At 36.8% G+C, this 57,495-nt stretch carries 63 protein-coding genes, 1 tRNA gene, 2 pseudogenes and 1 other annotated feature (1 of these 67 cut by a window edge); of the genes and pseudogenes, 54 read left to right on the top strand and 12 right to left on the bottom strand.

Annotated elements, in window-relative coordinates; translation table 11 throughout:
• From lepA to FC32_RS09010, 10 genes and pseudogenes are all read left to right on the top strand, one after another.
• On the top strand, positions 1-986 hold the 3' portion of the coding sequence (gene lepA, locus FC32_RS09055) for a translation elongation factor 4 (protein ID WP_056957405.1). Its footprint begins 844 nt before the window's first position; 986 of the gene's 1,830 nt are visible here — the last part of the coding sequence; its start codon lies off the left edge, out of view; the stop codon is at positions 984-986.
• 435 nt (positions 987-1,421) lie between these two features.
• Entirely contained in the window at positions 1,422-5,372 is a 3,951-nt protein-coding gene (gene cas9 / locus FC32_RS09050) for a type II CRISPR RNA-guided endonuclease Cas9 (protein ID WP_025088082.1), read from the top strand.
• Positions 5,369-6,244, top strand: a complete 876-nt coding sequence (gene cas1, locus FC32_RS09045) for a type II CRISPR-associated endonuclease Cas1 (RefSeq protein ID WP_025088081.1) — start codon at positions 5,369-5,371, stop codon at positions 6,242-6,244. The genes cas9 and cas1 overlap by 4 nt, the downstream gene beginning before the upstream one ends.
• Positions 6,234-6,566 carry a CRISPR-associated endonuclease Cas2 gene (gene cas2 / locus FC32_RS09040; protein WP_025088080.1) on the top strand — a complete coding sequence of 111 codons (333 nt, stop codon included), beginning with the start codon at positions 6,234-6,236 and terminating at the stop codon, positions 6,564-6,566. The genes cas1 and cas2 overlap by 11 nt, the downstream gene beginning before the upstream one ends.
• Positions 6,563-7,234, top strand: coding sequence for a type II-A CRISPR-associated protein Csn2 (csn2, locus tag FC32_RS09035; RefSeq protein WP_025088079.1), 672 nt, complete (start codon positions 6,563-6,565; stop codon positions 7,232-7,234). The genes cas2 and csn2 overlap by 4 nt, the downstream gene beginning before the upstream one ends.
• A 380-nt stretch (positions 7,235-7,614) precedes the next feature.
• Positions 7,615-7,690: a sequence feature (ribosomal protein L21 leader region), on the top strand.
• Between the two features lie 17 nt (positions 7,691-7,707).
• Positions 7,708-8,016 (top strand): 50S ribosomal protein L21, encoded by a 309-nt coding sequence (gene rplU, locus FC32_RS09030; protein WP_025087519.1) that lies wholly within the window; start codon positions 7,708-7,710, stop codon positions 8,014-8,016.
• 21 nt (positions 8,017-8,037) lie between these two features.
• Positions 8,038-8,370 (top strand): ribosomal-processing cysteine protease Prp, encoded by a 333-nt coding sequence (locus tag FC32_RS09025; RefSeq protein ID WP_025087518.1) that lies wholly within the window; start codon positions 8,038-8,040, stop codon positions 8,368-8,370.
• A gap of 15 nt (positions 8,371-8,385) precedes the next feature.
• Positions 8,386-8,667, top strand: a complete 282-nt coding sequence (gene rpmA, locus FC32_RS09020) for a 50S ribosomal protein L27 (protein ID WP_004048016.1) — start codon at positions 8,386-8,388, stop codon at positions 8,665-8,667.
• 1,868 nt (positions 8,668-10,535) lie between these two features.
• On the top strand, positions 10,536-10,799 hold the full coding sequence (locus FC32_RS09015; RefSeq protein ID WP_051533662.1) for a hypothetical protein: 264 nt from the start codon (positions 10,536-10,538) through the stop codon (positions 10,797-10,799).
• Positions 10,792-12,161: pseudogene (locus FC32_RS09010) on the top strand (cutinase family protein). The gene FC32_RS09015 and the pseudogene FC32_RS09010 overlap by 8 nt, the downstream one beginning before the upstream one ends.
• Before the next feature lie 127 nt (positions 12,162-12,288).
• Here the strand turns inward: FC32_RS09010 and FC32_RS09005 are convergent.
• Positions 12,289-13,164, bottom strand: coding sequence for an N-acetylmuramoyl-L-alanine amidase family protein (locus FC32_RS09005; protein WP_025087517.1), 876 nt, complete (start codon positions 13,162-13,164; stop codon positions 12,289-12,291).
• Positions 13,165-13,362: 198 nt separating this feature from the next.
• Between FC32_RS09005 and pyrH the strand changes: the two genes are divergently transcribed.
• The 20 genes from pyrH to FC32_RS08905 all read left to right on the top strand — a co-directional run bounded on the left by pyrH (position 13,363) and on the right by FC32_RS08905 (position 36,475).
• Complete coding sequence (gene pyrH / locus FC32_RS09000; protein WP_025087516.1) at positions 13,363-14,085, top strand: UMP kinase; 723 nt, start codon at positions 13,363-13,365, stop codon at positions 14,083-14,085.
• A gap of 5 nt (positions 14,086-14,090) precedes the next feature.
• Positions 14,091-14,654, top strand: a complete 564-nt coding sequence (gene frr, locus FC32_RS08995) for a ribosome recycling factor (protein WP_025087515.1) — start codon at positions 14,091-14,093, stop codon at positions 14,652-14,654.
• A gap of 106 nt (positions 14,655-14,760) precedes the next feature.
• Entirely contained in the window at positions 14,761-15,552 is a 792-nt protein-coding gene (locus tag FC32_RS08990; protein WP_025087514.1) for an isoprenyl transferase, read from the top strand.
• A 162-nt stretch (positions 15,553-15,714) separates the two neighbouring features.
• Positions 15,715-16,515, top strand: a complete 801-nt coding sequence (locus tag FC32_RS08985; protein ID WP_056957404.1) for a phosphatidate cytidylyltransferase — start codon at positions 15,715-15,717, stop codon at positions 16,513-16,515.
• A gap of 34 nt (positions 16,516-16,549) precedes the next feature.
• Positions 16,550-17,824, top strand: a complete 1,275-nt coding sequence (gene rseP / locus FC32_RS08980; RefSeq protein ID WP_025087513.1) for an RIP metalloprotease RseP — start codon at positions 16,550-16,552, stop codon at positions 17,822-17,824.
• A 31-nt stretch (positions 17,825-17,855) separates the two neighbouring features.
• A complete protein-coding gene (locus FC32_RS08975) occupies positions 17,856-19,562 on the top strand; it encodes a proline--tRNA ligase (RefSeq protein ID WP_025087512.1) in 1,707 nt (568 codons plus the stop codon).
• Between the two features lie 90 nt (positions 19,563-19,652).
• Positions 19,653-23,993 carry a PolC-type DNA polymerase III gene (locus FC32_RS08970; RefSeq protein ID WP_420835865.1) on the top strand — a complete coding sequence of 1,447 codons (4,341 nt, stop codon included), beginning with the start codon at positions 19,653-19,655 and terminating at the stop codon, positions 23,991-23,993.
• Positions 23,994-24,150: 157 nt separating this feature from the next.
• Complete coding sequence (gene rimP, locus FC32_RS08965) at positions 24,151-24,621, top strand: ribosome maturation factor RimP (RefSeq protein WP_025087511.1); 471 nt, start codon at positions 24,151-24,153, stop codon at positions 24,619-24,621.
• A gap of 29 nt (positions 24,622-24,650) precedes the next feature.
• Positions 24,651-25,829, top strand: coding sequence for a transcription termination/antitermination protein NusA (nusA, locus tag FC32_RS08960; protein WP_025087510.1), 1,179 nt, complete (start codon positions 24,651-24,653; stop codon positions 25,827-25,829).
• A gap of 12 nt (positions 25,830-25,841) precedes the next feature.
• On the top strand, positions 25,842-26,141 hold the full coding sequence (gene rnpM, locus FC32_RS08955; RefSeq protein WP_025087509.1) for an RNase P modulator RnpM: 300 nt from the start codon (positions 25,842-25,844) through the stop codon (positions 26,139-26,141).
• On the top strand, positions 26,131-26,445 hold the full coding sequence (locus FC32_RS08950; protein WP_025087508.1) for a L7Ae/L30e/S12e/Gadd45 family ribosomal protein: 315 nt from the start codon (positions 26,131-26,133) through the stop codon (positions 26,443-26,445). Before rnpM ends, FC32_RS08950 begins: the two co-directional genes overlap by 11 nt.
• A gap of 72 nt (positions 26,446-26,517) precedes the next feature.
• On the top strand, positions 26,518-28,806 hold the full coding sequence (infB, locus tag FC32_RS08945; RefSeq protein ID WP_025087507.1) for a translation initiation factor IF-2: 2,289 nt from the start codon (positions 26,518-26,520) through the stop codon (positions 28,804-28,806).
• A 27-nt stretch (positions 28,807-28,833) separates the two neighbouring features.
• A complete protein-coding gene (gene rbfA / locus FC32_RS08940; protein WP_056957402.1) occupies positions 28,834-29,199 on the top strand; it encodes a 30S ribosome-binding factor RbfA in 366 nt (121 codons plus the stop codon).
• An 88-nt stretch (positions 29,200-29,287) separates the two neighbouring features.
• Entirely contained in the window at positions 29,288-30,184 is an 897-nt protein-coding gene (gene truB, locus FC32_RS08935; RefSeq protein WP_025087506.1) for a tRNA pseudouridine(55) synthase TruB, read from the top strand.
• Between the two features lie 15 nt (positions 30,185-30,199).
• Complete coding sequence (gene ribF / locus FC32_RS08930; RefSeq protein ID WP_056957401.1) at positions 30,200-31,147, top strand: riboflavin biosynthesis protein RibF; 948 nt, start codon at positions 30,200-30,202, stop codon at positions 31,145-31,147.
• Positions 31,148-31,551: 404 nt separating this feature from the next.
• Complete coding sequence (hrcA, locus tag FC32_RS08925) at positions 31,552-32,583, top strand: heat-inducible transcriptional repressor HrcA (RefSeq protein WP_025087505.1); 1,032 nt, start codon at positions 31,552-31,554, stop codon at positions 32,581-32,583.
• 28 nt (positions 32,584-32,611) lie between these two features.
• Positions 32,612-33,187, top strand: a complete 576-nt coding sequence (grpE, locus tag FC32_RS08920; RefSeq protein ID WP_025087504.1) for a nucleotide exchange factor GrpE — start codon at positions 32,612-32,614, stop codon at positions 33,185-33,187.
• A 23-nt stretch (positions 33,188-33,210) separates the two neighbouring features.
• The gene (gene dnaK, locus FC32_RS08915) at positions 33,211-35,052 is read left to right on the top strand and encodes a molecular chaperone DnaK (RefSeq protein WP_025087503.1); all 1,842 of its coding nucleotides are present in this window, start codon (positions 33,211-33,213) and stop codon (positions 35,050-35,052) included.
• Between the two features lie 127 nt (positions 35,053-35,179).
• Positions 35,180-36,316 (top strand): molecular chaperone DnaJ, encoded by a 1,137-nt coding sequence (gene dnaJ, locus FC32_RS08910; RefSeq protein WP_025087502.1) that lies wholly within the window; start codon positions 35,180-35,182, stop codon positions 36,314-36,316.
• Between the two features lie 85 nt (positions 36,317-36,401).
• Positions 36,402-36,475: transfer RNA gene (locus tag FC32_RS08905), tRNA-Arg, on the top strand.
• Positions 36,476-36,608: 133 nt separating this feature from the next.
• Here FC32_RS08905 and FC32_RS08900 read toward each other — a convergent pair.
• The 11 genes from FC32_RS08900 to FC32_RS08850 form a co-directional block, all read right to left on the bottom strand.
• The gene (locus FC32_RS08900; RefSeq protein ID WP_025087501.1) at positions 36,609-37,706 is read right to left on the bottom strand and encodes a site-specific integrase; all 1,098 of its coding nucleotides are present in this window, start codon (positions 37,704-37,706) and stop codon (positions 36,609-36,611) included.
• 65 nt (positions 37,707-37,771) lie between these two features.
• Positions 37,772-39,013 (bottom strand): Abi family protein, encoded by a 1,242-nt coding sequence (locus tag FC32_RS08895; RefSeq protein WP_025087500.1) that lies wholly within the window; start codon positions 39,011-39,013, stop codon positions 37,772-37,774.
• 122 nt (positions 39,014-39,135) lie between these two features.
• Positions 39,136-39,567: a hypothetical protein gene (locus FC32_RS08890; RefSeq protein ID WP_025087499.1), complete on the bottom strand. Its 432-nt coding sequence runs from the start codon at positions 39,565-39,567 to the stop codon at positions 39,136-39,138.
• Between the two features lie 144 nt (positions 39,568-39,711).
• Entirely contained in the window at positions 39,712-40,314 is a 603-nt protein-coding gene (locus FC32_RS08885; RefSeq protein ID WP_025087498.1) for a DUF3862 domain-containing protein, read from the bottom strand.
• A gap of 197 nt (positions 40,315-40,511) precedes the next feature.
• The gene (locus tag FC32_RS08880) at positions 40,512-41,300 is read right to left on the bottom strand and encodes a DUF1828 domain-containing protein (protein WP_025087497.1); all 789 of its coding nucleotides are present in this window, start codon (positions 41,298-41,300) and stop codon (positions 40,512-40,514) included.
• Entirely contained in the window at positions 41,287-41,790 is a 504-nt protein-coding gene (locus FC32_RS11010) for a DUF6978 family protein (RefSeq protein ID WP_025087496.1), read from the bottom strand. The genes FC32_RS08880 and FC32_RS11010 overlap by 14 nt, the downstream gene beginning before the upstream one ends.
• 142 nt (positions 41,791-41,932) lie before the next feature.
• Positions 41,933-42,559, bottom strand: a complete 627-nt coding sequence (locus FC32_RS08870) for a hypothetical protein (protein WP_025087495.1) — start codon at positions 42,557-42,559, stop codon at positions 41,933-41,935.
• Positions 42,543-42,851, bottom strand: coding sequence for a hypothetical protein (locus tag FC32_RS08865; protein ID WP_051533661.1), 309 nt, complete (start codon positions 42,849-42,851; stop codon positions 42,543-42,545). The genes FC32_RS08870 and FC32_RS08865 overlap by 17 nt, the downstream gene beginning before the upstream one ends.
• Before the next feature lie 15 nt (positions 42,852-42,866).
• Positions 42,867-43,781 (bottom strand): ParA family protein, encoded by a 915-nt coding sequence (locus tag FC32_RS08860; RefSeq protein ID WP_035459945.1) that lies wholly within the window; start codon positions 43,779-43,781, stop codon positions 42,867-42,869.
• Positions 43,782-43,835: 54 nt separating this feature from the next.
• Positions 43,836-44,264 carry an ImmA/IrrE family metallo-endopeptidase gene (locus FC32_RS08855; RefSeq protein ID WP_025087494.1) on the bottom strand — a complete coding sequence of 143 codons (429 nt, stop codon included), beginning with the start codon at positions 44,262-44,264 and terminating at the stop codon, positions 43,836-43,838.
• A gap of 12 nt (positions 44,265-44,276) precedes the next feature.
• Entirely contained in the window at positions 44,277-44,675 is a 399-nt protein-coding gene (locus FC32_RS08850; RefSeq protein WP_025087493.1) for a helix-turn-helix domain-containing protein, read from the bottom strand.
• Between the two features lie 284 nt (positions 44,676-44,959).
• Between FC32_RS08850 and FC32_RS08845 the strand changes: the two genes are divergently transcribed.
• From FC32_RS08845 to FC32_RS10750, 24 genes and pseudogenes are all read left to right on the top strand, one after another.
• Entirely contained in the window at positions 44,960-45,124 is a 165-nt protein-coding gene (locus FC32_RS08845) for an XRE family transcriptional regulator (protein ID WP_156399016.1), read from the top strand.
• A gap of 12 nt (positions 45,125-45,136) precedes the next feature.
• Positions 45,137-45,457, top strand: a complete 321-nt coding sequence (locus FC32_RS08840) for a hypothetical protein (RefSeq protein ID WP_025087491.1) — start codon at positions 45,137-45,139, stop codon at positions 45,455-45,457.
• Positions 45,445-46,179: an antA/AntB antirepressor family protein gene (locus tag FC32_RS08835; protein WP_025087490.1), complete on the top strand. Its 735-nt coding sequence runs from the start codon at positions 45,445-45,447 to the stop codon at positions 46,177-46,179. Before FC32_RS08840 ends, FC32_RS08835 begins: the two co-directional genes overlap by 13 nt.
• A 10-nt stretch (positions 46,180-46,189) precedes the next feature.
• The gene (locus FC32_RS08830) at positions 46,190-46,543 is read left to right on the top strand and encodes a DUF771 domain-containing protein (protein ID WP_162150522.1); all 354 of its coding nucleotides are present in this window, start codon (positions 46,190-46,192) and stop codon (positions 46,541-46,543) included.
• Positions 46,544-46,622: 79 nt separating this feature from the next.
• Positions 46,623-46,796, top strand: a complete 174-nt coding sequence (locus FC32_RS10625) for a hypothetical protein (RefSeq protein WP_155891478.1) — start codon at positions 46,623-46,625, stop codon at positions 46,794-46,796.
• An 80-nt stretch (positions 46,797-46,876) separates the two neighbouring features.
• Positions 46,877-47,143, top strand: a complete 267-nt coding sequence (locus FC32_RS08825; RefSeq protein WP_025087823.1) for a hypothetical protein — start codon at positions 46,877-46,879, stop codon at positions 47,141-47,143.
• 209 nt (positions 47,144-47,352) lie between these two features.
• Complete coding sequence (locus tag FC32_RS08815) at positions 47,353-47,829, top strand: siphovirus Gp157 family protein (protein ID WP_025087825.1); 477 nt, start codon at positions 47,353-47,355, stop codon at positions 47,827-47,829.
• A gap of 11 nt (positions 47,830-47,840) precedes the next feature.
• Positions 47,841-48,548: an AAA family ATPase gene (locus FC32_RS08810; RefSeq protein WP_025087826.1), complete on the top strand. Its 708-nt coding sequence runs from the start codon at positions 47,841-47,843 to the stop codon at positions 48,546-48,548.
• 17 nt (positions 48,549-48,565) lie between these two features.
• A complete protein-coding gene (locus tag FC32_RS08805) occupies positions 48,566-49,165 on the top strand; it encodes a DUF669 domain-containing protein (protein WP_056957400.1) in 600 nt (199 codons plus the stop codon).
• Positions 49,166-49,183: 18 nt separating this feature from the next.
• A complete protein-coding gene (locus FC32_RS08800) occupies positions 49,184-49,876 on the top strand; it encodes a putative HNHc nuclease (protein WP_025087827.1) in 693 nt (230 codons plus the stop codon).
• 53 nt (positions 49,877-49,929) lie between these two features.
• On the top strand, positions 49,930-50,874 hold the full coding sequence (locus tag FC32_RS08795) for a helix-turn-helix domain-containing protein (protein ID WP_025087828.1): 945 nt from the start codon (positions 49,930-49,932) through the stop codon (positions 50,872-50,874).
• Positions 50,834-52,072, top strand: a complete 1,239-nt coding sequence (locus FC32_RS08790) for a replicative DNA helicase (protein WP_025087829.1) — start codon at positions 50,834-50,836, stop codon at positions 52,070-52,072. Before FC32_RS08795 ends, FC32_RS08790 begins: the two co-directional genes overlap by 41 nt.
• Before the next feature lie 4 nt (positions 52,073-52,076).
• Positions 52,077-52,496 carry a hypothetical protein gene (locus tag FC32_RS08785; RefSeq protein WP_056957399.1) on the top strand — a complete coding sequence of 140 codons (420 nt, stop codon included), beginning with the start codon at positions 52,077-52,079 and terminating at the stop codon, positions 52,494-52,496.
• A 3-nt stretch (positions 52,497-52,499) separates the two neighbouring features.
• The gene (locus FC32_RS08780) at positions 52,500-53,006 is read left to right on the top strand and encodes a hypothetical protein (RefSeq protein ID WP_025087831.1); all 507 of its coding nucleotides are present in this window, start codon (positions 52,500-52,502) and stop codon (positions 53,004-53,006) included.
• 102 nt (positions 53,007-53,108) lie between these two features.
• The gene (locus FC32_RS08775; RefSeq protein WP_155891498.1) at positions 53,109-53,363 is read left to right on the top strand and encodes a hypothetical protein; all 255 of its coding nucleotides are present in this window, start codon (positions 53,109-53,111) and stop codon (positions 53,361-53,363) included.
• Between the two features lie 212 nt (positions 53,364-53,575).
• The gene (locus FC32_RS08770) at positions 53,576-53,854 is read left to right on the top strand and encodes a hypothetical protein (protein ID WP_025087833.1); all 279 of its coding nucleotides are present in this window, start codon (positions 53,576-53,578) and stop codon (positions 53,852-53,854) included.
• Between the two features lie 172 nt (positions 53,855-54,026).
• Entirely contained in the window at positions 54,027-54,578 is a 552-nt protein-coding gene (locus FC32_RS08765; RefSeq protein WP_056957398.1) for a hypothetical protein, read from the top strand.
• Entirely contained in the window at positions 54,568-55,038 is a 471-nt protein-coding gene (locus FC32_RS08760) for a DUF1064 domain-containing protein (protein ID WP_081780092.1), read from the top strand. Before FC32_RS08765 ends, FC32_RS08760 begins: the two co-directional genes overlap by 11 nt.
• A gap of 164 nt (positions 55,039-55,202) precedes the next feature.
• Positions 55,203-55,460 carry a hypothetical protein gene (locus FC32_RS08755; RefSeq protein WP_025087834.1) on the top strand — a complete coding sequence of 86 codons (258 nt, stop codon included), beginning with the start codon at positions 55,203-55,205 and terminating at the stop codon, positions 55,458-55,460.
• An 84-nt stretch (positions 55,461-55,544) separates the two neighbouring features.
• Positions 55,545-55,766 (top strand): crAss001_48 related protein, encoded by a 222-nt coding sequence (locus tag FC32_RS08750; RefSeq protein WP_025087835.1) that lies wholly within the window; start codon positions 55,545-55,547, stop codon positions 55,764-55,766.
• Positions 55,763-56,248: a class I SAM-dependent methyltransferase gene (locus FC32_RS08745; protein WP_025087836.1), complete on the top strand. Its 486-nt coding sequence runs from the start codon at positions 55,763-55,765 to the stop codon at positions 56,246-56,248. Before FC32_RS08750 ends, FC32_RS08745 begins: the two co-directional genes overlap by 4 nt.
• Complete coding sequence (locus tag FC32_RS08740; RefSeq protein WP_025087837.1) at positions 56,223-56,417, top strand: DUF6877 family protein; 195 nt, start codon at positions 56,223-56,225, stop codon at positions 56,415-56,417. Before FC32_RS08745 ends, FC32_RS08740 begins: the two co-directional genes overlap by 26 nt.
• Positions 56,418-56,703: 286 nt before the next feature.
• The gene (locus FC32_RS08730; protein WP_025087839.1) at positions 56,704-57,243 is read left to right on the top strand and encodes a hypothetical protein; all 540 of its coding nucleotides are present in this window, start codon (positions 56,704-56,706) and stop codon (positions 57,241-57,243) included.
• A gap of 66 nt (positions 57,244-57,309) precedes the next feature.
• Positions 57,310-57,495, top strand: a pseudogene (locus FC32_RS10750) (hypothetical protein); the annotation flags it as partial.

The following is a 57,495-nucleotide window of genomic DNA, read 5'->3' as shown; positions in this document are numbered from 1 at the left end:
CGCTCACCCATGCCGATAATCCTACCCAAAAAGCATTAGACGGATACCGTGAAATGAGCCCGATGGTTTATTCTGGGCTTTATCCAACTGATAATGCCAAGTACAATGATTTACGTGAAGCGCTCGAAAAATTGAAGCTAAACGATGCAGCACTTGAATTTGAGCCTGAAACATCACAAGCGCTAGGCTTTGGTTTTAGGTGTGGTTTCTTAGGACTTTTACACATGGATGTGGTACAAGAACGTTTGGAACGTGAATTTGGGATGGAATTGATCACTACTGCACCTTCTGTAACTTATGATGTCGAGTTAACCGATGGTTCGCATGTCAATGTTTCTAATCCGTCTGAAATGCCTGACGTACCAACGATTAAGCAAATCAACGAACCATACGTTAAAGCTGAGATCATGGTACCAAGTGATTACGTAGGTGCCGTAATGGAATTGTGTCAAGCAAAGCGTGGTAATTTTGTTACGATGGATTACTTAGATGATTATCGAGTCAATGTCGTTTACGAAATGCCACTTTCAGAAATTATTTTTGATTTCTTTGATAAATTGAAATCAAGTACTCGAGGGTATGCTTCGCTTGATTATGAATTAGATGGAACACGTCCAAGCGATCTCGTTAAGATCGATATCTTGCTTAATGGTGATAAAGTCGATGCTTTGAGTTTTATCTCGCATCGTCAATTTGCTCAACAACGTGCCCGGGTCATAACTGATAAGCTAAAGACGATCATTCCACGCCAAAACTTTGAGATCCCGATCCAAGCTGCGATCGGGGCTAAAATTATTTCGCGGACTAATATCAAAGCGTATCGCAAAGATGTTACAGCCCGGATCCACACTGGTGACCCTGATCGGCGGGCTAAATTATTAGACAAGCAAAAACGTGGTAAGAAACGGATGAAAGCCGTGGGTCGAGTTGTAGTACCCCAAGATGCTTTCATGGCTGTTTTAAAGACCGATGAAGAAGTAAAATAGTTAAATAACTTTGTATAATAAGTTCCCTGTAAGTGATCAAGTACATGAGCAGGGGGCTTTTTGTTTGAAATGAGATTATATTTGGTGAGTGAGATTTACGTAATTTATAGTTGCGTATCGTTATGCTTATTTAACTAACTTTGAGAGGTTGCATAATCGCATACTGGCAGTAAAGTTTGGCAGATCCGAGTGATCTTTTTTACATTACTAGTTATTTTTTAGCTATTTATTATGATAAAGTAATATTATTAGGAAAAATATGCTTAAACATAGTAAAATAAAAGAAAATAGGCATTGAGAAATATGAGGATAAAAAATAGGCGCCGAAACAGCGCCCATGATTGATTACGGATAAAACCTTATTTTAACTTGCTATGTGGCTTTGTATGACTCCACGTAAGTAGTATAACATAAAAGAAAAAGGATGGGAAATAAATGCTTCAAAAAAATTATACGATAGGTTTAGATATTGGGACTAATTCGGTAGGTTATGCGGTTATCAATGATAATTACAAAGTTCCAGCTAAGAAAATGAAAGTTTTGGGGAACACAGATAAAAAAACGATCAAGAAAAATTTAATGGGTGTTTTATTGTTTGATGCGGGTGAAACAGCAGCAACTACTCGTTTGAAGCGTGGAACGCGTCGACGTTATACTCGACGAAGAAATCGATTGCGCTATCTTCAAGAAATTTTAGGACCAGAACTTGCCAAAGTTGATGCCAACTTTTTGCATCGTTTGGCCGAAAGTTCTCTAGTTACAGAAGATAAGGAATTTTCAGCTTATCCTATTTTTGGTGATCGTGAAGAAGAGTTGCTGTACCATAAGACATACAAGACTATCTATCATTTACGTAGTGCTTTGGCTAATAAGGATGAAAAGGCGGATCTACGCTTGATTTATTTGGCATTAGCACATATTATCAAGTATCGCGGAAATTTTTTGATCGAAGGAGAGATTGAGCTAAGTGATACTGATATCGATAAAGTTTATGCAGATTTTTGTAGATCTTTCAATGAATTATTCGATACAGAAGTCCTTCAAGAGATAGAAGTTGAAGCGATCTTCAAAGATAAAACTCTTTCAAAAACTAAAAAGGCGGAAGAATTAGTTAAAGTTAGTGGAGTCAAGAAAAATCAAGTAGCTCATCAATTTTTAAAAATGATGGTAGGTAATACTGTTAATTTTAAGAAAGTGTTTAATTTAACAGAAGATCAAAAATTATCGTTTGGAACTGACTCATACGAAGATGAATTAAATGATTTACTTGCTAAAAGTGATGATAGATATTTAGATGTTTTTGTAGCTGCTAAAAAAGTTTATGATACTGCTATCTTAGCCAATATCTTAAACACAAAAAATTCTGTTGCTACTAAAACAATATTTTCACAATCGATGATCGAACGTTTTAAGGATCATCAAAAAGATTTAAAAGAACTAAAGCAATTGTTCAAAACGTATTTACCTGAAAAGTACCCGGACTTCTTTGGAAACTCAAAAGAAGATGGTTATGCTGGGTATATTGAAGGTAAAACAAATGAGGAAAAATTTTATACACATACCAAAAAAATACTAAAAAATATTCCTCAGGCTGCATCGGTCTTAGCCCAAATTGATGTTGGAAACTACTTAAGAAAGCAACGTACCTTTGATAATGGTGTGATCCCACATCAGATTCAGTTAAAAGAGTTGTTGGCGATCATCGAAAATCAAGGTAAGTACTATCCATTTTTACTAGAAAATAAAGAGAAGATCGCTAAGATCTTAACTTTTAGAATTCCATATTATGTCGGACCGTTAGCACGTGGTAATAGTAGATTTGCTTGGCTAAAACGAGTAGGAAAAGAGAAGATCACTCCATTTAACTTTGAAAACGTCGTTGATCTAGAGAGCTCTGCCGAGAGATTTATTGAGCGAATGACACTTAATGATCTATATTTACCTGAAGAAAAGGTTTTACCTAAACATAGTATGTTATATGAAAAGTTTAGTATTTTTAATGAATTAGCGGGAATTCGTTATATTACTGACAATGGTGAAATGAAATTTTTAGATGCGCAAACTAAACAAAGTATTTTTGAACTCTTTAAACAAGAGCGGACTGTTAAGGAGAAAAAGGTTTTAGACCTGTTAAAAACTTTAATGCCTTCAGAGCGAGTTGTTGCGATAAAAGGAATTGATAACGGTAAATTCAATGCTTCTTTTGGCACATATCATGATCTGTCAAAGATGGGCTTTAAGACTGAAAAAATAGCCAGTGAGAGTAACCAAGCTCGTTGGGAAGAAATCATAAAAACTTTAACCATTTTTGAGGATCGAAAGCTGATCAAGTCACGATTAAGAAAATACGACGATTTTTTGAATGAAAAAGAGATCGGAGCTTTGAGTAAGCGTAAATATACTGGTTGGGGACGCTTATCAGCTAAATTGATCGATGGGATCTATGATAAAAAAACACATCAGACGATCTTAGATTTTTTGATGAACGAAGACTACAATCAAAACTTTATGCAATTGATCAGTAATGATAATTATTCATTTAAAAAAATTATTGAGGATTCACAAGTGATCAAAGAAGAGGGGAGTTTGACTGAAGTAATTCAAGAACTACCTGGTAGTCCAGCGATCAAAAAAGGGATCTTACAAAGTATCGAGATCGTAGATGAATTAGTTAAAGTCATGGGCGGTAATCCTAAAAAGATCGTAGTTGAAATGGCACGTGAAACACAAAAGACCCATGGGACAACGCGAAGAGAAGCACGAATTAAGGAAATTATCAAAAATTTAAATAAATTGAAATTAAATGAATTACCTAAAGATCTTCCAAGTAATGAAGAGCTAAGTGATGAGAAAGTATATCTTTATTGCCTACAAAATGGGCGTGATATGTATACTGGAGCACCATTAGATCTTGATAATCTCAGTCAGTATGAAGTTGATCATATTATTCCTCAAAGTTTCTTAAAAGATGATTCGATCGAAAATAAGGTCTTAACTGCTAAAATCGAAAATAGCCGTAAAACCAATGGACTTCCGAGCGTAGAGATAGCTAAGAAAATGGGCGCGTTTTGGCGTAGTCTTTTAAAAGTTGGGGCGATCTCAGAAAAGAAATATCGTAATCTCCGTCGGAGTCTGCATGGTGGCATGACAGAAAAATTAAAAGAAACATTTGTTAAACGCCAATTAGTAGAAACCCGTCAGATCACGAAGTATGTTGCGCAAATTTTAAATAGTCGCTTTAATGAAGAAAAAAATGAAGATAAAGTAGCGATCGTAACTTTAAAAGCACAATTAACTTCACAATTCAGAAAAGATTTTGAATTATATAAAGTAAGAGAGATCAATAATTTGCATCATGCACATGATGCTTATCTTAATGCAGTTCTTGCCACTTTACTTATGACTAGTTTCCCTGAATTAGAACCAGAATTTGTTTACGGTAAATATCGAAAGACGAAGTTCAAGGGCCTTGGTAAGGCTACTGCCAAAAATAATTTATACACCAATATTTTACAGCTATTAAAAGAAGAGTCCGCACAATATTGGGATACTAAAGAACGTGATCTAGCAACGATCAAGAAAAACGTATATCAAGCTCAGGTCAATAAGGTTCGAAAAGTTGAGCGCCAAACAGGATCCTTTTACGACGAAACGGTAGCTAAAAAATCTGCCTCACAAAAGTTGTTTCCCCGTAAAAATGGTCTAGATCCAGTAAAGTATGGTGGCTACCAGCGAGCAAATGAAGGATATTCCTTACTATTTCGAGCTGATATGCTCAATAAACGTGGAAAAACAAAAAGTGTAAAAACATTGGTAAAAATTCCAATTATTGAAAGTGCGCAATATTTGGCCGATCCTACTGAGTATTTAGCTAAACGTGGATATTATAATGTTTCTGAACATAGTTTGCTATTACCTAAGTTTAGTTTATTGGAAAATAATAATGGGCTGAGAAGATATTTAGCTTCCAGTAACGAATTTCAAAAGGCAAATGAACTTATTTTACCAAAGCATCTAGTTAGATTATTGTATTGGAGTCAGTCTAAGCAGAGAAAAGAAGAACTAAACAAGCATCGTGCTGAATTTGCAGAATTGTTCACATATATTATGGATTTTGCTGATAAATATGTTGTTGCCCCTAAAAATTCTGAAAAAATCAAGAATATTTATGAGAATAATAAAGATTCTTCGGTAGAAGTACTAGGGAAGAATTTTATTGAATTGCTAAAGTATACAGCTGATGGTGCTGCAAGTGACTTTACTTTCTTTGATACTAAAATTCCACGTAAACGTTATAATTCAGCGGGTGATCTATTAGATGGAACATTGATCTATCAATCTAAAACAGGTTTATATGAGACTCGGATCGATTTGGGGGCGATCTGATGGGATGGCGTACGGTTATTGTAAATAAACATTCAAAATTGTCATATCAAAATAATCATTTAGTTTACCGAACACCATCTGAAACAGAAATGATCCACTTATCAGAGATCGATATTTTGATCCTAGAAACAACAGATATCTTACTGAGTACGATGTTGATGAAACGATTAGTAGATGAAAATGTGTTAGTGATCTTTTGTGATGATAAAAGACTTCCGATCGCGCAAGTAACACCTTTTTATGGTAAACATGATTCAAGTTTACAGATCGACAAGCAGATCATGTGGGAAAAAGAAAACAAGCAGGTCATCTGGACGAGGATAATCGCACAAAAAATGATCAATCAAAGTATTTGCTTGAATAAGCATGAATTTAAGCAGAGTTCGCAAAAACTATTAGATTATTGTGCTGACCTAACCATTTTTGATGAAACAAATCGTGAAGGGCATGCAGCTAAAGTTTATTTTAATACACTATTTGGAAAAGGGTTCAATCGTGATATCAAAAACCAAATAAATGCTAGTTTAGATTACGGTTACACGCTACTGTTGAGTATGGTAGCTAGAGCGATCGTAAAAAATGGTTGTTTAACACAACTAGGACTAAAGCATGTTAATCAGTTTAATCAATTCAATTTAGCAAGTGACCTTATGGAACCATTTAGACCACTGATCGATGATATTGTCTATCAAAATAAAGAACTTGAGTTTAAATCTTTAAAACGGTGTTTATTACAAATCTTTACTGAAACGTACCATTTCAATGGTAAAGAGATGTTTCTAACAAATATTATTGAAGAATATACGCGTAGGGTGATCCAAGCCTTAAATAAAAAAAGTGAGGAGGTCCCGGAATTTAAGTATGGGGTATAGATACATGCGAATGTTATTAATGTTTGATCTTCCCACAGAGACAGTTGAAGATCGAAAAAATTATCGTCATTTTCGAAGATTTCTTTTAGCTGAGGGGTTCTTGATGCATCAATATTCTGTTTACAGTAAATTATTGCTCAATAATTCTGCTAAAAAATTATTATTGGATCGCTTAACAAAAAATAAGCCACCAGCTGGGAAAATTACTGCTTTGACTGTCACTGAAAAGCAATTTTCTAAAATGGTCTATCTTAGTGGAACAAGTGATCCTTCTGTTGCTAATACTGATAAACGAGTAGTATTTTTAGGTGAAGAGATATGAAATTAAATTTTCCATTATTAGATGAACCATTGGAATTTGATAAAACTTTGATTTTAGCACTTGAAGAACCGGAAGTTTTCAGTAATATCGCTAAAGTATTATATAATTATAATGTAGAGGGTAACTTAAAATTAGTTTTTGATGATTTTTCACCAGTAAAAGAAAGTCAGTTGATGTTAATCCCGGATGTTTTGAGTTATAATATCAATACTCCTAGTAATTTAAAGTTGATATATTCTGATTTAGAAAAACTGTTCAATGAAAAGCAAGACTTGAAAGCCAAACTAGAAGTATTGGCTAGTGAGATTGCTAATATTATTTCAGGTGAATGTTTGGAAAATGAACTAAATCTCGAGTATGATGAGATCACTTTATTGGAATTGATCAAAGCGATGGGAGTCAAAGTTGAAACGTCTTGTGCATCTATTTATGAAAAATGTTACGAGATAGTGCGCATTTTTCAGTATTTGAGTAAAAAGAAACTATTAGTTTTTATCAATGTAGGGTCATATTTGACCGAAATACAATTTGAAAAATTATTGGAATATGTCGAACTGAGTAGTGTAACTGCTTTGTTTCTTGAACCGAGAAAATTATATAATTTTCCTCAATATATTTTAGATAATGATTATTATTTAAATCGTTGGAGAATATCTGAGGAGTCATAGAAACTGAAGTCTTGCTAGGATTAGTAGCGTGATTACGAAACCAATTTGTTATAAATTTGAAGAAAATTTTTGCGTTTGAGTTTTAGAGCTATGTAGTTTTGTATGACTCCAAAACTTTTCCTGGCACATAGTCCATTCCTAGATAGTTTTAGAGCTATGTAGTTTTGTATGACTCCAAAACCTTTGGCAATAGCATTAAATCAAACGTCCCGTTTTAGAGCTATGTAGTTTTGTATGACTCCAAAACCCAAAAGTATGTATTTTAAATACTATTCGTGCGTTTTAGAGCTACATAGTTTCTATTTAAAAAAATTGTAATATTATTTCTATTGACGACAACATTAAAGTTTGATATTATATTAGCGTTGTATTTGTGCATGCCACAACTGCAACCGCACGTTTTAAGTTTAAGCGCTCACTATGAGCCACTACATTACGGCGAGTCTAAGTAAATTACAAGGAGGTGCACATAGATGTACGCAATTATCCAAACAGGCGGTAAGCAACTTAAAGTAGAAGCAGGTCAAACGATCTACGTTGAAAAATTAGCTGCTGAAGCTGGTGAAAAAGTAACTTTTGATAAAGTTGTTTTAGTAGGTGGCGACAATACAGTTATCGGTACACCATTCGTTGAAGGTGCTACAGTTGAAGGTACTGTTGAAAAGCAAGGTCGTGCTAAGAAAGTTGTTACTTTCAAGTACAAGCCTAAGAAACACCAACACACAAAGCAAGGTCATCGTCAACCATATACAAAGGTTGTTATCGACGCAATCAACGCATAATCATGCGGAGGTGGATGTTAGATGATCCATGCGCAAATCAACCAGCATGATGAGGTTATTTCTGGTTTTAAATTAACTGGTCATGCCGGTTTTAGTGAAGAAGGTCAAGATATCGTCTGTGCGGCAGTTTCAGTGTTGTCTATTAATACGGTTAATGCATTAGAGAAATTGGCGCAAGCGCAATTTGACTTGAAAGAAGATTCGGCAAATGGTGGTTATTTAGAACTTACTTTGTCGAATCAGGATCAAAAAGATCCTAAAACTCAATTATTGCTTGAAACTCTAGCATTAGGGTTAAGTGATATTGAGGAGAGTTATCCAGAATATATAAGATTGAAAATAAATAAGGCATAAGGAGGTGCACGAACTATGTTAATGAACTTACAATACTTCGCTCATAAAAAGGGTGGTGGTTCCACTTCTAACGGTCGTGACTCACGTTCTAAGCGTTTAGGTGCTAAGAGTGCTGATGGTCAAACAGTTAATGGTGGTGCTATCTTATACCGTCAACGTGGTACACGTATCTACCCAGGTGTTAACGTTGGTATGGGTGGCGATAACACGTTGTTTGCTAAAGTTGCAGGCGTTGTTAAATTTGAACGCAAAGGCCGCGACAAAAAACAAGTTAGTGTTTATCCAGTTGCTGAATAATCAGTAATTATAAAAACGTCTTAATCTCTTGTATAGCAAGGGTTAGGGCGTTTTTTATTTTGTGCAAAAATTAGGCTGATGTCTTTTTGACTACGTAATTGACTACGTTTTGTACATCAAAGTTGTTATTTTGATAGTTGTCAATTCTTGAAATTTTATTAGCAAAATAGATATTATTTAGATAAGGTTCCTTAAAAGATTACAGTTTTATGCCTGAATTAAGTGCTTAAATATCAAAAATATGAAATCGATAAATTGTGAATTATTGTTAATAGTTCGAGCCCACAGCCTTTTTTATGGTAGAAATAAGGAAATTTAAAAGGTAAATTTATTGTTACTGTTGATATAACTATAAAACCTCGTAATAAGATAAATCAGGATTTTGTACAAAATTATTGACTATGTTATGAGAAAGTAGTGTTATATTAAGTGTAAGGAGAATAGAATGGTGGTAAAAGAAGATGTTTAAGCTAAAATTGAATGATTGAAATAAGATCAAAAATGTTGTTTAAACATTTTTCTGAAATAAAAAAATATGAAGTACAGTGGGGATTCCTGCCAATTTACCATCTCAAATTTTAATATGAGTGATAAAGAAAAGAATTATTATAGGATTGCTGTAATCGCTTTAGTACTTGGGGTGATTATTTGGATGATAGATTTAGTAGTAAAGCTATGGTTGAAATAAATTGAACGTCTCTGACATACATTTAGATGCTTTCTTAGTATCCAAAATATTGTATAATTATAATGCTGAGAGTGAGCTAAAAGTTAGCTTTTGACGTTTTTTCGCCAGTGAAAGAAAATCAACTAATGTTAGTTGTAAATTTTCCAGTATCTGTGTAAGAAGAAGTTATTGTTTTTTCTCAATGTAGGGTCATATTTAATAGAAGACTAACTAGAAAAATTGCTAGAAAATAGCAGAGGAGTCATAAAAAACTGAAGTCTTGCTAGGATTAGTAGCGTGATTACGAAACCTCTTAAACCAATTTGAGGTTTTAGAGCTATGTGTTTTAGAGCTATGTAGTTTTGTATGACTCCAAAACGCAGTTTCAGGGATGAAAAGCGTTGTGAATGTTTTAGAGCTATGTAGTTTTGTATGACTCCAAAACTAAATCGGGTAGATAAACGCAATATTATGTGTTTTAGAGCTATGTAGTTTTGTATGACTTCGCAATAGACCATGGTAGGTACATTATCATGGTTTATTTTGTTTGCACCGAAAGTCTACATGGAAAAACTAAAAAAACAAGAGGACTGTACATTTTATGGAGATTCTCTTGGCTTTTATTTTTAAGTATAAATCAAGAACGTGTAATAGAAATTTATAGCGAAAATTTTTATGCGTGAATAAAATTGAAATTTTTTAAAGAGCATATAGTTTTATATCTAAACATTAGAATTAACTATTAGGAATATATAATTTATTGTCAGCTGTGAATTAGTGTGTTTAAAAGCACGAGTTCACAGATTTTTTATGACCGAAATAAGTTTTTATTACTAAAATTAAAAAATGGATTGAAAAATATTAAAAGTAATGCTAGCATTCTTTTTGAATACGGGTACTGATATAAAGGTATTGAAAAAGAAATCAGAAGAAATTTTAGAGATAGAATATATTTCATGTATGAGTAAAGTAATATTCTCTACAAAAATTATTAATGATTTGAGTAGTATTTAGGGTTCAGCTTAGAGAGTTTGATTTTACGAAGACAGGGATGGAAGTAATTGAACGGAAAAAATAAATTTATTATAGTGGTCATATTATTAACGATAGTTGGTGTATGGGGGACGAAAAAGGTGATTGAACTAAGGAACGAGGCCCAAAGGGAAAAGCAAGTAACATTCTTGAAAAAAATACCGATAAAATGACGGAGTATGTTAAAAATAAAAATCCTAAGAGTAAAATATCATATATCAAATATGATTGGACGTCTTTTGAAGTTAGTAGTAGCGGAGCTTTTACAAAGAAACTATATTCCATGAACATAAATTTATACAATAGTAATGATGAAAAAATTAATGGAGGAAAAATTATCATAATTCCAGATGACATAGAAAATCCCACTAAAATAAATGAACTAGCAACGAATAACTTTGATAAAGATATAGAGGAAACGACTAATGACTAACTTGGACAATTTTTCTAACATCTACGCTACCTTATCTCAAAGTTCTTATCCTAATAGAAGAAATATGTTCGGCGAAATATATAACTTCGCAGATCTGTCTACTGAAATGACTAAAAAATCAAAAGAAAGCAACAATTCGGTACTATTTAAATTTCCAAATGCCAAGGATGCTCATGGAAATGACATGAGTAAAAGCTATCTTCAATTAGATAAATTAAAAACAAATGATTGGGTTGAAAATAATAGCTCTTTTACATTGTTCAATGCATATATTCCTCAAGCGAAACTTGCTACTAAGGCGATGCATGAAAAGATAAGTGAGCTTCGCACTAAAGCTCCCAACGCAACAATGTCTATCACGGGACACTCATTAGGAACCATGGTTTCGATTCAAGCAGTAGCTAATTTACCTAAAAAAGATATTGCTAAAATTGATAAAGTCGTTTTGTTTCAAGGACCAGATGCTCGTGAAAGTATCGATAAAATGTCTAGACAGGCACAATTAAATATTCAAACCCTAGTGGAACAAGGAAAAATCGAGTATTATATCAATGCTTTTGATATCGTTTCAATGTTAAATCGAAATAAAAAAGGCGTTGATGAGATTGGTAAAGTTCATTATTTACTGCCTAAATCATTCACGTCAACTTTTGATTTTGATGAAAGATATGGCTCAAGCCATGACTTTGGACAGTATCAGATTAATGCTGATGGTACGTTAAAAGAAGCTAATTTAAAGGAACACAGTTATATTTTTTTAGCAGGAATTAATGTTTCGCATATGATCGATAAATATTTAGGCTTAGTTGCAAAAAATACTGGAGAGAAGGTTTCTTCAGGGAATTTATTAACACTTTTGATGAGTGATGGGGAGTTATATGCGAAATTTCAACAGGAATATCAAGCGATTATCAGTGAAGCAAAGCTTGCTAGTCAGTGGCAAGAGAGAGTCACAAATTTGAAGAAAAAGCTTATAATCGCGAGTGGAAGTGAAAAAATTGAGTTGCGTGAAGAATTAGCACAAGCGGTGGCTGATAAAGCTAAAAGTATAGGTAAAGAATACGAAGTTATTTTGAAAAATACTCAGCAAGAATTTGAAGATGAGGTTGCAAGTCTTGCAAAGGAAATAATAAATGGTGCTTATGCAATTAGAAAGCATTTATCTTTTGAGGATGTTAGCTTAATGATTGCGCCATATACAAAGGAAAATCTATGGAATGGTGGGCAAGGAGAAAAAATTACCAACAGGCTAAAGTATATCGTTCTAAAACAGAAAATTTCAGTGAAAATTTATCGAAAGTAGCTAAAAATATTCAAGATTATGATCATTACACAAGTAAAAGACTGTTTAAAAACTACTAACTTCGCAACAGACCGTGGTAAGAGGACATCTTATCATGGTCTATTTGTTTGCCTGAAAAAAATTTACATGCGAAAAACAAAAAAGCCAAGCGAATCGTAATTTTACAATGATTCACTTGGCTTTTATTTATGATGAACTTTTTTGTGAAGAAAAATATTTTTTCAGACCAGCGTAAATGTCATTTACAACCGTTGTCCGATAGGTTTTAGAAGTGATTTGATCAAAATCACGGTCGGAATTGATATATCCCATTTCGAGTAAGACTGCTGGTTCTTTAATGTCGCGGATAACTAAGAAGTTTCCGACTTCGACCCCGCGGTTTTCCAAGCCGATTGCATTAAATTGCCCATTGATCGCTTGTGCTAGTTTCAACGAATTTTTGTGGTAATAATAGGTTGTAAAACCAGAAGCCGTATTGGTCGTTGGCGATGAATCAAAGTGAATACTGATAAAGACGTCGGCGTGGACTTGATCAGCCAAAGCAGGGCGTTTACTTAAACTGACATAAGTGTCTTTAGTTCTAGTCAGATAAACTTTAGTATTATTTTTTTCTAATTTTTTGGCTAATTGTTTTGCGTATGCCAAAGTATAAGTTTTTTCAAGCTTGTTTCCTGTGTTAGAGGTTGCGCCCGAATCGTAACCACCATGCCCCGGATCAATGACGATCGTTGCGTTTGAAAGATCTGTGATCGGTAAAGAATAACTACTATTGATCATCCAATCGGCGATCCATCCGCGCTTATTGTCATCGGTTTCAACGTACATCCAATGATATTTTGTTTTTAAAACAGTTACTCGCTGGTTTTTATTGATTTGAGCAACTTGTTTGTATTCAACGCCAGGTCCTTTTTTTAATACGGCGTAATTAGTTTGGATACTCAATTGTCCAAAATATTTATAAGTGCGGTAACCTAAAATACTTACCAAAACCAAAACAATGGTCAATAATACATAAAAATTATTTGGGAGCCCTTTTTTTCGGGAAGCCCGAGATCTATTCATAATTTATCCCCCCGAGATTAACAACTAAACACATTATAGCAAAAAGATAAATTGAGCACTAACCATAATATTTAGATCTAAGCGATAATTCTTAAAAAATGTTGGCAAAGTAGCCGTTAGAATGATATGATTTATTCAAACGGCTTTCGTTACAAATACAAACGAATTTCTGCAAAATTGTTTTAGGAGGATCAACTGATGTCTGACATTAAATATAAACGAGTTGTGATGAAATTAAGTGGGGAGGCTTTGGCTGGTGATGCTGGTCAAGGGATCAACCCACCAGAGATCCGAAAGGTTGCCGAAGAAATTAAAGAAGTGCATGATTTGGGCGTTGAAATTGCGATCGTTGTTGGCGGTGGTAATATGTGGCGCGGTGAAGCAGGTGCACAAATGGGGATGGAACGCGCACAAGCAGATTACATTGGAATGCTTGGAACAGTTATGAACGCCTTGGCATTACAAGATAACTTAGAATCGATCGGCGTTCCAACTAGAGTTCAAACTGCAATTGAAATGCGTCAAGTTGCTGAACCATATATCCGTCGTAAGGCAATGCGTCATTTAGAAAAAGGCCGCATCGTGATTTTTGCTGCGGGAACAGGATCTCCTTACTTCTCAACCGATACTACATCTGCATTACGTGCATCTGAAATCAATGCTGATGTCATTTTAATGGCTAAAAATGGTGTAGATGGGGTTTACTCAGCTGATCCACGTAAGGATAAGAATGCTGTTAAATATGATACTTTAACTCATATGGAAATTATCAATAAGGGATTACAAGTTATGGACACAACAGCATCATCATTGTCGATGGATAACAACATCCCATTGGTAGTCTTTAACATGAATGAACGCGGCAATATTAAAAAAGTTGTTCAAGGTGAAGTTATCGGAACAACTGTTGAAGGGAAGTAAAACTGATGAAAATTACAAATCCGACAATTTTACAACATCAAGAAAAGATGACTAAAGCTGAAGAAGCTTTACAACGTGAATTGGGTACGATTCGAGCAGGTGTAGCTAATGCTAGCTTACTTAACCGGATCAACGTTGAATATTATGGGGTACCAACACCATTGAACCAAATGGCTCAAATTGGGATTCCTGAAGCACGTGTTTTGCTTATCACACCATACGATAAGTCTTCTTTAAAAGATATCGAACATGCAATTTTAGCTTCTGATTTAGGAATTTCGCCGATCAATGACGGTTCTGCGATTCGCTTAGTTGTGCCACAATTGACGGAAGAACGTCGTAAAGAATTGGCTAAAAAAGTTAAGGCGATTTCTGAAAAAGGTAAAGTTGCTGTTAGAAATGTTCGTCGTGAAATGATGGATGCTTTGAAAAAAGCACAAAAAAATGGCGATTTAACTGAAGATGAATTGCGTGATTTAGAAGATGTTGCTCAAAAGGTAACAGATAATTCGATCAAAAATATTGAAAATATTACAGCAGAGAAGGAAAAAGAAGTTCTTGCTGGCTAGGTAGAATCTTTATTTTGCTGATAATAACGGGGCAAGGGCTCGTCGAAACAGTCACTTACTGAATCGGCGCATATTGTCCCGTTATTCTTTTAGTAGGGGTGGATATATGTTTGCTAACTTATTTAATAAAGATAATAAATCGACTAAAGAAGATTTAACACTTGATCCAAATAGGATCCCAACACATATTGCGATTATTATGGATGGTAATGGTCGCTGGGCCAAAAAAAGAGGACTACCGCGTGTAGCCGGACATAAACAAGGCATGGAAACTGTTAAAACCATTACTAAAGTTGCTAGCGATTTAGGGGTAAAAGTTTTAACATTGTACGCTTTTTCAACAGAAAATTGGAAGCGACCTAACGATGAAGTTGGTTTCTTAATGGATCTACCAGTAAAATTTTTTAATACTTTTGTGCCTGAATTGATTGAAAATAATGTCAGAGTCAATGTGATGGGCTATGCTGAGCGCTTGCCTGAAAAAACTAAAAAAGCGGTAGATGATGCCATTGAACAGACTAAAAATAACACTGGCATGATTTTGAATTTTGCTTTGAATTATGGTAGTCGGGCTGAATTGACAACGGCAGTTCAAGCAATTGCAAGTGAGATCGAAGCGGGAAACTTAACATCAAACGAAATCACGGAAGATACGATTTCGCAAGCTTTGATGACAAATAGTGTGAAACCATACAATGATCCAGAGTTGTTGATCAGAACAAGTGGTGAAGAGCGGATCTCAAACTTTTTATTATGGCAGATCGCATATAGTGAATTAGTTTTCACGGATGTGTTGTGGCCAGATTTCTCAGCTGCTGATCTTAAGGAAAATATTAGCATTTTCCAACAACGTGATCGCCGCTTTGGGGGATTAAATAAAAAAGATCTGTCTGAGTAATTCTCATTTGTGAATGTCATCCAATAGTATTAAGATTATTTTATGATGACTCAGTACAAGGAGTCAGTTAAGTTTAATGCTGGAGAGCTTTTGAGAAGCTTTAGGGTAGTTAATAATAAATTTACGAAAGGAATGCTACAATTTATTGTAGCTAGAAAAAATATGAAACAACGCGTAATAACAGCGGTGGTGGCTTTATTAGTCTTTTTACCGCTCCTTTATCTCGGCGGTTTGCCGTTTGATATTTTGATCACTGCATTAGGTCTAGTAGCGATGTCTGAATTCTTGATCATGAAAAAGAAGCTACTTGTCTCAGTAGAAGCTATTTTAGCCTTTTTGATGATGCTTGCTGTACTGGTGCCGGTCTTTTTTGAAGGCTTTTTGACGCAAGGTAATTTGGGTGGAAGTTTTTACTTTTTTGCCTTAGCGATGTTGGTATACACCGTATTTTCAAAGAATCGCTTTTCTTTTGATGACGCTGGGGTCTTAGTTTTAGGCGCCTTGTATGCTGGTTTAGGCTTTAGATTCATGATCTTAGCTCGTGCTGAAAGTTTATGGATGATGCTTTATGCGCTTTTGATCGTTTGGATCACCGATAGTGGAGCATATTTGATCGGACGTAAATTAGGGAAACACAAATTAGCGCCACACGTTAGTCCTAATAAGACTTGGGAAGGCTCGATCGGTGGGACACTTAGTGCTGTAGTCATTGTAGGGATCTATCTTTACTTTGTTCAAGCCCAATTCCCAACGAGTTTTCCTTATGATTTCACAAGAATGTTGCTCTTGACGTTAGTATTTTCAGTTGGTGGTCAATTAGGCGATTTGATCGAATCAGCTTTAAAACGTTATTACGGAGTGAAAGATTCAGGTAAAATTTTACCTGGACATGGTGGGATCTTAGACCGCTTTGATTCCTTGCTCTTCGTATTACCATTGATGCATTTTGCCAGCTTGATCTAACACTACATTTCTAAGATAAGGAAGGGATAGCATTATGATAACGACTATCATCACATTTATTATTGTCTTTGGTATTTTAGTGTTTGTTCACGAGTTTGGGCATTACTATTTTGCAAAAAAATCAGGAATTTTAGTACGTGAATTTGCGATCGGGATGGGGCCAAAGGTTTTTTCTTATCGTAAAAATGGGACAGCTTATACATGGCGGATCTTACCGATCGGGGGCTATGTTAGTATGGCTGGTCTTGAAGACGACACTGAGGAATTAAAAAAAGGAATGCCAGTCAGCTTGATCACCGATGAACAAGGGATCGTAAAAAAAATAAATACTAGTCAAAAAATCACCCTAGTTGAAGGTATTCCCGTTGAGGTTACTGATTGGGACATTGTTGACGAATTGTGGATCGAAGGCTACGAAAATGGTGATGAAGAGCAAATCAAACGCTTTAAAGTGGATCATGATGCTTTGATCATCGGCCAAGATGGTGTTGAATTACAGATCGCACCACGAGATGTGCGTTTTCAAGCAGCTTCGTTACCTAAGCGGATGATGACCAATTTTGCCGGTGCTTTAAATAACTTTTTATTAGCAATCGTGGCATTTATGCTAGTTGCCTTCTTACAAGGTGGCGTTCCTAACACGACTAATACGATCGCACAGGTCCAAACAAATTCAGCCGCCCAAAAAGCTGGTATCAAAGCTGGCGATAAGATCGTTGCGGTTGATGGCGAAAAAACGTCGGATTGGACAGCGGTAACTGAAAAAATCAGTACTGCTGGCAACAAAAAGTTGACTTTAACGATCGAACGTCATGGTAAAGAACAAAAAATTACGGTAACACCAGTTCAAAAAACTGTAAATGGACAAAAGGTAAGCCAGATTGGTATAATTGCTAAGGTGAATTATGACAGTTCAGTTAGTGGGATCATTACCTATGGCTTTACGCAGACGTGGTCAGTAGTAAAACAGATCGGTCAAGCACTAGTCTCGATGCTACATGGCTTTAGTCTAAATGACTTAGGTGGACCAGTTGCGATGTTTTCCTTTACTTCACAAGCGGCTAAAAATGGGCTAGTGAGTGTAGTAACTTTAACAGCGCTACTTTCTGTTAACTTAGGTATCATTAATCTTTTACCAATTCCGGCTTTAGATGGTGGTAAATTACTTTTAAATGTGATCGAAGCGATTCGCAGAAAACCACTTGATCCAGAAAAAGAAGTGATTATCACAATGATCGGTTTTGCCTTTTTAATGATTCTAATGGTCCTAGTTACCTGGAATGATATCCAACGCTATTTTTTTCATTAACGATAATTAATTAAGAGGAGTTTGACTGACGATGAAACAATCTAAAATGTTGATCCCAACATTAAAAGAAGTTCCAAGTGATGCCGAAGCGCTTAGTCATCAATTGATGTTAAGAGCGGGTTACATCAAACAAGTAACAGCAGGGGTTTATGCTTATTTGCCACTTGCTTATCGCGTTTTAAATAATATCGAAGCGATTATTCGCGATGAAATGGATAAGATCGATGCGATCGAAATGTTAGTTCCCGGGATCTTACCTGCCGAACTTTGGGAAGAATCTGGACGCTATAGCACATATGGCGCTAACTTATTTAAGTTAAAAGATCGCCATGAACGCGATTTTATTTTGGGACCAACTCATGAAGAAACATTTACGAAAATCATTAAGGATGCGATCAAAACTTATAAGAAGTTACCGTTAACTTTATATCAAATCCAAATGAAATATCGTGATGAAAGTCGTCCACGTTTTGGACTTTTACGGGGACGCGAATTCTTGATGTTAGATGATTATTCTTTCCACACAAATATGGAAAGTTTAGATAAGACATACCGTGATATGGATAAAGCCTACCAACAAATTTTTGAACGTGTTGGACTTGACTTTAGAGGTATCATTGCCGATTCCGGTGCGATGGGTGGTAAAGACTCCAAAGAATTCATGGCGATTGCTCCGGTCGGTGAAGATACAGTTGTTTATTCCGATTCGAGTGATTATGCAGCTAACTTAGAAATGGCTAAGAATTTGCGGATCAACAAGAAGTCACATGAAAGTGCAAAAGAACTCGAAAAGGTTGCAACACCAGGAGCTAAGACGATCGATGAAGTAGCAGAGTTCTTACAAGTTGATCCAGAAGAAATGATCAAAACATTGGTCTTTATCGCAGACGAAGAACCTGTAGTAGTCTTAATGCGAGGCAATGATGAGTTAAATGAAGTTAAGTTGAAAAACTACTTGAATTGCGATTTCTTGCGTCCGGCTGAAGATGAAGAAGCCGTTAAATATCTAGGGGCAGATTTTGGTTCACTTGGCCCTGTGGGTATCAGTGAAGATGTGAAAATCTTAGCTGACCTTGATGTTGATGGTATGGTCAATGCAAGTGTTGGTGCAAATGAAAATGGGCATCACTACATTAACGCAAATCTTGACCGTGATTATCGTGTTGATGAATTCGTTGACTTACGGACAGTTAAAGAAGGCGACCTTTCTCCTGATGGCGAAGGTGTTCTTAAGTTTACTCGTGGAATCGAAATTGGACACATTTTCAAATTAGGTACGCGCTACTCTGAAAGCTTAGGTGCTACAGTCTTAGATGAAAACGGACGTGAAGTACCGATCATCATGGGTAGTTATGGTATTGGTGTTTCTCGTTTGTTGTCTGCGATCGTTGAACAAAATAGTGACGAAAACGGGATCATTTGGCCTCGTTCGATTGCGCCATTTGATATTCATGTTGTGCCAGTTAATGTTAAGAAGGCTGACCAAGTTGAATTAGCCCAACAAGTGACTGAATTACTTGAAGGCGCAGGCTATAAGGTCTTAGTTGATGATCGTAAAGAACGCCCAGGTGTGAAATTTGCTGATGCTGACTTGATCGGGTTACCTGCACGTATCACAGTCGGTAAAAAGGCTGATGAAGGTATTGTTGAAATCAAGTTACGTCGTACCGGTGAAACACTTGAAGTTAAGGCCGATGAATTATTGAATTCAATCAAAATTTTACTCAAAGAAGATTAATTTTGGAATGAAAAAATAGATAATTGGACTGGCAGAAGCGATTTCACCAGTCCTTTTATTTCTTTAATGAAAGGAAAGGAGTCCTCAACCGTGGAAGATAAGCATGAATTATTTTTGCGTTTACTTGAGCAGATCAAATGGCAAGATCTACCGGAAGAAGAAGGTTTGTTTGCCGATGCTACGATCAATAAGGTTGAAGTGCATACCGAGTCAGGCCGTTGGAATTTTTATATCGGCTTAAAGCAAGTTTTGCCGTTTACAACTTTTCTACGTTTTGAACATGCGTTAAAGACCGCGTTTAGTGCAATTGCCCAAACTGAGATAACGTTGACTGTACAAGAACCACAATTAAGTGATAAAAACTTAGGCGATTATTGGACTTATGTGGTTTCTCACTGTGGACTTAATTCTTCTTTAGTAAAAGAATTATGCCAAGGAAAAGTTCCTTATCTTGATGGTAAGCGCGTGATGTTGTTGGCTGAAAATGAGATCATCAAACAATTTTTGACCACCCAGGCACTTGGTCCGATCGAAAGTACTTACCAGCGCTACGGTTTTCCAAAATTTACGATCAACACTTTGATCGATGAAACTAAATCGCAAGAAAAAATTGAAGAAATCAAAGAAAAAAAGGCTCAATCCGATGCACAGTTGGCTCAAAAAGCCGTTGAAGCTATTCAAAAACAAAATGAGAAACGCCAACAAAAAGAAAAGGAACCTGTTACAGTTGATGGTCCGGTGCAGTTAGGTAAAAAAATAGCCGATGACTCTGAAATTAGGCAGATGAGTACGATCAATGAAGAAGAGCGTTCTGTTGTTGTGCAAGGATATATTTTTGATAAAGAAGTACGTACCTTACGCTCAGAGAGAAAACTTTTAATTTTAAAAGTGACTGACTATTCTTCATCCATGGTCGTTAAGAAATTCTCCCGTAATGAAGAAGACGAAGCAATGTTTGATGCTTTGGCAGTTGGCAAATGGGTCAAGATCCGTGGGAGCGTTCAAGAAGATACGTACATGCGCGATTTGGCACTTAATGCCTATGATATTACCGAAGTTGCTCATGAAGGGCGAAAAGATACGGCGCCAGAAGATGAAAAGCGGGTGGAATTACACGTTCATTCCAATATGAGCATGATGGATGCGACAAATAGCATCGGTGATTATGTTAAACAAGCCGCTGAGTGGGGCCAAAAAGCAATTGCAATCACTGATCATAGTACTTTGCAAGCATTTCCCGAAGCCCACAGTGCGGGCCAAAAAAATAAGGTCAAGATCTTATATGGGGTCGAAGCTAACGTTGTGGATGATGCTCAACCGATCGCATATAACGAACAGCATGAGAATTTAAAAGACGCAACCTATGTCATTTTTGATACGGAAACAACTGGTTTGTCTGCGCGTTACGATAAAGTTATCGAATTGGCCGCCGTAAAGATGAAAGATGGTGCTGTGATTGAGCGTTTTGAACAATTTATCGATCCAGGTCATCCTTTATCGCAAACAACGATCAAGTTGACTTCGATCACCGATGATATGGTTCGGGGCTCAAAATCGGAAAAAGAAGTTTTTGAGATGTTCCAAGAATTTTGCAAGGGTTGTATCGTTGTGGGGCATAACGCGACTTTTGACGTTGACTTTATGAATACCGGTTATGCTAGACATGGCTTGCCTTTATTAAAAGAACCTTGGTTAGATACTTTGCCGATGGCGCGTTTATTATATCCGGAGATGAAAGGTTTTCGTCTTAATACTTTAGCGAAGAAATTAAATGTTAGTCTGGAACATCACCACCGTGCGATCTATGATGCTGAAGCTACAGGTTATATTTATTATGCAATGCTAAAAGATGCCGAAGAAAAATTTCAGATCAAGTATCACGATGAATTTAATCAACATACTGACGAAAATGAAACATATAAACACCAACATCCGTTTCATGCGGTTATTTTAGCGAAAACGCAAGCAGGTTTGAAAAATCTTTTTAAGATCGCGTCAGAATCAATGGTCAAATACTTTTATCGGCTGCCACGCGTTCCACGTTCGGTCTTAGATAAATATCGTGAAGGCTTGCTCGTAGGTTCGGCATGTGCTGATGGTGAAGTATTTACTGCCATGATGCAAAAAGGCTATGAACAAGCTAAGCAAAAGGCTAAGTACTACGATTATCTCGAAGTTCAGCCTAAAGCTTTGTATGCACCTTTGATCGAACAAGAATTAGTCAAAAACAACAAGAATTTAGAAGAAATTATTACTAATATGGTCGAGCTAGCCGAAGATTTGGATATTCCGATCGCTGCAACCGGGGATGTGCATTTTATGAATAAAGAAGATGCGATCTACCGTAAGATCTTGATCCATTCCCAAGGTGGGGCTAATCCGCTGAATAAATTACGTGATCTGCCGGATGCTCATTTTAGAACGACCGATGAAATGCTTGAAGATTTTGCCTTTCTAGGTGATGAAAAGGCTAAAAAGATCGTCGTGACTGATCCTAACAAGATCGTGGCAATGTGTGATGAAGTTACCCCTGTCAAAGATAAGCTTTATACGCCAAAAATGCCGGAAGCAGAAGATGATATCAAAAATCTAACGCTTGATAAGGCGCATGAGTGGTATGGCGACCCACTACCAGAGATCGTTCAAAAACGAGTCGATAAGGAATTAAAATCGGTTATCGGCAATGGTTTCTCAGTTATCTATTTAATTTCGCAAAAATTAGTGTCGAAATCCAATAAAGATGGTTACTTAGTTGGTTCGCGTGGTTCGGTCGGCTCAAGTCTAGTGGCGACGTTAACGGGAATCACTGAGGTCAATCCATTGCCACCGCATTATCGCTGTCCTAACTGTAAATGGTCGCATTTTTATGAAAAAGGTGAATATGGTTCGGGCTATGATCTACCTGATAAAAAATGTCCTGAATGTGACACTGAATTAGTCAAAGATGGCCAAGATATTCCGTTTGAAACTTTCTTAGGGTTTAAAGGAAATAAGGTTCCAGATATCGATCTAAACTTCTCTGGTGACTATCAACCAGTAGCGCATAATTATACTAAAGTTTTGTTTGGTGAAAATAATGTGTTTCGGGCAGGGACGATCGGTACTGTTGCTGATAAAACAGCATATGGCTATGTTAAAGCCTATGAGCGAGATACTGAACAAAATTTACGTGGGGCTGAAGTTGACCGGTTGGCTAAAGGTGCAACCGGTGTTAAACGGACAACTGGACAACACCCAGCCGGAATCTTAGTTGTGCCTGACTATATGGATATTTATGACTTTACGCCGATCCAATATCCAGCCGATGATTTGAGTGCCGCTTGGAAAACGACTCACTTTGATTTCCACTCGATCCACGATAATATTTTGAAACTTGACTGTTTAGGGCATGATGATCCGACGATGATCAGAATGTTACAAGATCTCTCGGGAATCGAACCTAAATCGATCCCGACCGATGATCCAGGCGTGATGAAACTCTTTTCTGGAACTGAGATCTTAGGGGTCACACCCGAACAGATCCAATCAAAAACCGGGACTTTAGGGATCCCTGAGTTTGGGACGCGTTTTGTGCGGGGGATGTTAGAAGAAACCCATCCCAAAACCTTTGCTGAATTATTAAAGATCTCAGGTCTATCACACGGGACTGATGTGTGGTTAGGTAACGCGGAAGAATTGATCCAAAATGGAACAGTTACGATGCCTGAAGTTATTGGTTGTCGTGACGATATTATGATGGACTTGATCCACATGGGCGTTGAGTCTGACTTAGCCTTTAAGATCATGGAACATGTGCGTAAAGGACGCGGGATCCCAGATGAATGGCAAGCTGCTATGCGCGAAGCTGAAGTGCCTGAATGGTATATTGGCGCATGTTTGAAGATCAAGTACATGTTCCCGAAAGCTCACGCGGCTGCTTATGTGTTGATGGCCTTGCGGATCGCATATTTCAAGGTTTACTATCCGCTTGTTTATTACGCTGCTTATTTCTCAGTGCGGGCTGACGATTTTGATTTAGTGTCAATGGCACACGGTAAAGAATCTGTCAAAGCTGCAATGAAAGAGATCAATGATAAGGGGAATGAAGCTTCGGCTAAAGAAAAGAACTTGTTAACAGTGCTTGAATTAGCCAATGAAATGTTGGAACGTGGTTTTGAATTTAAGATGGTCGATTTGAATAAATCTGATGCCAGTGATTGGCTGATCGAAGATAATACTTTGATCGCGCCATTTTCAGCCGTGCCAGGTCTAGGCTTAAACGTTGCTAAACAAATCGTAGCTGCAAGAGAAGAACAAGAATTTCTCTCGAAAGAAGACTTGGCAAAACGTGGTAAAGTTTCGGCAACGATTATCGACTTTCTCACGGACAACCATGTATTAGATGATTTACCGGATGAAAATCAGTTGAGTTTATTTGAAAACATCTTTTAGGTAGTTTTCAAGTAATCTTGAAAATAATACCTTTCTGTGTTACACTTAAAGTGTATTTTGATAACTCGTAAGAGTGAGCAGAGATGCTCACTCTTTTTATTGGAATAAAAAATGCGTTACAATAGAGTTGCAAGTTATTTTTAGAGGGGGCTAATGCGTGAGTGTTGTAGAAACCGTAACAGATTTAGTTACACCAATTCTGGAAGAACATCACTTTGAATTAGTAGATGTGGAGTTTGTTAAAGAAGGAAAAAGTTGGTATTTACGGGTCTTTATCGATAAAGATGGTGGTATCAACATCGAAGAATGTGCGCTAGTTAGTGATCAGCTCAGCGAAAAATTAGATAGCTGTGATCCAGATCCTATTCCACAAGCATATTATTTGGAAGTTTCTTCACCTGGTGCAGAGCGTCCATTAAAGAAAGAAAAGGACTTTAAACGAGCACTAAATTCCTATATTCATGTTTCACTTTATCAACCACTTGAAGGCAAGAAAATTTACGAAGGTAATATGACAGCCTTATCTAAAGACGAGTTAACATTGGAATATATGGACAAAACGCGTAAGAAAACCGTAACGATCCCACGCAAGCAAATTGCTAAAGCACGGCTCGCTATTAAGTTTTAAGAGACTATTTTACAAGGAGAATCAAACAAATGAGTAAGGAATTACTTAACGCTTTAAACGCGCTTGAAACTGAAAAAGGAATCAAAAAAGAAATCGTGATCGATGCCTTAGAACAAGCGCTAGTTTCAGCTTACAAGCGTAACTATGATAAAGCACAAAATGTGGAAGTTGAATTTGATAAGCGCAAAGGTGATATCAAAGTTTATTCAGTCAAAGAAGTTGTTAACAACGTTTTTGACTCGCGCTTAGAAGTTAGCTTAGAAGATGCTTTAGAAATCAATAAAGCTTATGAAGTTGGCGACACGATCCGTTTTGAAGTGACACCACGTGATTTTGGACGGATTGCTGCTCAAACTGCTAAGCAAGTGATCATGCAACGTGTTCGTGAAGAAGAACGTCAAATGATCTATGATCAATATAGCAAATACGAAAATGAAATCGTCTCTGGTGAAGTAGAACGTCATGATAGTCGCTACATTTACGTAAACTTAGGTAATGTTGAAGCTGTTTTATCTAAAAAAGATCAAGTTCCAGGTGAAGTCTATAAATCACATGATCGTATCAAGGTTTATATCTACAAGGTCGTTGATCCATCAGCTAACAATAACGAACCTGAAGCGGAAAACAAAGATGGTAAAAAACGTCGTAAAAACCGGGGACCACAAGTTTACGTAAGTCGTTCGCATCCTGATTTATTAAAACGACTTTTTGAAAATGAAGTACCGGAAATTTTTGATGGTACTGTTGAAATCAAATCGATTGCTCGTGAAGCTGGTGACCGCGCTAAAGTTGCTGTTTACTCTGCTGAAGAAGGTGTCGATCCAATCGGTACTTGTGTTGGACCTCGTGGTGAACGTGTCCAAGCGATCGTAAACGAATTAAATGGTGAAAAGATGGATATTATTGAATGGAGCGAAGATCCAGCAAAATATATCTCTAACGCTTTGAATCCAGCTAACATCGTTGAAGTTCGCTTTGACCCTGAAAATGAACGTGTCTGCACAGTAGTCGTGCCTGACGACCAACTTTCACTTGCAATCGGTAAACGAGGACAAAATGCTCGTTTAGCTGCTCATTTAACAGGATATAAGATCGATATCAAATCTGAATCAGATATGACAGACCTTGCAGAGCAAACTACTGTTACACCAAGTGCAACAGAAATCGAAGAAGTTGAAGAGGTTTCTACCGACTCAACGGAAGAATAGGGGGCACAAAACATGGCACAACGCAAGATCCCAATGCGTAAAGATATCGTAACGGGAGAAATGAAACCTAAAAAAGAACTTGTACGCGTCGTGAAAAATAAAGAAAATGAAGTAAGCATTGATCCAACTGGTAAAAAAGCTGGACGTGGTGCCTATATTCATTTGGATGTGGCTACCGCAAAAAAAGCTCGTACTGATAAAACTTTTGACAAAGCATTTGGCTTAAAGATCGATCCGACTTTTTACGATGAACTCGTTGAATATGTGGATCATCAAGTAGCTAGAGCGGAATTATTTGGCAATGGAAAATAAGCTTAAACAACAAAAAGTTCTTAACTTATTGGGGTTAGCACGGCGAGCAAGTAAGCTTAGTACTGGGCAAGATTTAGTTTTGCGTGCGATTAGGACAAACAAAGCTAATATCGTTTTTATGGCTAGTGATTGTGGCCAAAGTACCCAAAAAAAGTTTAAAGATAAGTGTAAGAGCTATGATATAGCGTTAACAACGGAATTTACCAAGCAAGAATTAAGCACTGCGATCGGAACAGAACGTTCTTTGATCGCGGTCACTGATCCTGGCTTTGGAAAAAAGATACGCCAACTTCTTTTTTCTTGATCGAAAAGGACAAAACTTATTCGATCAAGGATCGAGTAGGAGGGTGTTCTTGAAAATAAGGAGAGTGAAGTCATGAGTAAAAAACGGATTTATGAACTGGCTAAAGAACTAAACGTCAGCAACAAAGAAGTTATCGAAGTTGCTAAGAAGAATGGTTTTAAAGTTGGCAACCATATGTCATCATTGGACCAAGATGCAGAAGCAAAGGTGCGTGCATCATTTGTGAAACAGTCAAAGCCAAATACTCCTAAACAAGAAAAAAAGACAACTACAGCTGTAAGTCAAAAATCCCAAGATGCAAAGCAAGCTGATAAACATAAAAATACCCAGCAGAAACCTGCGCAAAGAACTAACGAAAGGCATTCAGGGAAACATATGGAAAAAACCAATAATAATAACAATACTCGCAATCGTGATAACAAGTCTCATGGCAATGGCCAAAACAACAATCAAAAGAAAAATAAATTTTCTAATAATAACAATCGTTTTGGCAATAATAACAATAATAAGTTCAATAAAAAGAACAAGAAAAATAAGAAAAACAATCGTCATAATCAAAAGAACAATAAGGCTCCAGTACCACCACGTAAGAACAAGCCACTTCCAGAAGTGTTAGTTTATACGGTGGGGATGAATGTTGCTGATATTGCTAAAAAGATCCACCGTGAACCAGCTGAAATTATTAAAAAGCTATTTATGATGGGTGTTATGGTCAATCAAAACCAATCACTTGATAAAGATACGATTGAAATTTTAGCTGCTGATTACGGAATCAAAGCCGAAGAAAAAGTAGAAGTCGATGTAGCTGACATCGATAAATTCTTTGAAGAAGAACAAAACAACAAAGAAAACTTAACTTCACGTCCACCAGTTGTAACGATCATGGGTCACGTTGACCATGGTAAGACGACCTTATTGGATAAGTTACGTCATACTAACGTTACTGCCGGTGAAGCCGGTGGGATCACACAACATATTGGTGCTTACCAAGTTCGTCATGCTGGTAAAACGATCACTTTCTTAGATACTCCTGGGCACGCTGCCTTTACTAACATGCGTGCACGTGGGGCTGATATTACTGATATTACGGTTTTAGTTGTAGCAGCTGATGACGGTGTTATGCCACAAACGATCGAAGCGATCAACCACGCTAAGGCTGCTGGCGTGCCAATCATTGTTGCAGTTAACAAAATCGATAAACCAGGTGCTAACCCTAACCACGTCATGGAACAATTATCCGAATATGAATTGATCCCTGAAAGTTGGGGTGGTGACACGATCTTCGTTGAAATTTCAGCTAAGTTCAACAAGAACCTAGAAGAATTATTGGATATGATCTTACTTGAAGCTGAAATGCTTGAATTAAAGGCAAATGCTGACCAACATGGTGCAGGTTCAGTTATCGAAGCTCGTTTGGATAAAGGTAAAGGTTCTGTTGCTTCCTTGCTTGTGCAACATGGTACTTTACACGTTGGTGATCCAATCGTTGTTGGTAATACCTTTGGTCGTGTGCGGACAATGACTGATGCACGTGGGCGTTCAATTAAGAAAGCAACTCCTGCAACTCCAGTCGAAATCACTGGTTTAAATGAAGTTCCTGATTCAGGTGATCGCTTTATCACATTTGATGATGAAAAGACGGCTCGTGCTGCAGGTGAAGAACGTGCTAAACGTGCCTTGATCAAAGAAAGAAGTCAAACAGCTCATGTTACTTTGGACAACTTATTTGATACGCTTAAAGAAGGCGATCTAAAAGAAGTAGACTTGATCATCAAAGCTGACGTGCAAGGTTCTGCTGAAGCCTTAGCACAAAGCTTCAAGAAGATCGATGTTGAAGGTGTCCGCGTCAATATTATTCACCAAGCTGTTGGTGCGATCAACGAATCTGACGTGACTTTAGCTGAAGCTTCCAATGCGATCATCATTGGCTTTAACGTTCGTCCAACGCCACAAGCTAAGATCCAAGCTGAAAGTGACCAAGTTGACATTCGCCTTCACAACGTTATCTATAAAGCGATTGATGAAGTAGAAACAGCCATGAAGGGTATGTTAGAACCAGTCTTTGAAGAAAAAGTCACGGGTGAAGTTGAAATTCGTGAAACTTACAAAGTATCTAAACTTGGTACGATCGGTGGGGGCTATGTCATGGATGGTTATATCCAACGTGATAGTGGCGTCCGTGTGATCCGCGATGGCATCGTTATTTATGAAGGTAAATTAGCTTCGCTTAAACGTTTCAAAGATGATGTCAAGCAAGTCAAACAAGGATTTGAATGTGGGCTAATGGTTGAAAAATATAATGATATCAAAGTTGGTGACCGCATCGAAGCCTTTGTAATGGAAGAAGTTCCACAAGATTAATTAAAGCTGATTTAAGGAGGAGAAATGATGGCACAACATTATCGGGTGGGTCGTTTATCGCAAGAGATCCAAAAAGAGGTCAATGATATTTTGACAAAGCGTGTGCGTGATCCTCGAGTACAGGGTGTAACGATCACAGGTGTAGAAGTTACTGGTGATTTGCAACATGCGACGATTTATTACAGTACTTTGTCTAACTTAGCTTCTGATGCAGAAAAAACACAAGCTGGGTTGGATAAAGCAACTGGTTTGATCAGACGTGAATTAGGCCAACGCTTACGAATTTATGTGACCCCTGAAATTAAATTTGAACGGGATGAATCAGTGCGTTACGGTGATCATATCGATGAACTTTTAAGTAAGTTACACCAGCAAGAAAGTAATCCTTATTGATCGATCATGATTTTTAATTATGTGTAGATAAAAAGAAGCTGGGAAAATTTCTAGCTTCTTTTTATTTTTGAAAAAAGTGAGGTAAAAAATGGACGGAATTCTACCCTTAAATAAAGATCGTGGTATGACAAGCCATGATGCTGTTTTTAAATGTCGAAAAATCTTTAAGACCCGTAAAGTGGGGCATAGTGGGACTTTAGATCCTAATGTTGATGGAGTTTTACCGATTTGCATTGGTAAAGCAACTAAAACTGTCAATTATTTGATGGAATCTGGCAAGGTCTACAAAGGCGAGATCATTTTAGGTTTTACGACTGAAACGGAAGATCTAGATGGTGCGATCATTGAAAGTAAGCCGATTTTACAAGCTTTTAGCGAAGAACAGATCAATGAAGCAATGAAAAGTTTGGTCGGTGAAATTATTCAGATCCCCCCAATGTATTCGGCTGTTAAAGTTAAGGGCAAACGTTTATACGAATATGCTCGTGCTAATGAACCAGTGGAGCGCCCTAAACGAAAGATCAAAGTTGATTATTTCAAACAAACTAAGCCGAGTGTGTATGATAAAGCAAAGCAGCAACAAACGATATTCTTTGAAGTTGGTTGTGGTAAAGGGACGTATGTGCGAACTTTAGCCGCTGATCTAGGTAAATTTTTAGGTGTTCCAGCCGTAATGTCTGATTTGACCCGGTTAAAAAGTGGTGGTTTTACCTTAGATCAATGTGTTTCTTTGGAACAATTGCTAAATGCTGATGAGAAACAATTAGCCAGTTACCTTTTTCCACTTGAACATGCCTTTTTGGATTATCCTAAAGTGGCTTTAAGTGAGCAACAATGGCAAAAAGTAAAAAATGGTGGTTTTGTAAAGTTGCCAAAGCATGGAAGTAAAGTGTTATTGACATATGGTGGCAAAGTTCGCGCACTTTATCGTTATGACCAAGCTAAAAAGCTCTTTCGGTCTGAGCAAATGTTTGATCTAACTTAGAAGGGGTAGTTTGAAATGAAAGTTATAGAGTTAGCAGAACCATACGATAAGTCAGTGATTTATCCGGGGAAAATCGTGTTGGCATTGGGCTTTTTTGACGGTGTGCATCGGGGTCATCAAGCAGTGATCTTAGCCGCTAAAGAGCAGGCCAAGAGATTAAATGCTAAGTTAGCTGTGATGACCTTTGACCGCCATCCTAGCGTCATTTTCCAACGTAAGGATCCAGCTAATTTGCAATATTTGACCCCCTTAGAAGAAAAATTAGCCCATTTTAAAGCGCTAGGAGCAGAACTAGCATACGTAGTCAAGTTCGATGAAAAATTAGCCCATTTAGCTCCCCAAGCCTTTATCGATAAATATGTTGTGGGCTTAAACGCCGTGGGGATCACTGCAGGACAAGACTACACTTATGGACCACACGAGCTCGCTAATATGCAAAATATTGCTAAATATGCTAAGGATCGCTTTGAAATAAATTGTGTTGCTTTATTGGAAGACGGTGGCAAAGTTGGTTCAACTAGTATTAGGGCTGCATTGGATAAGGGCGAAGTTGAACGAGCTGAAAAGTATCTAGGCTATCCTTATGAAACAACTGGAATTGTTGTGCATGGCTTTGAACGGGGGCGAAAAATCGGTTTTCCGACTTTAAATATTGAAACTAGCAATGATAAACGCCTACCTGCACCTGGAGTATATGCCGTGGAAGTGAAATTTAATGAAACAAAGGAAAGCTTTGTGGGGATGGCGTCTATCGGCTATAACGAAACTTTCGGTCAAGATCTAGCTAAAACGCTGGAAGTAAATCTGTTTGACTTTTCTGACATGGTGTATGGGCAAAAAGTTACGGTCAGTTGGAAAAAATACTTACGTCCAATGGTAAAATTTGCGACGGTCGATGAATTGATCGCCCAGCTAAAACTTGATAAACAAGCAACGATCAATTATTTTGAAAAAATTAATTAGATAGATAAAGGGCACTAAACGCTAGTCATTAGCTGTTTAGTGCTTTTTATTAGGTATAGCAAGTACTTAATGTAATCAGAAAAGAATGCAGATATCTACTAATTGGAGTGTATATAGGCGAGTTAAACGCCTAGAAAATATGTTTAGTTACCACAACATACAGCGAAAGTTGAGTGTTTTTTATTTTGTCTTTTTCTTGAGCACAAACACTCAAGAAAAATAATTGATAAGATAGTTAAACATGTAGTCATGATTGCAACGTAACTGTTAAATACTCTTCAACTTGTCTTGTTTTAAGCTAAAAAATTTAATTTAGCACTCTGCTTGACAGATTGCTAAGAGTTGTGTATATTAATAATTGACTTAGCACTCATTGGTGCTAAGTGCTAAAAGAGGTGATTGCAGTGTTGACTGAAAGGCAGCTATTGATTTTAGAAGCTGTTATTCGGAATTATACCGAATCTGGACAGCCAATCGGATCAAAGACGTTGCAACAACAATTACCAGTCCATGTAAGTTCAGCAACCATTCGTAATGAGATGGCAGTTCTTGAGCAACAAGGATATATTGCTAAGGAACATTCAAGTTCTGGCAGAATTCCATCATTGAAGGGATATCGGTATTATGTTGATAATATCGTGCAGCCAGTCAAACTTGATAACACTGCTTTGCATAGTATTCGCAACTCTTTGGGAACTGAATTTCAAAAAGTTGATGAGATCGTTGCTACTTCGGCAAAGATTTTGTCTGATTTGACAAGTTATACCGCTATTTCATTTAAGCCAGAAGCTAAGGATATTTGCTTAGAAGGCTTTAGGATGGTTGAACTTGGCAATCAACAAGTAATGGTTATTTTGGTTACGAGTGATGGTACAGTCGAGAGCCAAACATTTACCATACCCGCTGGGATTAGTGGCAATGAGTTAGAAGCAGTCATTCGTCTTATTAATGATAAAGTCGTTGGATTACCGCTTAATCAGGTAATTGTGCGTTTGAATGAGTGTTTACCGCTATTAACACGTTACTTGCACCAACCAGAAGGCTTTATTGATGTTTTTGGTAATGTCTTACATCAAGCCGTCAAAGAGCAGGTATATGTAGGTGGTAAGATGAATCTTTTGGATTTTTCAAAAGATGCTTCGCTCGAGCAGATAAAGTCACTTTATTCGTTAGTTGATCAATCTAATGGAATCGGTAATTTGCTCAATGCCTCGCAACAAAGCGAGATTTCGATCAAATTAGGTGACGAATTACCAGGAATTTTTCTCCAAAATTACAGCTTGATTTCTGCTTCCTTTGATGATGGAAATAATGGTCGAGGAACGATTGCGATCCTTGGTCCAACTAATATGCCATATTCGAAGATGCTAGGTTTGATCAGTGGTTTTAGGGATGAATTAACTCAGCGGATAACTGACTATTATCAGAAATTTTAAATCATAAACAAAGAAAAGGGGTGTTGATGTGGCAGAAGAAGAAATCAAAAAAGCTGCAGCAGAGCAAACAGCACCGGATGAAACTGAAATAAAAAATGATTCAGTGGATGATCCAAAGCAAGAAGAAACAGTAGATGAAGTTACAGCTTTGAATGATCAGCTGGCTGAACTACAAAAGAAATATGATGAATTAGAAGATCGCTATTATCGTGCTGAAGCTGAAATGGCTAACATGACAAAGCGGTTTAAAAAAGAACAAGAGCAACTCCTTCGCTATGAAGGGCAAGATCTTGCACGTGATATCTTACCAGTTGTTGATAATTTAACGCGTGCCTTGCAAACAGAAGTTGAAGATGAAGCTTCAAAACAGCTTAAGCAAGGGATCGATATCGTTGCTCGTGACTTGGATAAAGCTTTACAAGGAAATAATGTTACAAAGATTGCTTCCTTAGGTGAAGTCTTTGATCCAACCAAGCACCAAGCGGTCAAATCGGTGCCGGTCGAAGAAGGGCAAGAACCTGAAACGATCGTTCAAGTCTTACAAGAAGGCTATATGTTAAAAGATCGCGTTTTACGACCAGCAATGGTTGTTGTTGCACAATAATTTTGTAAAAGGGTGAAGAATTAATGTCAAAAATCATTGGTATTGACCTTGGGACAACAAACTCAGCAGTTGCTGTTCTTGAAGGTAAAGAAGCTAAAATCATTACAAATCCAGAAGGAAACCGGACAACTCCATCTGTTGTTTCCTTTAAAAATGGCGAAACACAAGTTGGTGAAGTAGCTAAGCGTCAAGCTATCACAAACCCAAATACGATTAGCTCGATCAAACGTCATATGGGTGAAGCTGGTTATACAGTTGATATTGAAGGTAAGGAATACACACCACAAGAAATTTCAGCAATGATCTTACAATATATTAAGGAATATGCTGAAAGCTACTTAGGTGAAGAAGTAACTCAAGCTGTTATCACTGTACCTGCTTACTTTAACGACTCACAACGTCAAGCTACAAAAGATGCTGGTAAGATCGCTGGTTTGAAAGTTGAACGTATCGTCAACGAACCAACAGCTGCTGCTTTAGCATACGGTCTTGATAAGCAAGACAAAGACGAAAAAGTTTTAGTCTTTGACCTTGGTGGTGGTACATTTGACGTTTCCATCCTTGAACTTGGCGATGGTGTCTTCCAAGTATTATCAACAAATGGTGATACACATCTTGGTGGGGATGACTTTGATAACAAGATCATTGATTGGTTAGTTGAAGAATTTAAGAAAGAACATGGCATCGATCTTTCAACTGATAAGATGGCAATGCAACGTCTTAAAGATGCTGCTGAAAAAGCTAAGAAAGACCTTTCTGGTGTTACTTCAGCTCAAATCTCCTTGCCATTTATCACAGCAGGTGAAGCTGGTCCATTGCACTTAGAAACAACTTTAACACGTGCTAAGTTCAATGAATTAACACATGATTTGATTGAAAGAACTAAGATCCCTGTCCGCAACGCTTTGAAAGATGCTGGCTTAACAAATGCTGATATCGACGAAGTTATCTTAGTTGGTGGTTCTACACGTATTCCAGCTGTTAAAGAAGCGGTTAAGTCTGAAACAGGTCACACACCAAATGAATCTGTTAACCCAGATGAAGCTGTTGCTTTAGGTGCAGCTATCCAAGGTGGGGTTATCACAGGTGATGTTAAAGACGTTGTTTTACTTGATGTTACTCCATTATCACTTGGTATTGAAACAATGGGTGGCGTCTTTACGAAGTTGATTGATCGCAATACAACGATCCCAACATCCAAGTCACAAGTCTTCTCAACTGCTGCAGATAACCAACCAGCTGTTGATATTCACGTTTTACAAGGTGAACGTCCAATGGCAGCTGACAACAAGACATTAGGTCGCTTCCAATTAACAGATATTCCAGCTGCTCCACGTGGTGTTCCTCAAATCCAAGTTACATTTGATATTGATAAGAACGGTATTGTAAATGTTTCTGCTAAAGATTTAGGTACAAACAAAGAACAAAAGATCACGATCAAGAGTTCATCTGGTTTATCTGATGAAGAAATTGATCGTATGGTCAAGGAAGCTAAGGAAAACGAAGAAGCAGATAAGAAGCGGAAAGAAGAAGTAGATCTTCGAAATGAAGTAGATCAATTACTCTTCCAAACAGATAAGACGCTTGAAGAAATCAAGGGTAAGGTTTCCGATGATGAAATCAAGAAGGCTGAAGATGCACGTGATGCATTGAAGAAGGCTCAAGAAGAAAACAACATTGAAGACATGAAGACTAAGAAGGACGACTTAACTAAGATCATCCAAGATATGTCTGTTAAACTTTACCAACAAGCACAAGAAGCTCAAGGCCAAGCACAAACAGGTGATGCATCAGCTGATAACAGCAACAACGATGATAATACTGTGGATGGTGACTTTAAAGAAGTCGACCCTGACGATAAATAATCGTTATACTGGCTAAATAAAAAGTCAAAGGCCCTAGGGGACTTTGACTTTTTATTTTTAATGAGTTATGTTACGCTAAACATGAGCGTAATTTTACGGGAAAAAATAGACAATTTGGAGGAGAAAAATGGATAAAAATCCTTATGATGTCTTAGGCGTTTCGAAAGATGCATCCGATGCTGATATCAAGCGTGCTTATCGTAAACTTTCTAAAAAATATCACCCAGATTTGAACCACGAGCCTGGGGCAGAAGAAAAATTCAAAGAAGTAAATGATGCTTACGAAATTTTAAGTGATCCTCAAAAAAAGGCACAATATGACCAATTTGGTTCAACTGGAGCTCAAGGTTTCGGTGGTGGCGCTGGTCAAGGCTTTGGTGGGTTTGAAGGTGGCTTTGGTGCTGGTTTTGACGACATCTTTAGTTCATTTTTCGGTGGCGGTGCAGCTAATGCACGTTCTCGGACAGCACCGCGTCAAGGTCGTGACTTACAATATGAAATGAATTTAACTTTTGAAGAAGCGATTTTTGGAAAGACAACTGAAATCGAATATACACGTGAAGAAGATTGTGATACTTGTGGTGGTACAGGTGCTAAACCAGGAACTTCACCAGTGACATGTTCACACTGTGGTGGTCGTGGCTTTGTTCAAGTTGAACGCCAAACACCACTTGGTCGGATCATGACACAACAAGAATGTGATGTATGTAACGGTACTGGTAAGGAAATCAAAGAAAAATGTACTACTTGCCATGGTTCAGGTCATGTGCGTAAAAAACACGTCGTTGAAGTCAAAGTGCCAGCTGGGGTTGAAGATGGCAACCAAATGCGTCTTCAAGGTCAAGGTGAAGCAGGAACTAATGGTGGACCTTATGGTGATTTATTTATCGTCTTTAATGTTGCACCTAGTGATACCTTTAAGCGTGATGGTTCTGAAATCTACCTTGAACAACCAATTAGCTTTGTCCAAGCAACCTTAGGGGCTGAAATTCCAGTCAAAACCGTTCATGGGGACGTTAAGTTAAAGATCCCTGCTGGAACACAAACAGGAACAACTTTCCGTTTACGTGGCAAGGGTGCGCCTAAGTTGCATGGAGCAGGTAATGGTGATGAACGTGTAACTGTTAAAGTTCAAATACCAAAGAACCTCAATAAGCAACAAAAGATTGCCTTAAAGGCATTTGCTGAAGCATCAGGTGATGAAGCTCAAGACGATGAAGGCAACTTCTTAGAACGTTTAGTTAAGGCATTAAAAAACGAATAGTAGGATAAGATAAAAATTTATAATTTTTATTCGATAATTATTGACTTTTAGGTTAAGATGACGGTATAATTAATTTCGTTGTGATGGTCTGGTAGCTCAGTTGGATAGAGCAACGGTCTTCTAAACCGTAGGTCGTGAGTTCGAATCTCACCCGGATCATTTTAAATGAAGTTAATACCAGTTAAGAAAAGGCAAAACGTTGTTATATCAGCGTTTTGCCTTTTTTGTTTTATTGAAAAAACAGTTAAAAACAGTAGGAATTTGAAAAGTTGTTGCACAAATGTTGCACAAATTACTCAGCCAGCAAAGCGAGATTTTTCTTGATCTCACTTATTTGTGTTTGCTGATATTCATGGATAAGATAGGCATAAGTATCGGTCGTAGTAGATAGATCCGAGTGACCTAATCGCTTAGAAATAACAAAAATATCGATCCCTTTGCTAAGCAGATAGGCAACGTGTGTATGACGTAACGAATGGAAGTGAAATGACGGTTTCTTGATCTCAGATTGTTTTAAGAGCGCGCGTAATGTATTATTTGCAGCCGCTGAAGTCGGGATCTGACCACGTACATTTTCAAATACCATCTCGCTATTATTTTCTTTGAGTTCAGCTAACCAATCAAGCAATTGTTGTGTTACGTTTACAGTCCGATTAGATGAATCATTTTTCGTTGCTTTAAATCCACCACCACTTTGATAGTCCCAAGTCTTATTGACTGTGATCGTTTGACGTTGATAATCGATGTCGTCCCAAGTAAGCGCCATGATCTCACCAATACGCATTCCAGTCATGATCGCAGTTAGGATCATGTAGCGAGACGTATAGCGCTTTTGACGTCCGTTTAAGCAAAGATCAGTTAATCGCTTGAGTTCATCAAGTGAGAGGTAGTCTATCTTTCTAGTTCTTGCAGGATCAAATACAAGTTGGATATTTTCAGTAAAATTCTTTCGAATGATTTCGTCGTACATAGCTGAGCTAACACAAGCTTTGATCATTGAATGCATGATCCGAACGGTATTCTTTGAGCGGTTCGTACCGTATTGATTTAGAAATACCTGATAATCATGACGAGTAATGTCTTGGATCGCAATATCTTGAAAGTACTCGTTGATCTGTCTTATTGCAACTTCGTATCGCTGTTGGGTTGAGTACTTTGAAGTGGGTTGTTTATATACTTTATACCAATTGGCAAAATACTCAGAAAAGGGGATCTTTTTTTGTTTGATGTTAACGCCTGTAAATAATTGTTGCTCTAATTCGACTGCGTACTGACGAGCTTCATTTTTTGTTTTAAAGCCACCTTTAGATTTTTGCTTTAGTACGCCATTTTTATCACGCCAAGAAACTCGAACATGGTAGCTCTTACCACGTTTGACGATACTTGCCATATTATCACTCCTTTCGAATGTATGTTCTTTTTATGTGTTTTTAAAACCCGCCACGGGGACGGGGCTTAAAAACAATTCTTACATTTCCTCAAACCTTTAGAAATAGCTTCTTGTTCAGGTAAACTAATCGGAGGATTACATCTATTTTTCAATCTGGAACAATCACAAGTGGCATGAAAAACAGCACTATTTTTTAGAGTATATACAGTCTCCATTTGATGTATACTTTCGTTAAGGATAAAATTATTGCCATCTTTTTCTAATTTATATAGATGTTCTGATGCAATTGTCAAGCGTTGAACATAGTCTATCGGTAGATTGGCATATTCTAGATATAGCAAATAATTGTTTCTGTAGTCATCAGACTCCTTATAAGCATCATCTAATTCACGTAATCGAGAAAGTATAAACTTTCTATGCCCTACATCTCCAGCCAACAGTATTAGTGATAGCAAAGCTATGTATAGTTTATTATCTGATAGATATTTTTTCGAATCGCCTACAGGAAAGATATTTTTACCTAGGTACTTAAATAAAGTTTTTTTTGAAATGACATTATCTAACGTAACATTTTTTAAGTACATCGGAGAGGAATGAGCAGCAGTGTTTCGGAAGTTTCTAAGAATTTCCGTTGCTTGAAGAAATAATTGTTTTGTATTAGATAATTCATTAACGTTGTTGATGTTACATGGTAAAAAAGATGTAACTACAGTATTTTTTATAATATCTTTTTGTATTTTGTAGAATCTTATCAATGTTCCAAATGGTATGTTTTGAACTAAAATCCATGGTGGAACATGATTTTTATTATTTCGATAATATGCGGTGGGATTTTCTTTTGTACTATTTAAAATCTTTTTTCTAATATGATCTAATGTGCTTCGAGCATATCTTGTATTTTGATAATATTTAGAGCTTAAGTAAGAAGGTATTTGAGGACATGGATTTTTGGGATCGTTATCTTTGTGACTATTCACATTATAATTTTGTGCAACTAAATTTCCTAAGAGGGTTCCTAAGTGACTATCTATTTGTAGGACATTGGCTAGGAAGACTTCTCTAAATTGAGAATCAAAGACATAAAGAGAATATAGATCATCAATAGTTACACCAGCAGAAAACACTTCTAAATTATCAATGTTTTTCTGAACAAAAGGACGTTTATAGCCGTTAATTAATCGATTGTAGCCAAAATCGTTTAGAAATTTCACTACAGTGTTTTCGTCAGTAATTACTAACTTTTTGTCCTTCAACTTTTTAATCATATGCTCAACAGGCGCATATGGCTTATCAAAAATATTTTTCAACGAAAATACCCCCCAATCGTGCTTAAAGACGATTGAGGGGTATCTCGTGCACACTACTCTGTTGGGTGTACCTTTCAAACTAAGAGTAGTGTAACACGTACAACCTCAACCGTCAATGAAATTTATTTTTTAACGACAGAAACTTCATCACCTATGTGAACAGTATTATGTGTATATAGGCCTGAAACTTCATTGTCGTTTATATTCATAGAATTCCCGATAATTTGCTTGGTTTGTTTGTTTTTTCCACCAGTTAGAGGCTCAAATGGTTTCATCAAAGCTTCTATAGCTGGGTTATGGTTTTTAATTTTTGTATATTTTGATACACAGATACAAAATTTTTCGTGAACTTCTGTTACAAAAAGTTTTTCTTTCATTTGTCTGATACTTCCGAGAATTTCTTTTGTGTAAGGATCCGTTAACGTAATTTTGTGTTTATCTAATATATTAAGTGAGTCTTTAGTCGTAATGCCATCACGTGTTCCTAAATTTACAACTACAGTAGTATCATCAAGTATTTTGAGTATTTGTGGCAATTTTTTTCTTTCATCCATTATATAAAACTCCTTACAACTTGTTTATTTTGAGAATAGGTATACTATCCAGCTTTTAACGTCATCAGTATTTGGACGTATTATTGATATAATTCTTTTTTGTGTCTTATAAAACCCGCCACCGAGGACGGGCTGTAAATTGATTTATTTTAGTTCTGATTGTGTTTTAGATGTTAATTGACCATTGGTAAACTTGAGCATTGCATTAGCATACGAACTACCTTTGATACCAGTTAACCAAATAGCTGTAATCTTTGTTTCACCACTAATGACCAGTTCATTTAAACTATCAGGTTCACCGTAATTTTTGATGATTTCATCGTATGATGCACCAGTTTGGATCTGGTTAAATGCATCTAAAGTTAATTTTTCTTCACGTTTTCCAAATTTAAATCCGCTAAGATCCTTAGTTACAACCTTATCGTCTACAAAGTGAAGCATTATAGTGATTCCATTTTTAGTCCAAGTACCAGTTTTAGCGGAAGTGCCTTGAAATTTTGTAGGCTTACCTAGTGATTTTTTAACTTCATCAAGTGTTGAACCACCATTTCCGGAATCCATAATATCGCCAACTTTGATACTATTAAATTTGTTACGAAGTTCTGTATTTTTCAAGACAACTTCATTTTTAGCACTTGATGAACTCGATGATGTATCTTTTTTAGAATCAGTCGAGCCAGCACAAGCAGATAAAACAACGGAACAAACTCCCAATAAAGCAAAAGATAATAATTTCTTTTTGTACATAGTAATTCCCCTTTTTATGTGTAATCAGCTTTTAACGTCATCAGTATTTGGACAAATAAAAAAGCGCGATTAGTACATGAACTAACCGTGCTGGGGGAAATTAATCCCGCGTAAAAATATAAATAGTGGAGCCGAACCCCCAGTAACCATATTATCACACGGTATTAGTTAATGGTCAACGGATTAGTAATATAGACTTAGGAAGCAACCAATAAAGAAGGATCATTTTGAATCTTTTCAAATCCTATTACTTCAGCTAAATTATCATCTAATCCGACTAAAGCATTCATTTTCATTTGATCACGGATCGCATTATTAGAGTCATTAAGTAAAAGTACGTACTTCGAATCTCTGGTGTTAGATGTTTCTCTGACATCAAAATTAAAAACTTTAGCTTGATTAACATCATTAGGTCGGGCAGCTGTTTTTATAAGGCGATCCTTGCCGGCTGGTAAGGGAATTGAAAAGTCGAAATGAGAGGATATACCATTTTTTCCAACTATTTCAACATTAGGGGAAAATAAAATTTCGTTATCAATAAGAAAACTTGATAGTATATCATTGAATGTAGCATTAACATTTTCTTTGCTTAAATATAATAGGTCATTAATGCGCATGATAGCTTGTAACAATCTATTTTTAGCTGTTGGAAAACGCCGTACATCAGTTGTGATACTGAGAGCCTCTGTATTAGAGTTGTACTCTATGCCAAAATCATTTAAGGTATTTTCGAATAACCGATATATATTCTTTGACCGCTTAGTGATTTTTAGACCGTTATCTTCAAGATTAAAGAGTGTCTCACCAAAATCGGTTACTTCAATTTGACTTTTTGAGACAAATTTTGCGAATAATTCTATATTATCGTAATTGTTATCTACAAAGGGGGTACTGATAGAAATGTACCCATCCTCAACGTCTGTAAATATTAGTTCTTTTTTAAGCCAATCAATGTAGCTATTTTTAAGACTTTCAGCTTGTGACATTACGATCAGTCCTTTCTTTTATATTAGTATAACGTATGTATTCAAGGAAGACATCTCGGATATATTTTAAATTTTTGAATTCATCTAAATCACTAATGGGGATAACGTTTTTTGGTTCATATTTATTATCAGATGAATAAATATGGGCGTGCGATCCATAGACAACATATTCGTTATCTTTATTTTGGTTATTTTTGTGTCGTAAAGTATTACCAAAATCTAACCGAAGTAAATGTTTTTTTACATCAAGAAATCTTAAACCTATAGAAAATCTAGATTGTATAGGAGTAGTATGGACTGTGAATTCATATAATATGTTACGTTCTAAATCTTTCACATTACAACGATAGGCGCCACTCTCATATATTAGGGTAGAAACTATTTGATTATAAATGTCTTGATAGTTCATCAAATTTTCTGGATTTTTTTCATTCTCTATTAGTTTTGCTATTTCCTGTTCAGTCAAATTATCTAAATCATATTTATTCATATCATAATTCCCCTTTTTACGTAGCAGCCTTTTAGCGACATCAGTATTTGGTCAATTTATTTTACGTAGTTAAATGTAAAGAAATTACTATAATCTATCTCGTGGATAGACCTTATCCAATATATTTTTCGCATATGAAAATTTATTTAATTTCATAGTTTGTCAAAAAAGTAAGAATATCAAGTTGCCTTAAAAAAATTAGAGACATATCTTCTTCATATAGATAGATCATTCTTTTCATAAGAATTTTTACAACATCCATATTTTGTCGGATTACCTTTTGACGTTCCTTAGGGTCTATGAGTTTATTGCTTTTTTTTAACATGTCAGTAACCAGCATATTAATATTATCTGTTTCATCAATACTTATACTATGGTGTATAATTTGGCTATCTTTCTTGAAAATATCCGTAACCCTCGATTTATCGTCACCAGAAAAGTCTGCACGTTTAATAAGTTCGGTCGTTGTTATTCGTTCATTACAGTGGACTATAATTTTTAGAGAAGTTTCGATGATAGTTCTCTCTGAAAGTAGGAAAGCACGATAGTCCCCAGCGCAAAAATACTTTAAAAGATATAGAAATTCTGTAGATAAAATACTACAATGGGTACATTCGAATCTTTTAGAATATAAGAACTTAAAAAATACAACTTTTTTCAAAATGAATCTGATAAATTCTATATCTTGATTTATTAATTGATAGGATGTCGTCTCATCTTGTATTGCAGTCAAGGATGCCCTTAATTGCTGCTTAATGTTCTGCATCATTTGTTTCAATTATCCTTCCGATATATGCATACAGTTTGTTTTTGGTTGCAAATAGTTCAGCATCTGAATACGAGTCTATTATGCGAGTGATTCTAGCTAAAGTTAGTGTTCTACTACGAATAACATAAGGACGAAAAGAAATAGAGAAAATATCATTGAGAAATGGAATAAGATCCTTATTGTTTTTGAATATTTTTGTAGATAAAATTAACTCACTAGTGATTCCGATAATTTTATACTTGGGGATTATCTTATTTTTTAATTCATTTCTGTATGTATATAATTCATTCATGGTATTATCTCCTTTTTAATTTTCGACACGACGTAATAATTCTTCAACAATCGCAATAATATCTTCTCGAGAATTTTTGTATCTGGTTGGTAAAGTGCCGCCAGTTATACCAACTTGTATATCATTATAAATATGGGTTTGTGCATCAAAAATATCAAGTTCATTAACTGCTTTTCGAGATTCAAAACTTTGTTTTATGCGTGACTGTTTTTTTCCAATATCAGTAGGTACCATTGTATATATAATACCCAGGCACTTCAAGTCTCTACTTGTTGATTTTTTTAATGCTTTTACAGAATTTTGTAGAGAATCAATCCCAGTAATTGAGTAACGATCAATTCTATTGGGAATAACATAATAATCGGATGCGATTAGGGCGCTATCTGTATAAACCGTTAAGGTAGGGGGGCAATCTATAATAACATAGCTGTACTTTTCGCGAATATTTTCATCAAGAATGAAACGATTAAGTCTATTCAAAAATGTATAATCACTACTTTTGTTAGCTAGGACCAGATTGAGATCACCACAGATAATATCTAGATGTTCAGTTAAATTAACGATAATGTCTTTAGGCGAGCTATACTCTTCAATGAGTTCTGTTTGTGGGGTAAAAAGTCTGTAGATAGTTTTACGCTCTTTTTTAATTTTTTCAGTATAAAAATTATATTCATAATTATCGAGTGACTCTCGGGCTTTAGCTTGTGTTATTTTTTCTTTTTCGGCGATTAGTTTAACGGTATCGTTCTTTTTGTAAAAATCAAGTAATCCTTGTGTCCCATTGAATTGGGGGTCTATATCAATGAATAAAGTTTTTTCATGTTTATGATTAGCTAAATAGTCAGCGATACCAATACTTAGTGTCGTTTTCCCAACACCACCTTTCATATTGATAAAGCTAATGACTTTTCCATCTTTTTTTTCGCACATAATTATCTCTCCTTTTTATTTCAGCTTTTAGAGTCATCAGTGTTTGGACAGTGTTTAAGTTAATGATTCACCAAAATAAAAATTTTCTGGCACGCCATAAGAATAATTTAGCTGTTTTATCTCACTAGCGTATTCCCCATTTTCTTCACAGTAAAAAGAATTACATAGCTCAAAACTAAATAAATCAGCTTCACGTTCCATACCTGACCTAAAATGCATGTTACTATCATAAGCACAAGCGATACCAGTATGCTTGAAGATATGACCTAACTCATGTCCGCAAATGTAGTATTTAGCGCTACTATCTCGCAATTTATCGGATAGTAAGATTATAGGTTGACCATATAGATAAATAGCTTTTGCTAAGGGACTACTTATCTGTACATAATATGTTGGAATATCAAAATACATAGCTATTTTAAATGGATCATGTGTCCCCGTTTTTTTATAGATATTCCGTAAAAGATCGCTATATTTCCACATAACAACACCCCGTTAAAACTTAAATTCACCTTTTTCATTTTTTCTTTTTTTAAATTCGTCGTGGTATCTATAGAAAATTTGAGTTAATGCTATCTCAAGTTTTTCTCTATCTTCTTGTGTGACTTTTCCATCCCCAAAAGTCATCCCATTGTCCAAATTATCTTCAAGAAATTTTTTCAAGTCTTTTGTTTCTTGTTCTTCACTGGAATCTTTAGTTTTTTTTCTTCCTAGTAAGTAATCGGTAGATACATTGAAATAATCGGCTACTTCTATTAATTTAGTTGAATTAGGAGCAGACTTTTTCCATTTATACAGATAATTTTTACTGAGTCCAAGATCTGCTTCAACGTCTACAATGCTCTTACCTCTAGAGTCTGCAAGATTTTTAATTCTATCAAAAACTGTTTCCATAATAGCCTCTCATCTTTTTTGCCAAAAAAGGCAATTTTATTGTTGACATCTACCAAAAAAGGCAATATACTTATTCTTGTAAGTTGATGATGTAAGTAAGAATAGCAAAAATTAATTGGTAGATGACAAGCTGTTATTAGAATGAACAAGTTTACTTTGTAAGCTTATTTATTTATGCCATCATTCTACCAATTAAGGTAGAAAGTGTCAACTTAAATTACCTAAAAAGGTAGGTGAATATTTTGCCAGATTTAACTTACAAAGAGAAAATGACGATCCGGTTGATGAGAAACAAGAGAGCTGGTTTAAAACCAGCTAGTCAAGCTGACATCGCAAGACGCTTTGAACTTAGTCGAATGTACGTGAATGCAGTGATTGCAGAAAGCCAGAAAGGTCCTAAATCGGACGAGTGGCGAAAAAAATTTGCAGCTTACGCTGGTATTGAATAGGGAGATGATCAAATGATTATCACAATTGATGAAAAAGACTTAAAACGAATGATAAACGAAAGCGTTGAAGAACGACTTAAACAAGCTAAGGAGCCCACTTATTGCAGAGAGTGGTTAAAGTTGCGAAAAGAGATTGATGAGTACTGTCATTCAACGAAGTATCAAGAAAACAATCGAAGTTATGCAACGCTCCAAAATTTTATCTATTCAGCAATCAAGTTTGCTTTAGGCATCAGCAGATTATCAGAGATGACAAATGTTGAAGCGGAGGTTGCAAGAGAAGTATTTGAATTTTTAAAAGAAAAGAGAGGACAAGCGAAATGGATGAGTTAGTACCAGTACAAAAACAAAAAGATGGATCAGTAGTTGTTAGCGGTCGTGATTTACATGACTTCTTAGATGTAAAAACGAAATACGCTGATTGGTTTAAGCGAATGAGCGAATACGGATTTGATGAAAATATTGATTTTGCCGTGTTTCTCAAAAATGAGAAGGACGATACAGCGTTCGGAGGATATAGAAAAATTACGGATCATGCCATGACATTAGACATGGCGAAAGAGATTTCAATGATCCAACGTACAGAACGAGGCAAGCAAGCCCGGCAATACTTCATTGAGATCGAGAAACGTTATAAAAATCAACAATCACAACTGCCAACATCCCCAACCGAAATGCTTAAACTAGCAATCAATTCAACACTTGAAACGGCTGATAAGGTAGAAGCGCTAAACACTCGAATGGATGAATTTGAACAAAACGCTCCGATCGATCCGGGAGAATATAACTATTTGAGCAAGCGGATCAGCTCAGAAGTTCAAAATTACGTTGTGTCACATCACATGATTTTGAACCAAAAGCAACGATCACAACTTTATAAAGATGTGAACCGAGGTGTTAAAGAAGTGACTGGCGTCAAAACAAGATCACAATTACGAAAGAAAGATTTTGATGTCGTTGATCGTTATTTGATGAATTGGACGCCTAGCCCAGCAACGTTGATGATTATTGATCAACTGAGAGATGAAGCTAAAGAGCAAGAAAGACTTTTTTAGGAGGATGGACATGATGAAATTAGTCGAATATAGTACAGAATTTTCTTTTACTGAGCTTGTTAAAAAGATCGTAAGAGATGAGATCAAAAAAGAAAAAAGTAACCAGTTTGAACAAGCTCTTGGTGAAACTTGGACGCTTGATGAATTTCGGAAAAATTGTTGTTTTAACAAGGATCGTGAATGGGTGAAGCTGTTCATCTTTGCTCAATTTAAAGACGAGATTGAACTGGGAAAACCTGGCGGGTGGTTGAAACCTTCAAAAGGTAAAGGCAGTCCGTATGGTGTCTATGCAGTTGAAGCACGCAAATGGATGCAGGCTAATCGAAATCGTATTGATTGGAATGCAAAGTTGCCAAGGGGGTGAGAGTGATCAAACTATTGTTGTTGCTAGCAATACTGATCGTAGTTGATTGTTGTTGCGAATCGCTGAAAGAAAAATGGAGATGACAGGGATGGAAGAAAATAAAGGAGCATTGATCTTGCTGGTGATGCTCGGTGTTGCGATTGGTTCATGGTCAGCAGCAATCACGATAGCGATGCTCTTCTTGAGCTTGCCGGTAATCGTGTATAGCGGGATCAGACATGAACCATGGCTAGAACATTTTTTCGAGCCGTAAAAAAAGAGTCGCATGGCAGTGCGACCCTCAACAAAATAACTTTAGGTAAATTATAACACGAAATTAAAGGAGATACGAAAATGAATAACGTAAATTCAGAAAAAGCAGTGCATACAGTGTCGAATGTGTTAGAAGAATTGAAATTTGAAACTTATTTTGTAGCTATAAAGAATGATAGCTCAAAAAATAATGACTTCAATGCTGTAATTACTGGAGATACCGAAACAGTAGCAAAGTTACTATTATCATTTCTAAATGCCGTACCAAAGCAGGTAAAGGTGCAGATGCAACAATACTTGCGTGAAGATGTAACAGCAGAGATTTTAAGACGGGAACGTGATGAGTAATGAGGTTTGATCAAATCGACGCGATTGAAACGTACAACGATCCCAATAGTTGCGATCGCTCAGAACCAGAAACGTTATACGCAGTAACTTATCCAGACGGTACCACAATTTTTAATATGAGCAGGGAAGAAGTCTTAGATTACGTAGAAGACGTGTTGGATTTTGGATTCTCAGGAAGTTTTTCAGTACGAGAACAGGAGGAAGAATAAATGAACTTATTTGAAATCAACGAACAATATCGAGCAGTAGAAGAAATGGATTTAGATCAAAAAACATTGCAAGATACACTAGATGCGATCGCAGATGCTAGGGATGTGAAACTTGATAATATCGCATTTCTGATTGAGAAGAGCAAGATGCAAGCTGATTTCTTGAAGAACAAGATCAAAGAGTTACAGGAAGCAAAGAAAGCTCTTGAGAACAAACAAAAGAGTCTAAAAGATTACATGACAGCGGCGCTTGACGAAGCTGGTATCAAAGAACTACAGACAAGCAATCACATTTTGAAGACGAGAAATTACAAGAAGTCAGTGATTGTTGATCAATTAGAAGAGCTTCCAGATGAGTACAAGAAGACAGAAACGGTAGTCAAAGCTGATTCCATGGCGTTATACAGAGCACTCATGGATGGTAAAGACATCAAGGGTGCTCACTTGAAAGACAATCGTGGGACAGTAATCAAATAGGAGGTATAGGAATGCAATTTTTTACGCCAGGAAATTTCCCAGAGCACCATAACATGTATTTCATTTACGGTGACGGTGGGACGGGAAAAACGACCTTGTTAAAACAATTCAAGGGCAACAAAGCATTATTCAGTTTTGACCTATCGTACAACGTTGTCAAAGATACAGGGGATATCACACTTGCCGTTCTAGAAGGAACAGATATTCCAATTATTCAACGTGTTGTATGGGATAACTTAGTAGCAGCGATAAACAGTCCAAACATTGACGTGATTTGCTTAGATAATGTAACAGCACTACAAAATTACGTGCTAGACAACATTGAACATGCAGCTAAAGACAATCGTCAGAACTATAACGCAATGCAGAAGTGGTTTCGAGATGTCGGAACTTTGTTGAGAAGAAGTAACAAGACGATTTATGTTACAGCCCATGCGATCGACAAAGACAATGGCGGAATTGACGGGCAAGGACGTTATGAAGCGGATATGAACTTAAAAACGTTCAACGCTTTTACCTCAATGTTTGATCTAGTTGGACGTATCTATGTTAAAGATGGAAAGCGGTGGATCGATCTTGATCCAGAACAAGGCAACCATGCTAAGAATCGCATTGACGATCGTAAGCTAATTAACGCTGATGAGCTTGTAGAAGCCAAGCCAACAGAAGAAATTACAGTAGAAGAACCAAAGACAAAGAAAGCTAATAAAGCTTCATAGAGAAAGGATAGATGAATATGGCATTTAAAGGACTAAAAGTAGATGGAAATAACACATTTTGGAAATGGGTTGAAGAAGCTGGAACGTACAATGTTCGAGTACTACCATCATCTCAATTCAAAAAAAATAGCAATGGCAACGATATGTTAACACTTAACTATGAAGTTTTAGATGGTAAATACGCAGGCGGTCAAATCAGGTTTGACAACATTAGTTGGACTGACGACACACCTGAAAAAGAAGAACGATCATTAAAACGATTCAATACGTTATTAGTTGCAGCAGGTTTTCCGGAAGGTGCTCAAGTAGATACGTTGCAAATTATGTTACAGGGGCTTATCACAAAGTACAACAAATTAAATGTTGCGGTTGAGTGGTCAGACGAACCGAGTGAAAAAGGTTTTTACAATTTACGTGTTAAAAATCATAAAATTCTTGATCCTGAGGGAAGCAAGCCTAATGGAGAATTTGCTCCAACGCAACAACAAAATAACAGTAATTTTAATAAAGCTGATACAGCAGTTGATCGATCAGTAGCTAGCTTACCAAATAATTTTGGATCAGATCCATTTGCAGGAGCAGGTCAAGTGATCTCAGATGACGACTTACCGTTCTAAGCTTAGGAGCTGATAACAATGGAGCGAAGATCAAGAGCTATCCTGCAACGTGCGGATGATGGTGGAGCGTGGTTGATGGTCAAGTTAGATCACATGCCTAACTTGGATCATATCGAGAAAGTAGCAGGTAGCAAAGAACAGTTCTATGTTGATTGGGAACTTGCAGATACAAGACGTGTCAGGAAGAAACAACGGCGCTTGTTCTTCGCTCTGTTGAATGACATCGTGGACCACTTTGTTGTACCACAAGATTTCTTGAAAGACATGTTCTATCTACAGTATCAGTTTTATACAGGTAAAGAGATCAGCTTAGCAGACCACACAAGATCAAGTGTGACAGATGCAAATGTATTGATCGGACTGGTAGTAGATTTCATGTTTGAGTGGCATGTACCATTTGCCAAAGGCTACGAGCTACTACCAAAAGAAGAGCAGTACTTCATCTATCAATGTTGCCGGCATAGGGTGTGTCTGATCTGCGGGTTATCAGCTGATATACACCACACAGACACAATCGGCATGGGTATCGATCGTAACAAGGTGGATCACACACAACATAGAGTGCTACCGCTTTGCAGGACTCATCATCAAAATTATCATCAGCTTGGGCCAGAAAAGTTTTCAGAGTTATATCACGTTCCAGCAAACGGCATCAAGCTAGACGCTGAAACACTTAAGAAAATCAACGTTAAAGGAAACTATGAGAGTTAGCGAACGTATAATCGCCTAACGGGTGGGAAGCCCGGTAAAAAGGAGGTGCAACGATGGCCGAACAAGAATTTGCTGGAGTCAGATTATTTCTAAACATTCCTGCTGAAGTTGCTCATGATCCAAGATTTAAGAGTGATAAATCAATTCTACTATTTGGTGAAATTTTTTCAATGCTCAATGTTACAGGCAGCTTCTTTATGAGTAATAAAGAGATGGCTAAGAGAATACGAGCTAAGTCAGAAAAGACAGTTCAAAATTGCCTGTCAGAGTTAGAAAAGTTGGGATATATCAAAAGGGAAATAATAACTGATAAGAAAAGCGGGAAAGTTATAGGGCGTGGAAGAATTACTTCTCCATATTGCAATCGATTTATAGGGGGTGTAACAGATTACGTCCCCCCACGTAATGAAATTCACCCGGGGGGTGTAACAGATTACGCCATAAAAGAACAGAGTAATAGAACATCTAATAATAGATCAACTGATAAATCAGTCGATCGTGTGAGCAAAAAGCAGCTAGAAGAAGATTTCAATAAACTTTGGAAGTTGTACCCACGAAAGGAAGGCAAAAAGAAAGCTTTTGAGGCATATAAGAGAGCAATCAAAAAGGGGACAACCAACAAAGAGATCCAAACAGGTATTGTGAATTATCTGACTCAGATCAGAGTACAAAGAACAAGCAAACAGTATATCAAGCAAGGATCAACGTGGTTTAACGGAGAGTGTTGGAATGATGAGTACAACACTGGTGGTAATAGTTCCTCTGTCAACAAAAGAAATCATCCTAGTTCCGCCCCCGCCGAACAGCGCACGGCATCAGATCTTGAAAGAGAAGAGAGAGAAAGCAGACGTGATGCTTTTCCAATGCAGTATAAAAATCACCCTGAATGGTTTAGTGAAGAAGATGTCAAGAATATCCTTGAAGAATTTCCAGAGCTGAGAGAGAAGGTGTTAGAGATTGAACGAGCTAGAGCAAAGAGTGATCGCAACGTTTCTTAGCAAACCTGAATTGGTCGATATTGTATCTATAAATGCTACTTGGTTTGAAGATACCCGTTTTAGAAACGTTGTAGAAGTTTTACAGAGTTTAGATGCGAATGAACGAACGACACTCAATGTATATAGCGAACTAGATAAGTATGACGGACAGTTGAGCTATAAAGATCTTGAAGATATGCGAGAGTCGGTATTTTCAACGGCAAGCATCACAAATGATGTGAAGGCACTGCATAAGCTAGCAGCTAAGAAAAAGTTAGATGAAGCAGTTGTAATGTATCAGATGTCACCTAAAAAAGACGAGCTTAACAAGTTGTCATCAGCGATCGATAATTTAAAGAAGACTGACGAAGAGGACGACGATAAGGGTTATCTCGATGAGGCGATGGATGATCTGAGTTATCGCATGTATAACGATATGCCAGTTGGGATCAAGAGCTTTCCTAAGTTAGATAATTTCTTAGCTGGTGGTCTGTATGGCTCGATGTTACTGACGATCGGTGCACGTCCTTCAGTTGGTAAAACAGCTTACGGTGTGAACTTAGCATATCAGATCATAAGCAATGATCCAGAAGTGCAAGTCGATTTCTTCACACTAGAAATGAACAAGCGTGAGATGCTTAACAGATTTGTAGCACGACACACTAATATCTCATCACAGCGATTAAAGAGACCTGCGAAAGTTCTCCAAAAATACGAACGTGAATTAGTAGCTGATGCAATCGAATGGTACAGAGAGCGTAAATTACGTGTGTATGACAAAGTTTTATCTTTGAGTGGTATCTTATCGATCATCAGAGAAAATGCAGCTAAATCAAAGTCAAACAAGTATGTGGCGATCGTTGATTACATCGGTCTGGTCAAAGTTGAAAATAGTCGATTGGCACGTTGGGAACAAGTTAGCCAGATCTCACGAGAACTAAAAATCATGGCAAATGAGTATAACGTTCCGATCGTGGTGTTAGCTCAGCTCAATCGAGATGTGAACGCTAACCAGACACCGCAACTTTCAAATTTGCGTGACTCAGGATCGATTGAACAGGATAGCAACGTTGTGGCGTTCTTGCATAGACCATACGAAGACGATCCAAAAGTTGTTCAATTAACGATCCAGAAGAATCGTGAAGGTGCATTAGGGACGATCGACTATTATTTCGAGGGACGTTATATGACGTTTATCGAACCAAACAATGAGGAATGAGGTGATGAACATGAGCCGATACATGAATCAAGTGCAATACGCTGAGATCATGAAATCTGAGAATTTGCAAGAATCGATTGCTGTTAAAGCGATGTTAAAGCAAGCGATTATGCATACAAATATCATCAGAAAGCTTGAAATGCATGCAGAGGCTCATGAAGATCAAGCAACGATATTTCAAAAGTTCATCAAAGAGCATGAAGAAAAACGTGTTACGGCTGTCTGGCGAGCAATAGAGGTGGCAGAGGAAGAGAAGCGCCAAGGTTGGCGCTTTGTAGAAGATGGAGCTAATTTTTTGAAATATCTAGAGGTCAAATATGACGGCGATCTTAAACAAGTGACAGAAGTTGAAGAAGCGCAGTTACAGCTGACGACGTTATACGATCAGTTATACAGACAACGACAAAAAAGGGAGATGAGATAAGAAATGGGAGTAACTAATGCAAGTGATTATACGATCACACCGCACGCAAGTGAACGAATCAAGCAACGTTTTGGACAGACTTTAGACTCGATGCGTGATTGGACAGAACGACTGCTGAATTTATGTGAGTTCGTTAAACATGAAGATAACGGAAGAGATCATTATCGATATCGTGATATTGGAATTATTTTAGATCTCAAGAAAAAGCAAGTGATCACAATGTTTCCAGAACCACAAGATGTTATCAAGTTAGATAAAAAGTCTTTGAATCCAGAGTTACAGACAAGCGTTAACGAAATGATCGCTGAATTTTTGGAAAAGAAACGACGTGAAACAGCGGAAAGTGTTCATTCAAAAGTATTTGATATTGAACAAGCAGCAGCCGATTTTTATATCAATTCTAGTGAGAATAATCTGATCGAATTAAGATCGGTGCTCAGAGTGGTTGATGACGAATTAGCAAAGTATGACATGTTTGTAGCGGAAACAAAGCTAGTCACAAGAAAGTGAGATTTGATATATGACAGGAAAGAAGCGAAGCAAGAAACGCGATAAACGTAGACGACGACAAAAGAAATTACGAATTGCACAAGAAAGAAGTGATAAAAAATGATGTCTAATTCTGAACGTTTGGAACGTCGTGAAAAAATCAAAAAGAAAATGGATAAAGTCGCTCGTGCTATGTATTTGGAAGATATAAGCTGGGAAGAGTTCTATGCAATGTATGATACTTTGTATCATCAATTAGAGATAGAATACGCAAAAGAAATGCAAGACTTCAAAAATGAACTTAGCGAGAAGATTATGGATCGGTGGGGTGAGGATAATGGAAAAAAGTGGTATGAAAATCATTCGTTGGGATGCTAAGAAAACAGGAAGCAAGTTAGGACAACCTTTTCGATATGGTCCAACGTTAAAAGAATATCGAAAAGAAATGAATATCAATCCGCACAATTGGAGAAAACACAAGAAATGAATTTTAAGCTTGTTTAAGTCGTAAATGAGCGACTTTACCACAACAGACGATAAATTATTCATGAAGTATATAAAATGCGCTCAGTACGAGCTAGGAGGTTTATATGGTAATCAGATTAGATGATGTGTATTCGATTGAAAGCGATACGTACACGTATAACTTGAAACGAAAACGGACCAAAGATAATGCGAAAACAAGTTCATATGATGTTAACTACTACCCGACGTTAGCAAGTGCTCTTGATGCTTATGCAAATGCTGCATTAAAAGAAATGGATGCAGAAAGCTTAGCTGAATTGATCGCAAATGTTAAAGCTGTTCAAAATAAATTAGAGCAAAAATGTATTGAATTAGCGGAGAAATTAAAAAATGCTGGTGCTTAAGGCAATTGGTATTTTATCAGCTGTAGCATTGTTAGTGATTTTTATCTTGCTGATTTGGGCAGGATTTGACAATAGATAAAATCAAAAAAAGCGATTTTTTTAACGATAGAATTTGAATTTTAAGCTGTATTGTCAAAAAAAACGACATTTTTAACAATAGGAGGAAAAGAACATGAGTTTAGAATTTTACGCAGGAATCGATAATTTCAAAGTAGACACAAAGGGAAACATCACGATTACAGAAAAGCTGGCTGGTTCAGGTCTACTAAATCAATTAGATGAGTTGCAGAAGTTGAAATTGGATGGCGTCGTACGCTTCACGATCGAGTCAGCTGTAACACGTTACACACAAAAGGTCGACGCAGAGACATTAGAACCAGTCGAATATTACGAACGTGACACCGCTGGCACTTGGAAAACAGTGCAAAATGAACAATTATCGCTTGATGTTGGTGAAGAACAAGTGATCGAACGTGAAGAAGAAATCACGGCAGACATTATCGATCGCTTCTTGATGACTGAGAAATATGAATTAAAGAGTGATTTTAACCCACGCAAAGTATTGGTCAGAATGGCAGAAGGATATTCGTTTGATGAGATCGCCAAAGAGCTGAACTTTGAAAGTACCTCAGACTTGTTGAAGAAGCTAAATGAAGCTCGTATCGAATACGCTGGCATGGCTAAAGCTTGGGATGAGTCAAAGGATGTTGAAGATGACGAATAAGGCAGGTACGCATTTTGGTCGGAGAGTTGAGTTAGATGGATACGTGTTTGACTCACAAAAAGAAGCTGATTTTTATCAGCGGTTTGTTAGAGATAGCGGTTATGAATTTGACGTGCATCCCCGATTCGTGCTTGAAAAAGCGGGGACGATGACTGCAATCACGTACAAACCTGATTTTGTAATTTACGATCGCAACGGTCGGATTTTACATGTGTATGATGTCAAGTCTAGTTTAGATGGTCGTTATGGTGCTGATCCAGCTGCTAAGTTGAGATTTAACTTATTTCAGCGACGGTTTAAAAAAGCTGTTGAAGTAGTTGTGCCACGCAAGAATGATTTTAAGATGCGGATCTTTGGACTAAGTAAGAATGTCAATACTCGCAGAGTTACGACAAAGGGCAAGGTACAATTTTATGACATCATGCAAAATCTTGACTACGATCCAGCAAAATTTTTTTAAGGAAGGTGATCATCATGGAATGCCAATACTGTGGAGATGATTTTGAAGAAACAGGTGCATGTTTGGTTTACGAAGATGAATGCTATTGTAGCGAGGAATGCTTATACAACGCAATCATGGAAGATGCACACTGGGAATATGTAGACGATTTGGAGGACTGAGAAATGCTAAAAGAGTATAGAAAGACAGCAACGATCAAAGCCGAGCAATTTACCGAAGAACCTGAGCAAGTCTTTAAGTACGGTATGTTCCCGAGTGTTGATAATCGCGCTAATGAATTTCAATATTTTTTGCCAACGAAAGAAGGTGATATGGGCATCAACTCAGGTGATTGGATCGCTACAGGAGAAAAAGGTGAACATTGGGCGATTAAAGATGATATTTTTAAGCAAACTTATGAATTAGTGGAGGAAGAAGAATGAAAATATTAGATGTATGCTGTGGTAGTCGAATGTTTTGGTACAACATTACAAAGGTTTGAGCGGTAAGTAAGGAGGATTAAAGAGATGAAATCAACTGAACAAGTGATCAAAGAGCTGAAACAGGAAAAAGCAGAGCTGTCTGAAAAAATTAGGAAGTTGAAGAAATTTTTAGGTAATGAAACATTAGTTGCCCAAGTTGGAAAACGACATGCGTATTTATTGAGGCGCCAGCTTTCTCCGATGGAAGACTACGAGTTTTGGTTAGAAGAACGAATTAACGATCTTGGAGAGAAATTGGAAAAATGAAAATCTTAGACGTATGTTGCGGATCGAGAATGTTTTGGTATGACAAGCAGGAAGAACATACGACATACATGGACATCAGAAGACATCACGAAGAACTTCCGACAGGACATGTTATCGACGTTGATCCAGATACTCAAGCTGATTTTCGTAGCATACCATTTCCAGATAATACATTTGATCTTGTGGTATTTGACCCGCCACATTTGATATACGCTGGCCAGAATAGCTGGCTAGCTAAAAAGTATGGCAAGCTCGATAAAGAAAGTTGGCCAGAAGATTTGAAATGTGGCTTTGATGAGTGCAGGCGTGTACTCAAATCAACTGGAACATTGATTTTTAAGTGGAATGAGGATCAAATCAAGTTTAGTGATGTTATAAAAGCATTTGGCCAGAAACCTATTTTTGGTGATCGCAGGAGTAAGACAAGATGGTGCGTGTTTTTGAAAGGAGATAAAGATGACAGCCAAAGAAAAAATAGTTGAATTGCTAAGCAGGTATAGTTATCCGATGTCGGTGATCGAAGATGTAATTAAACGTACAAGCGATTACTATCTATCGCATACACCAGCGGATGATAATGATCCTTACTTGTGGCAACAAGTACGGTATCTGGAGAATGTCAAAAAGTTTGTTTTGGAGATGAGTGAATGACAACATTAACAATTGTAATCGCAGGCACATGCTTGGCGATCGGAATTTTTATCGGATATGCAATTAGTGAATTTTAAAGGAGGGGAAAATAAATGAAGTTAATTAAGGGCTTGTGTAATGCATTAATACTAGTTAGCGGTGTTGCGTGGATAGCAGCGATCGTAATAAATGTTTTTCAACAAGAATATCTAAAAGCATTGTGTTACACATCGTTATTGAGCACATATTTATTAGCTCATTGTTTGATTAAGTTAGTTGAAATTGTGGATTTATGGAGGATGAAGCGATGAAGTTCGGTGTTGCGGTATCTTATCTAGAAAATATAACTGACAATATTTTTGAAAATCAAGATGAGATTTTGAAATATATCAATGAACATTCTGAAGACGAGACCGCAAAAACAGCTTTTAATGTTTATTTAAACGGTATAAAAAATCAAAAAAACCAACAAAAAAAACCTAGACGTTTTTTTACGTGGAAAGCAGAAGATATATCGACTGGAAAAATGATTAGTACTGAAACTCTTGATGATCTTTCTAATAAAATAAATTCATCAAAATCAAGTATTAGTCGCTGCTATTATGAGAATATTTACGTAAATGGACAATATAAAATAACTAGAACAGAAAGAAAACCATCTTTTTCAAGTACACATGAGTTTATCTGGATTGCAGATAACAATTATACAAATGAACATTTTGAAACTGAATCATGTTATGAATTAGCTAAAATGTTAGATTTATCAGTATCATCTGTCGTTAATTTACGAAAAATGGGAAAAGCCAGTAAAAAAGGTTATGTGATCAGTCGCATAAAAAAAGCGTAGCAAGCATCTCGCCACGCTATAAATTATCTAAAAAACACATTACATTATAGCATGGAGGGCAAATTAATGGAAATCGATATGAGCAAAGCTGAAGAATTTGCAAACTGGTTTTCAGGTATTGATGTTGATGTGATCGAAACAGCTGCTAATGTGCGCAAGTTTTTCAAGCAAGATTATCCAAAATTAATGCGAGTTGCTGGTGTTGGGAATAGCTTTTTAAAGTCGCCTGTGATCACAGATGAACCTAAAGCG

The organism is Ligilactobacillus apodemi DSM 16634 = JCM 16172, from assembly GCF_001434405.1.
Lineage (GTDB): Bacteria > Bacillota > Bacilli > Lactobacillales > Lactobacillaceae > Ligilactobacillus > Ligilactobacillus apodemi.
Note: the sequence above shows the minus strand (reverse complement) of the source record. Positions and strands in the feature narration are given on the sequence as shown.

What these genes read in the sequence shown, in the direction of transcription:
- cas9 (WP_025088082.1), top strand. Translation starts at nt 1,422, where the DNA reads ATGCTTCAAAAAAATTATACGATAGGTTTAGATATTGGGACTAATTCG.
- cas2 (WP_025088080.1), top strand. Translation starts at nt 6,234, where the DNA reads ATGGGGTATAGATACATGCGAATGTTATTAATGTTTGATCTTCCCACA.
- csn2 (WP_025088079.1), top strand. Translation starts at nt 6,563, where the DNA reads ATGAAATTAAATTTTCCATTATTAGATGAACCATTGGAATTTGATAAA.
- rplU (WP_025087519.1), top strand. Translation starts at nt 7,708, where the DNA reads ATGTACGCAATTATCCAAACAGGCGGTAAGCAACTTAAAGTAGAAGCA.
- FC32_RS09025 (WP_025087518.1), top strand. Translation starts at nt 8,038, where the DNA reads ATGATCCATGCGCAAATCAACCAGCATGATGAGGTTATTTCTGGTTTT.
- rpmA (WP_004048016.1), top strand. Translation starts at nt 8,386, where the DNA reads ATGTTAATGAACTTACAATACTTCGCTCATAAAAAGGGTGGTGGTTCC.
- FC32_RS09015 (WP_051533662.1), top strand. Translation starts at nt 10,536, where the DNA reads ATGACGGAGTATGTTAAAAATAAAAATCCTAAGAGTAAAATATCATAT.
- FC32_RS09005 (WP_025087517.1), bottom strand. Translation starts at nt 13,164, where the DNA reads ATGAATAGATCTCGGGCTTCCCGAAAAAAAGGGCTCCCAAATAATTTT.
- pyrH (WP_025087516.1), top strand. Translation starts at nt 13,363, where the DNA reads ATGTCTGACATTAAATATAAACGAGTTGTGATGAAATTAAGTGGGGAG.
- frr (WP_025087515.1), top strand. Translation starts at nt 14,091, where the DNA reads ATGAAAATTACAAATCCGACAATTTTACAACATCAAGAAAAGATGACT.
- FC32_RS08990 (WP_025087514.1), top strand. Translation starts at nt 14,761, where the DNA reads ATGTTTGCTAACTTATTTAATAAAGATAATAAATCGACTAAAGAAGAT.
- FC32_RS08985 (WP_056957404.1), top strand. Translation starts at nt 15,715, where the DNA reads ATGAAACAACGCGTAATAACAGCGGTGGTGGCTTTATTAGTCTTTTTA.
- rseP (WP_025087513.1), top strand. Translation starts at nt 16,550, where the DNA reads ATGATAACGACTATCATCACATTTATTATTGTCTTTGGTATTTTAGTG.
- FC32_RS08975 (WP_025087512.1), top strand. Translation starts at nt 17,856, where the DNA reads ATGAAACAATCTAAAATGTTGATCCCAACATTAAAAGAAGTTCCAAGT.
- nusA (WP_025087510.1), top strand. Translation starts at nt 24,651, where the DNA reads ATGAGTAAGGAATTACTTAACGCTTTAAACGCGCTTGAAACTGAAAAA.
- rnpM (WP_025087509.1), top strand. Translation starts at nt 25,842, where the DNA reads ATGGCACAACGCAAGATCCCAATGCGTAAAGATATCGTAACGGGAGAA.
- FC32_RS08950 (WP_025087508.1), top strand. Translation starts at nt 26,131, where the DNA reads ATGGAAAATAAGCTTAAACAACAAAAAGTTCTTAACTTATTGGGGTTA.
- infB (WP_025087507.1), top strand. Translation starts at nt 26,518, where the DNA reads ATGAGTAAAAAACGGATTTATGAACTGGCTAAAGAACTAAACGTCAGC.
- rbfA (WP_056957402.1), top strand. Translation starts at nt 28,834, where the DNA reads ATGGCACAACATTATCGGGTGGGTCGTTTATCGCAAGAGATCCAAAAA.
- truB (WP_025087506.1), top strand. Translation starts at nt 29,288, where the DNA reads ATGGACGGAATTCTACCCTTAAATAAAGATCGTGGTATGACAAGCCAT.
- ribF (WP_056957401.1), top strand. Translation starts at nt 30,200, where the DNA reads ATGAAAGTTATAGAGTTAGCAGAACCATACGATAAGTCAGTGATTTAT.
- dnaK (WP_025087503.1), top strand. Translation starts at nt 33,211, where the DNA reads ATGTCAAAAATCATTGGTATTGACCTTGGGACAACAAACTCAGCAGTT.
- dnaJ (WP_025087502.1), top strand. Translation starts at nt 35,180, where the DNA reads ATGGATAAAAATCCTTATGATGTCTTAGGCGTTTCGAAAGATGCATCC.
- FC32_RS08900 (WP_025087501.1), bottom strand. Translation starts at nt 37,706, where the DNA reads ATGGCAAGTATCGTCAAACGTGGTAAGAGCTACCATGTTCGAGTTTCT.
- FC32_RS08890 (WP_025087499.1), bottom strand. Translation starts at nt 39,567, where the DNA reads ATGGATGAAAGAAAAAAATTGCCACAAATACTCAAAATACTTGATGAT.
- FC32_RS08885 (WP_025087498.1), bottom strand. Translation starts at nt 40,314, where the DNA reads ATGTACAAAAAGAAATTATTATCTTTTGCTTTATTGGGAGTTTGTTCC.
- FC32_RS08880 (WP_025087497.1), bottom strand. Translation starts at nt 41,300, where the DNA reads ATGTCACAAGCTGAAAGTCTTAAAAATAGCTACATTGATTGGCTTAAA.
- FC32_RS11010 (WP_025087496.1), bottom strand. Translation starts at nt 41,790, where the DNA reads ATGAATAAATATGATTTAGATAATTTGACTGAACAGGAAATAGCAAAA.
- FC32_RS08870 (WP_025087495.1), bottom strand. Translation starts at nt 42,559, where the DNA reads ATGATGCAGAACATTAAGCAGCAATTAAGGGCATCCTTGACTGCAATA.
- FC32_RS08865 (WP_051533661.1), bottom strand. Translation starts at nt 42,851, where the DNA reads ATGAATGAATTATATACATACAGAAATGAATTAAAAAATAAGATAATC.
- FC32_RS08860 (WP_035459945.1), bottom strand. Translation starts at nt 43,781, where the DNA reads ATGTGCGAAAAAAAAGATGGAAAAGTCATTAGCTTTATCAATATGAAA.
- FC32_RS08855 (WP_025087494.1), bottom strand. Translation starts at nt 44,264, where the DNA reads ATGTGGAAATATAGCGATCTTTTACGGAATATCTATAAAAAAACGGGG.
- FC32_RS08850 (WP_025087493.1), bottom strand. Translation starts at nt 44,675, where the DNA reads ATGGAAACAGTTTTTGATAGAATTAAAAATCTTGCAGACTCTAGAGGT.
- FC32_RS08845 (WP_156399016.1), top strand. Translation starts at nt 44,960, where the DNA reads ATGAGAAACAAGAGAGCTGGTTTAAAACCAGCTAGTCAAGCTGACATC.
- FC32_RS08840 (WP_025087491.1), top strand. Translation starts at nt 45,137, where the DNA reads ATGATTATCACAATTGATGAAAAAGACTTAAAACGAATGATAAACGAA.
- FC32_RS08835 (WP_025087490.1), top strand. Translation starts at nt 45,445, where the DNA reads ATGGATGAGTTAGTACCAGTACAAAAACAAAAAGATGGATCAGTAGTT.
- FC32_RS08830 (WP_162150522.1), top strand. Translation starts at nt 46,190, where the DNA reads ATGATGAAATTAGTCGAATATAGTACAGAATTTTCTTTTACTGAGCTT.
- FC32_RS10625 (WP_155891478.1), top strand. Translation starts at nt 46,623, where the DNA reads ATGACAGGGATGGAAGAAAATAAAGGAGCATTGATCTTGCTGGTGATG.
- FC32_RS08825 (WP_025087823.1), top strand. Translation starts at nt 46,877, where the DNA reads ATGAATAACGTAAATTCAGAAAAAGCAGTGCATACAGTGTCGAATGTG.
- FC32_RS08815 (WP_025087825.1), top strand. Translation starts at nt 47,353, where the DNA reads ATGAACTTATTTGAAATCAACGAACAATATCGAGCAGTAGAAGAAATG.
- FC32_RS08810 (WP_025087826.1), top strand. Translation starts at nt 47,841, where the DNA reads ATGCAATTTTTTACGCCAGGAAATTTCCCAGAGCACCATAACATGTAT.
- FC32_RS08805 (WP_056957400.1), top strand. Translation starts at nt 48,566, where the DNA reads ATGGCATTTAAAGGACTAAAAGTAGATGGAAATAACACATTTTGGAAA.
- FC32_RS08800 (WP_025087827.1), top strand. Translation starts at nt 49,184, where the DNA reads ATGGAGCGAAGATCAAGAGCTATCCTGCAACGTGCGGATGATGGTGGA.
- FC32_RS08795 (WP_025087828.1), top strand. Translation starts at nt 49,930, where the DNA reads ATGGCCGAACAAGAATTTGCTGGAGTCAGATTATTTCTAAACATTCCT.
- FC32_RS08785 (WP_056957399.1), top strand. Translation starts at nt 52,077, where the DNA reads ATGAACATGAGCCGATACATGAATCAAGTGCAATACGCTGAGATCATG.
- FC32_RS08780 (WP_025087831.1), top strand. Translation starts at nt 52,500, where the DNA reads ATGGGAGTAACTAATGCAAGTGATTATACGATCACACCGCACGCAAGT.
- FC32_RS08775 (WP_155891498.1), top strand. Translation starts at nt 53,109, where the DNA reads ATGTCTAATTCTGAACGTTTGGAACGTCGTGAAAAAATCAAAAAGAAA.
- FC32_RS08770 (WP_025087833.1), top strand. Translation starts at nt 53,576, where the DNA reads ATGGTAATCAGATTAGATGATGTGTATTCGATTGAAAGCGATACGTAC.
- FC32_RS08765 (WP_056957398.1), top strand. Translation starts at nt 54,027, where the DNA reads ATGAGTTTAGAATTTTACGCAGGAATCGATAATTTCAAAGTAGACACA.
- FC32_RS08760 (WP_081780092.1), top strand. Translation starts at nt 54,568, where the DNA reads ATGACGAATAAGGCAGGTACGCATTTTGGTCGGAGAGTTGAGTTAGAT.
- FC32_RS08755 (WP_025087834.1), top strand. Translation starts at nt 55,203, where the DNA reads ATGCTAAAAGAGTATAGAAAGACAGCAACGATCAAAGCCGAGCAATTT.
- FC32_RS08750 (WP_025087835.1), top strand. Translation starts at nt 55,545, where the DNA reads ATGAAATCAACTGAACAAGTGATCAAAGAGCTGAAACAGGAAAAAGCA.
- FC32_RS08745 (WP_025087836.1), top strand. Translation starts at nt 55,763, where the DNA reads ATGAAAATCTTAGACGTATGTTGCGGATCGAGAATGTTTTGGTATGAC.
- FC32_RS08740 (WP_025087837.1), top strand. Translation starts at nt 56,223, where the DNA reads ATGACAGCCAAAGAAAAAATAGTTGAATTGCTAAGCAGGTATAGTTAT.
- FC32_RS08730 (WP_025087839.1), top strand. Translation starts at nt 56,704, where the DNA reads ATGAAGTTCGGTGTTGCGGTATCTTATCTAGAAAATATAACTGACAAT.